52 protein-coding genes (2 of these 52 cut by a window edge) are annotated in these 57,671 nt (G+C 67.3%); 39 read left to right on the forward strand and 13 right to left on the reverse strand.

What is annotated here, in order from left to right:
* Positions 1-454, forward strand: the 3' portion of a protein-coding gene (locus HDC34_RS15915) for a TetR/AcrR family transcriptional regulator (protein WP_179557748.1). 143 nt of this gene lie to the left of the window's left edge; the window shows 454 of its 597 coding nt (coding positions 144-597); its start codon lies beyond the left edge, outside the window; it ends in the stop codon at positions 452-454.
* A 248-nt stretch (positions 455-702) separates the two neighbouring features.
* Here HDC34_RS15915 and HDC34_RS15920 read toward each other — a convergent pair whose 3' ends face one another.
* Positions 703-1,404 carry an SDR family oxidoreductase gene (locus tag HDC34_RS15920; RefSeq protein ID WP_179557749.1) on the reverse strand — a complete coding sequence of 234 codons (702 nt, stop codon included), beginning with the start codon at positions 1,402-1,404 and terminating at the stop codon, positions 703-705.
* A gap of 104 nt (positions 1,405-1,508) precedes the next feature.
* On the opposite strand from HDC34_RS15920, the gene HDC34_RS15925 reads away from it, so the two are divergent.
* Positions 1,509-1,919, forward strand: coding sequence for a MerR family transcriptional regulator (locus tag HDC34_RS15925; RefSeq protein WP_179557982.1), 411 nt, complete (start codon positions 1,509-1,511; stop codon positions 1,917-1,919).
* 185 nt (positions 1,920-2,104) lie between these two features.
* Here the strand turns inward: HDC34_RS15925 and HDC34_RS15930 are convergent, their stop codons facing one another.
* The 3 genes from HDC34_RS15930 to HDC34_RS15940 all read right to left on the reverse strand — a co-directional run bounded on the left by HDC34_RS15930 (position 2,105) and on the right by HDC34_RS15940 (position 4,838).
* The gene (locus HDC34_RS15930) at positions 2,105-2,278 is read right to left on the reverse strand and encodes a hypothetical protein (protein ID WP_179557750.1); all 174 of its coding nucleotides are present in this window, start codon (positions 2,276-2,278) and stop codon (positions 2,105-2,107) included.
* Between the two features lie 278 nt (positions 2,279-2,556).
* Entirely contained in the window at positions 2,557-3,210 is a 654-nt protein-coding gene (locus HDC34_RS15935; RefSeq protein WP_179557751.1) for a response regulator, read from the reverse strand.
* Positions 3,207-4,838, reverse strand: coding sequence for a sensor histidine kinase (locus HDC34_RS15940; protein WP_308807377.1), 1,632 nt, complete (start codon positions 4,836-4,838; stop codon positions 3,207-3,209). Before HDC34_RS15940 ends, HDC34_RS15935 begins: the two co-directional genes overlap by 4 nt.
* A gap of 163 nt (positions 4,839-5,001) precedes the next feature.
* On the opposite strand from HDC34_RS15940, the gene HDC34_RS15945 reads away from it, so the two are divergent.
* The 3 genes from HDC34_RS15945 to HDC34_RS15955 all read left to right on the forward strand — a co-directional run bounded on the left by HDC34_RS15945 (position 5,002) and on the right by HDC34_RS15955 (position 9,075).
* Positions 5,002-6,540, forward strand: a complete 1,539-nt coding sequence (locus HDC34_RS15945) for a CitMHS family transporter (RefSeq protein ID WP_179557752.1) — start codon at positions 5,002-5,004, stop codon at positions 6,538-6,540.
* Between the two features lie 626 nt (positions 6,541-7,166).
* Positions 7,167-8,081, forward strand: a complete 915-nt coding sequence (locus tag HDC34_RS15950) for a hypothetical protein (protein WP_179557753.1) — start codon at positions 7,167-7,169, stop codon at positions 8,079-8,081.
* Positions 8,082-8,832: 751 nt separating this feature from the next.
* Complete coding sequence (locus HDC34_RS15955; protein WP_179557754.1) at positions 8,833-9,075, forward strand: hypothetical protein; 243 nt, start codon at positions 8,833-8,835, stop codon at positions 9,073-9,075.
* A gap of 548 nt (positions 9,076-9,623) precedes the next feature.
* Here the strand turns inward: HDC34_RS15955 and HDC34_RS17965 are convergent.
* From HDC34_RS17965 to HDC34_RS15965, 3 genes are all read right to left on the reverse strand, one after another.
* Positions 9,624-9,746 carry a hypothetical protein gene (locus tag HDC34_RS17965; RefSeq protein ID WP_257023357.1) on the reverse strand — a complete coding sequence of 41 codons (123 nt, stop codon included), beginning with the start codon at positions 9,744-9,746 and terminating at the stop codon, positions 9,624-9,626.
* A 230-nt stretch (positions 9,747-9,976) separates the two neighbouring features.
* A complete protein-coding gene (locus HDC34_RS18300) occupies positions 9,977-10,549 on the reverse strand; it encodes a DUF3560 domain-containing protein (protein WP_179557984.1) in 573 nt (190 codons plus the stop codon).
* Positions 10,550-11,015: 466 nt separating this feature from the next.
* Positions 11,016-12,722 carry an AIPR family protein gene (locus HDC34_RS15965; protein ID WP_179557755.1) on the reverse strand — a complete coding sequence of 569 codons (1,707 nt, stop codon included), beginning with the start codon at positions 12,720-12,722 and terminating at the stop codon, positions 11,016-11,018.
* Positions 12,723-12,925: 203 nt separating this feature from the next.
* Here HDC34_RS15965 and HDC34_RS15970 point away from each other — a divergent pair, with 203 nt between their 5' ends.
* The 13 genes from HDC34_RS15970 (at position 12,926) to HDC34_RS16030 (ending at position 26,578) form a co-directional block, all read left to right on the forward strand.
* The gene (locus tag HDC34_RS15970) at positions 12,926-13,342 is read left to right on the forward strand and encodes a hypothetical protein (RefSeq protein ID WP_179557756.1); all 417 of its coding nucleotides are present in this window, start codon (positions 12,926-12,928) and stop codon (positions 13,340-13,342) included.
* A 488-nt stretch (positions 13,343-13,830) separates the two neighbouring features.
* On the forward strand, positions 13,831-15,120 hold the full coding sequence (locus HDC34_RS15975; RefSeq protein ID WP_179557757.1) for a 4-hydroxybenzoate 3-monooxygenase: 1,290 nt from the start codon (positions 13,831-13,833) through the stop codon (positions 15,118-15,120).
* A complete protein-coding gene (gene pcaH, locus HDC34_RS15980) occupies positions 15,117-15,920 on the forward strand; it encodes a protocatechuate 3,4-dioxygenase subunit beta (protein WP_179557758.1) in 804 nt (267 codons plus the stop codon). The genes HDC34_RS15975 and pcaH overlap by 4 nt, the downstream gene beginning before the upstream one ends.
* Entirely contained in the window at positions 15,913-16,494 is a 582-nt protein-coding gene (pcaG, locus tag HDC34_RS15985) for a protocatechuate 3,4-dioxygenase subunit alpha (protein WP_179557759.1), read from the forward strand. The genes pcaH and pcaG overlap by 8 nt, the downstream gene beginning before the upstream one ends.
* Before the next feature lie 2 nt (positions 16,495-16,496).
* The gene (locus HDC34_RS15990) at positions 16,497-17,699 is read left to right on the forward strand and encodes a lyase family protein (protein WP_179557760.1); all 1,203 of its coding nucleotides are present in this window, start codon (positions 16,497-16,499) and stop codon (positions 17,697-17,699) included.
* Positions 17,696-18,943 (forward strand): 4-carboxymuconolactone decarboxylase, encoded by a 1,248-nt coding sequence (gene pcaC / locus HDC34_RS15995; RefSeq protein ID WP_179557761.1) that lies wholly within the window; start codon positions 17,696-17,698, stop codon positions 18,941-18,943. The genes HDC34_RS15990 and pcaC overlap by 4 nt, the downstream gene beginning before the upstream one ends.
* Positions 18,936-19,754: a CoA transferase subunit A gene (locus HDC34_RS16000; RefSeq protein WP_179557762.1), complete on the forward strand. Its 819-nt coding sequence runs from the start codon at positions 18,936-18,938 to the stop codon at positions 19,752-19,754. Before pcaC ends, HDC34_RS16000 begins: the two co-directional genes overlap by 8 nt.
* Entirely contained in the window at positions 19,754-20,410 is a 657-nt protein-coding gene (locus HDC34_RS16005; protein WP_179557763.1) for a CoA transferase subunit B, read from the forward strand. Before HDC34_RS16000 ends, HDC34_RS16005 begins: the two co-directional genes overlap by 1 nt.
* Positions 20,407-21,621, forward strand: a complete 1,215-nt coding sequence (locus HDC34_RS16010; protein WP_308807378.1) for an acetyl-CoA C-acetyltransferase — start codon at positions 20,407-20,409, stop codon at positions 21,619-21,621. The genes HDC34_RS16005 and HDC34_RS16010 overlap by 4 nt, the downstream gene beginning before the upstream one ends.
* A 214-nt stretch (positions 21,622-21,835) precedes the next feature.
* Positions 21,836-22,468: a TetR/AcrR family transcriptional regulator gene (locus HDC34_RS16015; RefSeq protein WP_257023359.1), complete on the forward strand. Its 633-nt coding sequence runs from the start codon at positions 21,836-21,838 to the stop codon at positions 22,466-22,468.
* 148 nt (positions 22,469-22,616) lie between these two features.
* Positions 22,617-23,885: an ABC transporter substrate-binding protein gene (locus HDC34_RS16020; protein WP_179557765.1), complete on the forward strand. Its 1,269-nt coding sequence runs from the start codon at positions 22,617-22,619 to the stop codon at positions 23,883-23,885.
* On the forward strand, positions 23,882-24,868 hold the full coding sequence (locus HDC34_RS16025; protein ID WP_308807379.1) for an alpha/beta hydrolase fold domain-containing protein: 987 nt from the start codon (positions 23,882-23,884) through the stop codon (positions 24,866-24,868). Before HDC34_RS16020 ends, HDC34_RS16025 begins: the two co-directional genes overlap by 4 nt.
* A 102-nt stretch (positions 24,869-24,970) precedes the next feature.
* Complete coding sequence (locus tag HDC34_RS16030) at positions 24,971-26,578, forward strand: carboxylesterase/lipase family protein (RefSeq protein WP_179557766.1); 1,608 nt, start codon at positions 24,971-24,973, stop codon at positions 26,576-26,578.
* Positions 26,579-26,848: 270 nt separating this feature from the next.
* On the opposite strand, the gene HDC34_RS16035 is transcribed toward HDC34_RS16030, so the two are convergent.
* On the reverse strand, positions 26,849-28,795 hold the full coding sequence (locus tag HDC34_RS16035) for a hypothetical protein (protein WP_179557767.1): 1,947 nt from the start codon (positions 28,793-28,795) through the stop codon (positions 26,849-26,851).
* 277 nt (positions 28,796-29,072) lie between these two features.
* Between HDC34_RS16035 and HDC34_RS16040 the strand changes: the two genes are divergently transcribed.
* Complete coding sequence (locus tag HDC34_RS16040; RefSeq protein WP_179557768.1) at positions 29,073-29,846, forward strand: SDR family oxidoreductase; 774 nt, start codon at positions 29,073-29,075, stop codon at positions 29,844-29,846.
* 91 nt (positions 29,847-29,937) lie between these two features.
* Here the strand turns inward: HDC34_RS16040 and HDC34_RS16045 are convergent, their stop codons facing one another.
* The 3 genes from HDC34_RS16045 to HDC34_RS16055 all read right to left on the reverse strand — a co-directional run bounded on the left by HDC34_RS16045 (position 29,938) and on the right by HDC34_RS16055 (position 33,703).
* Positions 29,938-31,191 (reverse strand): MFS transporter, encoded by a 1,254-nt coding sequence (locus HDC34_RS16045; protein WP_179557769.1) that lies wholly within the window; start codon positions 31,189-31,191, stop codon positions 29,938-29,940.
* Positions 31,192-31,196: 5 nt separating this feature from the next.
* The gene (locus HDC34_RS16050) at positions 31,197-32,249 is read right to left on the reverse strand and encodes an amidohydrolase family protein (RefSeq protein WP_179557770.1); all 1,053 of its coding nucleotides are present in this window, start codon (positions 32,247-32,249) and stop codon (positions 31,197-31,199) included.
* A gap of 68 nt (positions 32,250-32,317) precedes the next feature.
* Positions 32,318-33,703, reverse strand: a complete 1,386-nt coding sequence (locus HDC34_RS16055; RefSeq protein WP_179557771.1) for an APC family permease — start codon at positions 33,701-33,703, stop codon at positions 32,318-32,320.
* Positions 33,704-33,954: 251 nt separating this feature from the next.
* Between HDC34_RS16055 and HDC34_RS16060 the strand changes: the two genes are divergently transcribed.
* The 7 genes from HDC34_RS16060 to HDC34_RS16090 all read left to right on the forward strand — a co-directional run bounded on the left by HDC34_RS16060 (position 33,955) and on the right by HDC34_RS16090 (position 41,320).
* Complete coding sequence (locus tag HDC34_RS16060; protein ID WP_179557772.1) at positions 33,955-34,638, forward strand: GntR family transcriptional regulator; 684 nt, start codon at positions 33,955-33,957, stop codon at positions 34,636-34,638.
* A 151-nt stretch (positions 34,639-34,789) separates the two neighbouring features.
* A complete protein-coding gene (locus tag HDC34_RS16065) occupies positions 34,790-35,785 on the forward strand; it encodes a fumarylacetoacetate hydrolase family protein (protein WP_308807380.1) in 996 nt (331 codons plus the stop codon).
* A complete protein-coding gene (locus HDC34_RS16070; protein ID WP_179557774.1) occupies positions 35,782-36,822 on the forward strand; it encodes a cyclase family protein in 1,041 nt (346 codons plus the stop codon). The genes HDC34_RS16065 and HDC34_RS16070 overlap by 4 nt, the downstream gene beginning before the upstream one ends.
* A gap of 64 nt (positions 36,823-36,886) precedes the next feature.
* Positions 36,887-38,020 carry an FAD-dependent monooxygenase gene (locus HDC34_RS16075; RefSeq protein WP_179557775.1) on the forward strand — a complete coding sequence of 378 codons (1,134 nt, stop codon included), beginning with the start codon at positions 36,887-36,889 and terminating at the stop codon, positions 38,018-38,020.
* Between the two features lie 14 nt (positions 38,021-38,034).
* Complete coding sequence (locus tag HDC34_RS16080; protein ID WP_308807381.1) at positions 38,035-39,087, forward strand: amidohydrolase family protein; 1,053 nt, start codon at positions 38,035-38,037, stop codon at positions 39,085-39,087.
* Positions 39,084-40,106, forward strand: a complete 1,023-nt coding sequence (locus tag HDC34_RS16085) for a fumarylacetoacetate hydrolase family protein (RefSeq protein WP_308807382.1) — start codon at positions 39,084-39,086, stop codon at positions 40,104-40,106. Before HDC34_RS16080 ends, HDC34_RS16085 begins: the two co-directional genes overlap by 4 nt.
* Entirely contained in the window at positions 40,103-41,320 is a 1,218-nt protein-coding gene (locus HDC34_RS16090; protein WP_179557777.1) for an acetyl-CoA C-acetyltransferase, read from the forward strand. Before HDC34_RS16085 ends, HDC34_RS16090 begins: the two co-directional genes overlap by 4 nt.
* A 517-nt stretch (positions 41,321-41,837) precedes the next feature.
* Here the strand turns inward: HDC34_RS16090 and HDC34_RS16095 are convergent.
* Complete coding sequence (locus HDC34_RS16095; RefSeq protein WP_179557778.1) at positions 41,838-42,776, reverse strand: LysR family transcriptional regulator; 939 nt, start codon at positions 42,774-42,776, stop codon at positions 41,838-41,840.
* Positions 42,777-42,969: 193 nt separating this feature from the next.
* Between HDC34_RS16095 and HDC34_RS16100 the strand changes: the two genes are divergently transcribed.
* The 13 genes from HDC34_RS16100 to HDC34_RS16160 all read left to right on the forward strand — a co-directional run bounded on the left by HDC34_RS16100 (position 42,970) and on the right by HDC34_RS16160 (position 56,970).
* Positions 42,970-44,262: an ABC transporter substrate-binding protein gene (locus tag HDC34_RS16100; RefSeq protein WP_179557779.1), complete on the forward strand. Its 1,293-nt coding sequence runs from the start codon at positions 42,970-42,972 to the stop codon at positions 44,260-44,262.
* Positions 44,263-44,321: 59 nt separating this feature from the next.
* Positions 44,322-45,296 carry a carbohydrate ABC transporter permease gene (locus HDC34_RS16105; protein ID WP_179557780.1) on the forward strand — a complete coding sequence of 325 codons (975 nt, stop codon included), beginning with the start codon at positions 44,322-44,324 and terminating at the stop codon, positions 45,294-45,296.
* Position 45,297: 1 nt separating this feature from the next.
* Positions 45,298-46,134 carry a carbohydrate ABC transporter permease gene (locus HDC34_RS16110; RefSeq protein ID WP_179557781.1) on the forward strand — a complete coding sequence of 279 codons (837 nt, stop codon included), beginning with the start codon at positions 45,298-45,300 and terminating at the stop codon, positions 46,132-46,134.
* A 15-nt stretch (positions 46,135-46,149) separates the two neighbouring features.
* Positions 46,150-47,652 (forward strand): DUF6379 domain-containing protein, encoded by a 1,503-nt coding sequence (locus HDC34_RS16115; protein WP_179557782.1) that lies wholly within the window; start codon positions 46,150-46,152, stop codon positions 47,650-47,652.
* Between the two features lie 372 nt (positions 47,653-48,024).
* Positions 48,025-49,326 carry a DUF6379 domain-containing protein gene (locus HDC34_RS16120; protein ID WP_179557783.1) on the forward strand — a complete coding sequence of 434 codons (1,302 nt, stop codon included), beginning with the start codon at positions 48,025-48,027 and terminating at the stop codon, positions 49,324-49,326.
* A 43-nt stretch (positions 49,327-49,369) separates the two neighbouring features.
* On the forward strand, positions 49,370-50,164 hold the full coding sequence (locus HDC34_RS16125) for a TIM barrel protein (RefSeq protein ID WP_179557784.1): 795 nt from the start codon (positions 49,370-49,372) through the stop codon (positions 50,162-50,164).
* Positions 50,161-51,750, forward strand: coding sequence for a GMC oxidoreductase (locus HDC34_RS16130; protein ID WP_179557785.1), 1,590 nt, complete (start codon positions 50,161-50,163; stop codon positions 51,748-51,750). Before HDC34_RS16125 ends, HDC34_RS16130 begins: the two co-directional genes overlap by 4 nt.
* Positions 51,751-51,780: 30 nt before the next feature.
* On the forward strand, positions 51,781-52,176 hold the full coding sequence (locus HDC34_RS16135; RefSeq protein WP_179557786.1) for a DUF6379 domain-containing protein: 396 nt from the start codon (positions 51,781-51,783) through the stop codon (positions 52,174-52,176).
* A complete protein-coding gene (locus tag HDC34_RS16140; protein ID WP_179557787.1) occupies positions 52,173-53,276 on the forward strand; it encodes a sugar phosphate isomerase/epimerase in 1,104 nt (367 codons plus the stop codon). Before HDC34_RS16135 ends, HDC34_RS16140 begins: the two co-directional genes overlap by 4 nt.
* Before the next feature lie 25 nt (positions 53,277-53,301).
* Positions 53,302-54,345, forward strand: a complete 1,044-nt coding sequence (locus HDC34_RS16145; protein WP_104252287.1) for a sugar phosphate isomerase/epimerase — start codon at positions 53,302-53,304, stop codon at positions 54,343-54,345.
* A 19-nt stretch (positions 54,346-54,364) separates the two neighbouring features.
* The gene (locus tag HDC34_RS16150; protein ID WP_104252041.1) at positions 54,365-54,763 is read left to right on the forward strand and encodes a DUF6379 domain-containing protein; all 399 of its coding nucleotides are present in this window, start codon (positions 54,365-54,367) and stop codon (positions 54,761-54,763) included.
* The gene (locus HDC34_RS16155) at positions 54,760-55,914 is read left to right on the forward strand and encodes a Gfo/Idh/MocA family protein (RefSeq protein ID WP_179557788.1); all 1,155 of its coding nucleotides are present in this window, start codon (positions 54,760-54,762) and stop codon (positions 55,912-55,914) included. The genes HDC34_RS16150 and HDC34_RS16155 overlap by 4 nt, the downstream gene beginning before the upstream one ends.
* Before the next feature lie 45 nt (positions 55,915-55,959).
* Positions 55,960-56,970 (forward strand): sugar phosphate isomerase/epimerase, encoded by a 1,011-nt coding sequence (locus HDC34_RS16160; RefSeq protein ID WP_179557789.1) that lies wholly within the window; start codon positions 55,960-55,962, stop codon positions 56,968-56,970.
* Positions 56,971-57,063: 93 nt separating this feature from the next.
* On the opposite strand, the gene HDC34_RS16165 is transcribed toward HDC34_RS16160, so the two are convergent.
* Positions 57,064-57,671 carry the 3' portion of a restriction endonuclease subunit R gene (locus tag HDC34_RS16165; protein WP_179557790.1) on the reverse strand. It continues 409 nt past the right edge of the window, so the window shows 608 of its 1,017 coding nt (coding positions 410-1,017); its start codon lies beyond the right edge, outside the window — the gene reads right to left on this strand; it ends in the stop codon at positions 57,064-57,066.

Below are 57,671 nucleotides of genomic sequence, written 5' to 3' on the forward strand. Positions count from 1 at the left end.
TGGGGCCTTCGGTTCAAAAGAAGGCTTGTTCGAGCGCGCGGTTGAGCGGTACATCGCCGGGCCGGGGAGTGTCAGTGAGATCGTCGGCGATCTGACGCTCAACCCGTTAGTCGCGCTCGGTCAGATGCTCCACGGGACGATCGAGATGCAGTCCGATTCCGCACACCCAGGCGGGTGCTTGGTGGCGTTGTCCGCCACGGTGGGCGCAGCGGGTGATGACGATGCCGCTGCGCGTCGAGTCGTGTCGACGCGTCGCGCTCAGGATCGGGCGGGCATCGAGGCGTGCATCCGTCGAGGTCTCAATTCCGGGGACCTCCGAGCCGACCTGGACCCTGCGGTGTCGGCGACCTTGATGCACTCCTTCGTGCTCGGGATCTCCACCCAGCTGCTCGACGGCGTGCCGCCAACAACGCTGCACGCCGCAGTGGAGGCCCTGCTTGAAGGCCTCCACTGACTCTCCAGCCCCAGCCTGAACAGCAACAACGACTGCAGTTCGATCGTGGCAAACGCGGCCCAGGATCGGCGAGCATGTCGGACAGGTTGTTGTCGGAGGTTCGCCTCGGCATCACCGGGTACACCGAGGCATTGCAGACGCTGACCGCATCATCCGTCCTCGCTTGGTCACCGACCGCATCTCCTGACCGTGGGTTCAGAGATGTCTTGTCGGGCGTGAAAACAGGGAGAGGGTGCCCGCCGCTGGACTCAGCGATACAGCTGTGCGGCGTCCCCTCCGAGAGCAGCCTTCACGAACCGGGCGGGGTCGTCGACGAGTATCTCGATCTCCCCGGACTCGACGCCTGCGAGGCTCGCCTTCGCGACCTCGACCGGGTCGATCTTCGGACCGTCGACTCCAGCCATCATGTCCGTATCTGCTCCGCCGAGGTGCACTCCCTGAACCAGGATGTTGCGCCCCGTGAGCTCGACCCGCACGCCGTTGGTCATGTTCCATTCCGCGGCCTTCGCGACCGAATACGAGCCGGAGCCCGCCGGTGTCGCAACCCAGGACAACACGGAGAGCACGTTGACGATCGCCGCCTCGTTGTTGGATTCGAGCGCAGGGAGAAACGCGCGAATGACACGCAGCGTCCCGAACAGGTGCGTCTCGAGGTCTGTCCTGATCTCTACGAGCGGTGCGGTGAGAAGGTCAGCACCGGTTGTGATGCCGGCGTTGTTGACAAGCAAGGTCACGTCAGAGGCCGCTTCGGCTGCCGCCGCGATGGAGGTCTCATCCAGAAGATCCAGCCGCAGTGGCACGACGCGCGGGTCATCGGCAGCGACCGTCTCCGGGTTGCGGGCCGTCGCGTAGACCTTGCTCGCACCGTTCGCCAGCAGTTGCTCCACGAAACGCTTTCCGATTCCACGATTGGCTCCGGTGACGAGCGCGATTGCTCCGTTGATCTGCATGTCCTTCTCCTTCGTCGGTTGCGGGCTCGAGCGCCCGGCTTGTTCCGTAGGCTAGAAGTTGACGTTGACGTGAAGGGCAAGTCCGAGGAGCGTGCATTCTGGTGATGAGAATCGGTGAGGTAGCGGACCGGACTGGCGTGAGCACCCGCGCGCTGCGGTACTACGAGGAACAGGGCCTCCTGCATCCCGAGCGCAGCAGCAGAGGACAGCGAGTCTTCACCGAGGACGCCGTAACGAGAGTGCAGCTCATCCAGCAACTCTTCACCGCGGGACTCGGCAGCCGCCTCCTCGTGCGGCTACTCCCTGCTATCGACAACAAGCACCTTGATGCGGTCCTCGTTCACACGCTCGAGAACGAGCGCGCGCGCATGGAGACCCAGATTCAAGATCTGACCGCAGCACATCGGCGACTCGAAGCACTCATTACGCTCAGCACACGACCACACGCGAGCAACACGCACTGCCCAACCACACTCGAGGAAGCCAGCACCACCGACATGACGCGAGCCGCGTGAGGGTGACCCTGCTCAGCACTTCACCCCCGACAGATCCGCGCGATTAGCGACCAACCGCTCCCGCGAAACCCGTGAAGATCTCAACCGATCAACGCACGGCGCCATCGCTCGCTGTGAATGGCATCGCTCCAGAGCTCTTCCTGCTCGGCGGCCTGAGAGGCGCCGGAGTCCGGTTGGAGCCGTCGCTATCGTATGAAGCTGCCAAGGATGATCAATCCATGCGGCACGGCCCAGTACTGAACGCTGCACGTCACCAGACTCACGAAGACTGGCATCGGTGCCAAGATCGCCGCACCGGCCAGCGCGGACTTCTTCGACATCAACCGCCCTTGCTTGGACTTCTCCGGTGTCGTCTCCATGCGGCGAGAGTGACGCACCCCTCAGACACTCAGGTGAGCAAGGTGAGCCATTCAGGCGCGCCTCATGGGCGCCTCGTTTTCACGACTCCCTCAGTGAGACCGAACGCGCGGGCGGTCGAGGCCCAAGCACGTTGGGTGACATGATTTGTGACCGAGATCGCCGCACAATTCCGGTCCTGGCTTCAGGCGCGAGCGCGCTCTTGCTCCTCGGGTGTTTTCGCGCTCTTCGGGCGGTAGGGGCAAGTGCTCGCTGGGGCGACGGTGACACCACGGCTGGCTCAGCCTGCTGCCACGTATCGGTGCTCGGGCCGGCCGGTTGTGCCGTAGCGCAGCCTGACCTCGATGACGCCACGTGCCGCGAGTGCGGCGAGATAGCGCTGCGCCGTTGCCCGCGAGATGCCGGCGCGCTCGGCGAGCTCCGAGGCGGATGCTTCTTCCAGCCCGAGCCGCTCGAGGATGAGCGCCTCTGTCGCCGACCGCGAGAGCGACCCGGAGTCTCTCGCGCCGTGCAGGATGCTGAGCGCCCGGTCGAGGTCGTCCTGTTCGAGAGGTCCATCGCCGCCGATGAGGTTACGGAACCTCGCGTACCGGTCGAGGCGGTCGGTCAGCGAGCGGCGTGGGAACGGTTTCACGAGGAAGTCGAGCGCCCCGGCCCGGAACGCACGTCGGATGGTCGCCGCATCCGTCGCCGCCGACAGCACGAATGCGTCGACGTCGGCCGCGCGCACGAGGTCGATGCCGTCGCCGTCGGGCAGATAGACGTCCGCGAGCAGCAGGTCTGGCGACTCACGCCGGATCGCGAGCGCCGCGTCCGCCGCCGCACGCACGGGCTCGATAGCGACGAACCCTGGCCGCTCGTCGACGATCTCTCGATGCAGCCCGGCGACGCGGAAGTCGTCGTCGATGATGAGCACTCGGATGGCTTCGGTCATCTCGCTTGGTCCCCGTCGTTGTTCGTGCGCATAACTCCTGGCAGTCTCGCGCCGAGCACTGCGCCAGCGCCGCCAGCGCCGCCGACGTCGATGACCCAGAGATCACCACCAGCTCGCCGCGCGAGTTCCCGCGACAACGGAAGTCCGATCCCGTGCCCGTGCACAGTGTCGCGAGTCTCGTCTCCCGGCTTCCGGCTGAAGACGTCGATGCCGTCCTGAATTCCGCCGCCGGAATCCGCGACTGTCACGACGAGTTCGTCGCCGTCGTCGAGCGCGGCGACCTCGACCCAGCGCGGTTCGCCGCCGCTCGCCGCTGCAGCAATCGCGTTGTCGATCAGGTTTCCGAGGATGGTCGCGGCTTCCTCCACCGCGTCGAGGCTGCCGACAAGGAGTGTGTCGTCGGAGATGCGCAGGGAGACCCCGCGTTCGCTCGCCTCGAGCCCCTTGGCGTTCAGGAAGGCACGCAGAAACGAGTCGGTCACGAGCTCGATGCCGTCGACGACCTCATCAACCGCACCGCGGCCGATGAGGTCGGTGAGGAACGCGCGCGCATCATCGACCCGCATCGCGTCGATCAGCCCCGCGACGACGTGCATGCGGTTGCCGAACTCGTGGCGTTGCACGCGCAGCGCGCCGGTCATCGCGCGCACCGTCTCCAAACGCTCACTCAACGCCACGACATCGGTGCGATCGCGGATGATGAGCAGGTCGCCGAGCAGGCGCCCCTCATGCTTCACCGATCGGCGGTCGAGGTAGAGCACCTGATCGTCGAGCAACACAGTCGTGAGAGTCCCGGCAGCGGCGACCGCGTCGATCACTCCGGCCGGCAGACCAAGCTCGGCGAGCGTGCGGCCGACCGCATCACGCAGCCTCAGCATCCGCGCCGCTTCAGCGTTGCAGACCCGCACCACGCCGCTCGGGTCGAGAGCAAGCACGCCATCGCCGACCCCGTCGAGCACCGCCGCCTGATTCTGGACGAGCGCCACGAGCTCTTCGGGCTGCAGCCCGAGCGTGAGGCGCTCGAGGCGGCGCCGAAGCATGAGCGTCGCGAGCAGTGCGACGAGCACAGCCATCACCCCGATCCCGGCCGCCGTCGCGAGCAGCGCCGGCAGATCGTCGAAGACACTTGCGCGCTCGAAGCCGACGCTCACCTCCCCAACCACGCTCGCGGCATCCGGGGCGTAGATCGGCACCTTCGCACGCGCCGACTCGCCGAGGGTTCCGACCTCCCACTCAACCACCTCGTCGCCACCGATAACCGCCTCGAACGGGGTGCTCACCACCTGACCGAGCAAGTCCTGATCGGGGTGTGCGAGTCGAATGCCGTGGTCATCGGTCAGCACCACGAAAAGCGCGTCGGTGCGACCCGCGACCGCGACCGCACGCTCCTGCAACGGGCCGTCGCGCAGGGCCACCTCGGTCGGAGTTCCAGGATCGGCTGAGAACTCGGCGACGAGCGAGCGCACATCCGGGTCCTCGGCAACTGCGCGAGCGATGTTCAGCGCCGTCGACTCGGACTCGGCGCGCAACTGCTGCACTGCGAGTACCAGGAACGCAGCGCTGCACAGCACCACGACCGTCACCACCATCGCGAGTTGCAGCAGGAGCACCCTCGTTGCGAACCGCACGATCAGCACCCTCCCAGCACAGGCGCGTGAGCAGAATGCGCTGAACCAACGATACGCGCAGAACGCAGCGGAATGCGAGATAGCCGGCACTCACCCCGAGTTGGCCGTAGCGTCACCGAATCACCTGCAGCGCCCTCGGGCGACTGCCGACAAAGGAGTCGACATGGACGTCGTATCGCTGGGCCTGCGCACGGCCGAAGTTGAGGAAGGGTACGCGACCGCGTTCGTACCCGCGGAGTGGGTGCTCGTCATGCTCGGGTTCACTATGGTGCTCGCCTTCATGACACTCATCATGACGAGGCGGCTCACCCCGATGGTCGCGCTCATCATCGTGCCGACCGTCTTCGGCCTGTTCGCCGGCGCAGGACTCGGACTCGGCGACATGATCATCGACGCCATCGGGAACATGGCGCCCACCGCAGCCCTGCTCATGTTCGCGATCATGTACTTCGGCATCATGATCGATGTTGGCCTCTTCGATCCGCTCATCCGGTTCATCACCCGCCTGCTCGGCGACGACCCAGCGAAGGTCGTGCTCGGCACGGCACTGCTTGCCGGCGCTGTCTCGCTTGACGGTGACGGGTCGACCACCTTCATCATCACGACCTCGGCAATGCTGCCCATCTACCTGCGGCTCGGCATGAGCCCGGTTGTGCTCACCTGCGTCGCCGGCCTCATGAACGGCACCCTCAACATCGTGCCCTGGGGTGGCCCGACCGTGCGCGCCGCGAGTGCGCTTGGACTGCAGCCGACCGACATCTTCGTGCCGATGCTGCCCTCGCTCGCCGTGGGCCTCCTCGTGGCTCTCGGCTTCGCATGGTTCCTCGGCCTGTCGGAGCGCCGCCGCCTCGCCGGCAGTATCGACACCTCACGCTTGGAAACGTCCGGCGCGCTCGGTGGCTTCGTCGGATCGCGGATGTTCCGTGGCGCCGACATGAAGCCAGGGGCGGCCGCCAGCCTGCGCACCGGCAACATCGTCACCATGCGCGGCGGCCGTGACCCCATCGCGGTGACCGACCTCATCGACGCGTCGGACACCGCGATGGCCGACACGATGCTCGACCCGAACCGCGCCACGCTGCGACCCAAGCTCCTCTGGTTCAACCTGCTGCTCACCCTCGCCGTCATGGTGCTCCTCGTCATGGACCTCTACCCACTGCCCTACGTCTTCATGGTTGGCGCGGCCGTCGCACTGATCGTGAACTTCACCAAGCTCAAGGAGCAGGCCGACGAGATCGTCGCGCACGCCCCCTCCATCGTCGGTGTCGTCTCGATGGTGCTCGCCGCGGGAGTGCTCGTGGGTGTCCTCAACGGCACGGGCATGGTGGATGCGATGGCCGGGTGGGTCACAACGATCATCCCGCCGGCACTCGGGCCGTTCCTCGCCGTCATCACTGGCGTGCTGTCCATACCGTTCACGTTCTTCATGTCGAACGATGCGTTCTACTTCGGCATCCTGCCCATCCTCGCCGAGAGCGCCGCGACCTACGGCATCGAACCCGTCGAGATGGCGCGCGCATCGATCACCGGCCAACCGGTGCACCTGCAGAGCCCACTCGTGCCGGCCATCCTGCTCCTCGTGTCCCTCGCGAACGTCAACCTCGGCGATCACCACAAAAAGGTGCTCTGGCGTGCGGTCGTGGTGTCACTCGTGATGCTCGGGGTGGGGGTCATATTCGGGGCGATCCCTCTCATCGCGTAAACGTAGCGACCAGGAAAAATCGAAAGAGACCGGGCCAGGTGAGGCCGGTCTCTTTCGAGGAGGGATGAAGAGATGAACGCCCTTTCCCGGCGACACGATTTGCTGCACTCTGACCGGGCAGTTCTGACCCTACTCAACAGGCCACCACAACCGCCACATGCCACCCCTTAACGGAGGCCGACCACCAACTGCTCTGGTCCGGTGGGCATATGCGCTGGCATCATGACCTAATGACAGATCCGTACGTGGGCCCACCCCGTCCCCGCATCCTCGCACTCAAACTCACCGCGGCTGAGGTTGAGGAGATCACACCGCTGGCCGGAAGCATCATCGCTGTCAACGATCTCAATACGATCCACGCAGAGGAACACGACCTTCTAGTCCTCACTGGAGCGGAACATCACACCTTGAGTGGGGTGCTCCCGCGACGACTAGTATTCGCGAACCCACCAAGCAAACCCTCTACAGAGCCCGGGCGAATCGGAGTAAGGAACTCCCTAGGCTACGGCGGCTCTCGCCCTCTTGATGCTGCTCACACTCAGTTTCGGCCTGCGGAACGGCTTCTGGTTACCGATGCAGCCGCAGCTCTCGGGCTCACCTCCCTCGTCGAACGCAGCTGCCGTCCATTGCCAAACAAGACCTATCGCGGACTTCGACAACCAACAAACCCGAGCCGCGTGGTCACACCCTTCATCGTGGAGAACCTCCGGTCGCCACTCTTCCTCGCAGCACTCCTCGAATCCGACGAAACCACCCTCGACAATGACTCCGTGTTCTGGCTGCCTGACATGGCTCGCGCGAACATGAAGGAATGGCTCGCTGTCGCACTCACCCATTGGCGTGCCAGCGATCCTGGCACCTTCCCCGAATCGGCTGACTGGATGAACGCCGACACGTGGTCACATCCAACCGCAATCAGGGCCCGGCAAGACCTCGCAGACCACGACGCCGCACAAGCCCGCGTGCTCGCCGAGCTCGATGCCAGCCGTCGAGGCCTCGAAGCAGCAGCCATCCAAGCCGCAACGGCCTCAGAGTCCTGGCAGGCGCTCCTCACCTCCGACAGTGATGAGCTTGTCGCTGCCGTAGCCGACGCACTGAGCTACCTCGGCTTTGACGTCATCGACGCGGACGCCCTGGAAGAACACAAGGGCAAGAAGCGCGAAGATCTTCGTATCACCGACGGTGCTTGGACTGCCCTTGCGGAGATCAAGGGATACCGAGGGTCCGCGAAATCTGGCGCCCTGCTGCAGCTCTCCAGCGCAGCCATCACCTACACACAAACACAGCAGAGCGCGCCCGATGCGCTCTGGTATATCCCCAACAGCAACCGAGACATCGATCCCAACCAGCGGGAGATTCCGCTCGCCAACCGACAGGAAGACCTCGACACCTTCGCTGAAACCAACACTGGATGCCTCATCGACACCAAAGACCTGTTCCGCGTCCGACAACTCGTCGCCACAGACGCACTGAGCAAAGACGATGCCCGCGAGGCGCTTAAGTCTGCTCGAGGCCGCTTCAGTGCTCCCGAACCTGGATAAATAACTCCCCGCCACAGCACTAAGCAATGGCACTGCTACACCGGTGCTCACCAGACGACGGCGAGCTCACCGAAGGAGACTGTTCGTCCGAGCCGCCCTCAGCGAGGCCGGCGACCCCGGGCCGGGCCGGGGGCCAGGCCACCTTCTCCTCCCACGCGCTGCTGGCCTCGGCGGCGAGGTTCGCCCCTGGCGCGGCCTGCCCTTTCCCCCTGGTCGGTCGACGGTGATGTTCTGGCCGCGGAAGCTCACCGTCACGCTGTGCGTAGACCATCTGTTGGATGGTGCCTGCCTCGTCGACTTCCTCGATGAGGCAGGCAACCACACCAGCCCTGTTCTTACACAACATCCAGCACCCAGCCGACGGATGCGCGCCGAGCTAGTTCGTGCACTCGGCTTTGTTGGGGTCACCCCAGACCGGAAACCGGCCTCCATCCGCCGCGCCTGTTCCACGCGCACGACAGGGGCCACCCCGATACTCCAGATTTCTGGAGTGCTGACACCGTGGTCGCATACGTGGACGCTAACCAATCCCCTCAGCGCGGCAGTTCACGACGGCGTTGACCCTTGCAGAGAGCTAGAGGGGTTCGGACGCACTGCCAGGAATCTCATACGCGGATGCGCGTACCCCACTGGTGCTGGGTTCGCAATCAGTGGGCTCGAATATACGAAGGAGATGCCATGGCTCAGTCAACTGCCTCATCGAAACCTATCCGCGCCTCAATCGAAGACGACTAGGAGTTCGATCAGATTGATGGACGACCCGAAGGTTCTCGACGAACTGGGCCTGAAGTCTTCTACGGAAAAACTTGACCAGGCAATAGTTATCCAACTGCCTGAATCCGAGGTCAAGTGCATCGCAAAGATCGAAGCGCAGATCCGAGGGTCAGGGCACAGAGTGACGCGATCAGCGTTCCTGAGGAGCTACATCCTGGCAAGACTAGAAGGCACCGAGGAGGAGCTCAAGCGCTCCGATTCTGAACCTCCGCCTGACTAGCCCCGAGGCCGAGAGGCCCCGCCCGTGCGGCACCTAGCGAAAGGGATCACATTGCCCCCCTCGCACCCCCATCAGCCCCCCATGAGCCCCCATGACCCGGAGGAAACGCCCCCCAGAGATTAGAGCACAAGACCCAACCCGCCGCATAATCCAATCAGGTAACACCAAGGCAGGAAGAGCCGGCGTGGGATTCGCGAAATGGCTGAAAGCAGTCACTTCAATCGCAGCCCGGCTCACCCTCGACGTCATCCTTGATTCGCCAGGTACTGAGCTCGACCTCGACTCACTCATGTGGATTGATCCAGACGACTGAGTCCAGACGCTGCGCAGCGTCGGCGCACCACCGCATCCGCAGTCTCAACACCTGATCTCAACAGCGGGCGCAGTTACCACCTGCTCCCGCTGTTTCCGTCAGGGCCCCATTTATCCGACAGACGGTGGTGGCAGGAAGACCCTTTCCCTGCAAAGCAGGTGAGGATGCGCCCCATCGAAGCGGCCGCAGGCCGCCTGGGTGCGGCTGGAATCTTCCCCACGCGCACCCTCGGCGGCTAGGCCGTCTCGGCGGATGCCTTCTTCGCTTTCGCTTGTTCGAGCTGCGCGGCGGTGCGGTGGTCCTGCGCCTCGTGCCGGTGCGTCTTACTCGTCCAGCTGTACTCCGTCTCCACGGCCACCGTCTTAGCGTTGCATCGGGCGACGACGGACCACAGGTGCCGCGCACGCGTACCGCGTCGCCCTTGGCGACGTTGTGGCGGCCGTCGTCGGTCGCCTGGCCGTTCGCGATCTGCCCGGCCCTGACGCCTTCCCACAACTCGATCTGGCCGCGCAGCTCCGCGAGGTGCGGGGCGAGCGCGTCCGCACGAGCCTGCTGCTGCTCGGGCGTTGCGTCTTGATACCCGTGCTCTTAGGAGTACGTCTGCTCTGTGATGCGGCGTTGCATGCGTCGCTCGTCGGCCCGCAACTTCTCGACACGGTTGGCGACCGTGACGGGGTCGTGGTGGGCTTCGTTGGCGTTGGCCGCGATCTTCGCGCGGCCTTCGGCTTCCTCAGCGTCGCGGCCGGCCTCGACGCTATTTCCCAGGCTCGACCAGGCGCGGTCGTGGGCGCGGCGGTGGCGCGCCTCGGAGCGGTGCCCGATCCTGATGGGCTCCCCGCCCTCGGGCAGGCTGTTGTAATCGCGCTGTCGGCGCAGCTCGGCTGCTCCGGCGTCGGCCGCTTTGCGGCCGGCCTTTTCGTCGAGCGCTGCGGCGCGGTCGTTCGCGCGTTCCGTGCGGGCGGCGTCGACCTCGGCCGCGCTGCGGGTGGTCTCGTCGAGTTCCGTCGTGACCCGAATCCTGCGGCCTCCAGGGCTGCGACGGTCGGGCGGATCACATGGTGCTTCGGGCGGCGGTTGCGGCTGTGCGGCGCGGTCCAGCGATGAAGTGGAATCTGGGTGACTTGGTGGCAGTTTGCACGCTTTGGGTTGCCTGGCTCGCAGCCCTCAAAGTCCCCATCGCCGCGGGCGGACTGAGCACAATTCTCGGGGGCCTGGTCCTGTCACTAGGCACACGCAAAAGCGTCAGTTCATGGCCATACATGTTCAGTGTGACGTTCGGCATACTCGGCACCGCTGCCACGATCCTGGCCTTAGTGTTCCCAGAAACCGCCACGCTCCCAAGTGGCAGTAGTAGCAGCCCGTCTGCGAAACCCTGCACCCATGAGCACCGCTCTTGACGAGCCAGTTACCGTCGAGATGACACACGAGCAGCCTGGTGGACGGGGAGGGGCGCTTCCAACGAATCGGCGACGAGCTCGAGTGTGTGACGGCGAAACGTGATGGGACAGACAGTGAGCCCGGTCTCTATGTTCTCCGCCGCGACGACGGTTCGAGGTTCATGTTTGCATGGTGACCCAGCATCGCGATGCGGACAAGCTGGCGTCTACTCTCGTTGCCCAGCCCAGGTTCAGGCCTTAGAAGCGGCGAGCACGCGCTCGGTGAACTGCCGAGTCTTCACAGCATCGTTGGTAAGTGGCGTTTCACCCAGCGCTTCGTCAACGACACGACAAGCCCTTTCGAAGCCCGCGAGTGACTTTGACTCATCCCACAAGCTATCCGTCAACGTTCTCGAATAGGACACGATCTTGTTTGCAGTGAACGCTGGCATATCCGGCGCGCAGACAAGGTTCTTGTACGTCATGAGAAGGTGGTACCGAGCTGGCTTATAGCTTACGGGGATCAACCCGTTGCGGAACAAATATTCCAATCGATAATATGCATAAGCCGCAGCGTAGTAAGGATCAAGCTTATGGTCAGTCCTGAACATGGATTTGCCCACGTCTGCTTTAAGTTCATTGTAGTACCTCGCAGCGCGGTGCGCATCGTTTAGAAACACGGCCGCGAACGCACGAATCTCGATCTGCTTAGTAATGATGCGCACCTTCTCAATCCCCGTTAGCTGCGCGTACTGTCGGGAGCGGCGTTCGTAGTGAAGCTTCTGCTTGCCCTCGAAACTTCCCAGAAAGTTCTCCAGGTCTTTCTGAAACTCGGTGAGCGCGAACAAGTCCTCAACCGTGACTTGGGTCTGCCGGTTGGTAGCCGTCGCAATCGCGCTAATCACATCTTCATTGTTCGTGGCAATGACTTTGAACGGTATGGGCATATCGTCGCCCAAAATATCCTTGTTGTTGTAGACTACGTGGCTGGTTTGGCAACCGTTAACAATTTGATAGTCAGAAGCAGTAAATTTGTCTGCCACATTCTTGAGCCCCCGCGCCACAAGCGTCACGCCGTTATTGAGGACTGCGAATCGTGCCCGCCCCTCAGGCGTTTGCAGGCTTTCGGACATCTCTACGTTCACCGAGTTGTCGCCCTGATAGTCGCGCACATTATCGACGAATATATGCTTCTTTATTCCTGATTCGTCGTCTGAGATTACTTTGAGGAACTCAGAGACGGGCAAGACGCCCAGATACGACTCTTCGACACCGTCTATGTCCGGCAAGGTGGTCTTCTTGGCGAAGTTGAATTCTGCTTCAACGCTATCCTTGCTGCGCCGCCAGCTTTCCTGTATGCCCTTTGCTCCGACGGGAACAAAACGAACCTCATTGAACAGACTGGTTTCCTTGACTTCTGCAAGTATACGCTCGATCCTTACCATCAGTTGGTGATCATCCTGCCAGGAGCCAGTAGTAACGAAGTGCATCTCACAGTTGGGGTTGCGCTGCTTGAATCGATCCCCATTCTCGTATATCCATGACATGAGTTTCCGCCGCTCGGAGATTTTCTCCGACACGGGTAGCTTCAATTCCTCGGAAAAGAAGTCCTTGACGCCATCTTTGAAAGCGACCATCTCTTCGCCACTGAAGTTGCTCCCTGACTTTGCCTGAACAAAAATGAAGTCGACTTCTAGATGCTTGTTCGTGTCAAGTAGGTCCTTAGCTTCTTCTATGGCTAGGACGAGGACTCCGTTCACGATAACGGCCAGACCATCAATGGTCAGATCGTTTCCTCCACCGGAGTGAACGTCGTGAATGTCAAACTCTTCACCGTAAGCTTCTGTGATCACGCAGTAATTTGCGAAGTGCTCGAACAGCTTAGATTCGTCGTAGCCTGCGGGGAACGACTGCTCGTCGCGAAATGCCCGGATGTTTGCCTTCGTAACTCGGTCCATTCAGCTAGGGTATCCGTGTCCCGCAGGTTCGCATATGGCCGACGCGAAGAGCTTCAACCGTCGCAACCGCTCTCGGGGCTATGTCGCGAAACCCATGGGTTCTGAGATGTCTCGCGAGAGCCTGGAGGCGGGGGAGCACCTGCCCCTGGCGCAGGGCACGAACTCAACACCGCGCACGAAGCGGCGTGGTGTTGAGTGAGGACATGTCACACCGCCTCCTGGACCCAGTGACCCAAGTCGAGCTCATCGTCCCCGACGGCATCTCTGATGCCGACGCCATCGAGCACGCCCGCCTCCGAAGAGCAGGCGAGTTACGCCACCTGCGCATCTTCCCGGAGTGGGGTCTCGACTGCTTCCTCTGGGCAGACGAGGGAGCCGTCGACCCCGAGCACTTCAACATCACGCCGAAACTGGCCGACCGCCTCCGCGAATGGGCGGCCCACTGGGAAGATCTAGGCAACCCCTTCACTGAATGCACCGACCTCGACGCACTGGACACGTGGTGCCAGCAAGGCTTGATCCTTGCGACCAATCTGCAACAAGAGCTCTACATGACGACAACCGTCATTCCACAGTTCGGCGGCCGACGCAATCATTGTTGGGAGTTCTCGCAACCTTAGAGTTTCGCCAGCTGCACATGGCGGAACAGACAGCGATATCCTCCTAGCGTCTGCCCAAGGCGCCCTTCACTCCTCACGGGGGGCGTCCTGCCCGCAGCATGGCGAGAGTGGCAGCCCGTTTGAGCAGGGCCAGATGCGTGGAGCCTCATGCTGCGGGCGCGAGGCTCCCATCTTTCTCCGCCGGTGCCAGGATTGTTGCAGAACCCTAGGGGTCCGAGACGTCTCACCTCGGAGTGGCCCCCGCCGCGGCTTCCGCGTGTGTCCGTGTCACACGATTCTCAGAACCATGTGTCGCAACTCCCTCCGCGGAGACGTGTATCCGCTGTCGGTTTTGCGACAGCGCTGACCTGTCACGAGCGGCGCTTCATTCCCACCGTCCTTGGTGCCCGGTAGCTTCTCGAATCCTTCCACTCAGCGGAAACCCCCGCCCACCGCGTCCACCCGCACCGCACACTCGTCTCATCCTTCCCAACGACGAGAGGCGTTCGATGACGAGCGACGAGAGCCACGGCCAGAGCGCCGAGGCAGGCGAGAGCACCGCGACGGGCGCACGCCAGTCCACGCAGGTGGCGATCATCGGAGCCGGGCCGGCTGGCCTGCTGCTCGGCCACATCCTCGGCCAGGCGGGGATCGACTACCGCATCCTCGAGGCGCGCGACAAGGACTACGTGCTCGGGCGCATCCGCGCCGGCGTGCTCGAACAGGACTCCGTCGACCTCCTCGGCAAGTATGGGCTCGACGCCGACCTCAAGGCCAACGGCCTCACCCACCACGGCATCTACCTGCAGCACGAGGGCGAACGCCACCACATCGACTTCGCCGAGCTCACCGGCCGCACCGTCACCGTCTACGGCCAGCAGGCGCTCGTCCACCACCTCGTCGCCGAACACGAACGGCTCGGCTCGCAGCTCATCTTCGAAGCCACCGACGTTCAGCCGACCAACATCGAATCAACGCAGATCGAATCGGCACAAGTCGACGGGGAACGCGCATCCGTCGCCTACACGGCCCCGAACGGCGAACGCATCACCCTCGACTGCGACTACATCATCGGCGCCGACGGCTACCACGGCGTCTGCCGCCAGACCTTCCCCGAAGGCACCCTCGAGGTCGCCGAGCGCGTCTACGAATTCGCGTGGCTCGGCATCCTCGCCGACGTCGCCCCCTCCACCGACGACCTCATCTACGCGCTCCACCGCGACGGCTTCGCCATGCACTCCATGCGCTCCAGCACCGTCTCGCGCCTCTACCTGCAGGTCAGCCCCGACGACGACATCGCCAACTGGAGCGACGAACGCATCTGGGAAGCCCTCCAGACGCGCCTCGGCACCGAGGGCTGGACCCTCACCGAAGGCCCCATCACCGAGAAGTCGATCCTGCCCATGCGCAGCTTCGTCGTCTCCACCCTCAACCACGGCCGCCTCTACCTCGTCGGCGACGCCGGCCACATCGTGCCACCCACCGGCGCGAAAGGCCTCAACTCGGCCATCGCCGACGTCGCCCTCCTCGCCGAAGCCCTCCAGGCCCACTACGCCGGCGACGACACCGGCCTCGAGCAGTACAGCGACAAGGCCCTCGACCGGCAGTGGAAGGTGCAGCACTTCTCGCAGTGGATGACCGACATGCTCCACGTGCACCCCGCCGACGGCTCCGCCGAGCAGAGCGCCTTCGACTTCCAACGGCAGCTCGGGCAGATCCGCTACGTCACCTCCTCGCACGCCGCCCAGGTCAGCCTCGCCGAGCAGTACGCCGGCCTCCCGTTCGTGGATGCACGATGATCGCCGGGCAGGAACAGCCAGAGCGGCTCGATGGCCCCGTCGACTCGCTCGTCAGCCAGGCGCACATCTCGCAGCAGATCGCCGACATGCACACCGCGCACGCCGACGATGCCCGCAGCCACCCGCTGCGCGACTTCGCCCCGTACCGCTCCGTCGCGCTGCGCCACCCCACGCACCAGCTCGTGCGCGCCGACCCCGAGGAGATCGAACTCGTCTCGCCGGCCTTCGGGCATACGGACGTGGCGGCTGAGGAATCCGACCTCACCATCCAGCACAACGGCGAACCCATCGGCGAGCGCATCATCGTCTCCGGCCGCATCCTCGACGGCGAAGGCCGCCCCGTGCGCGGCCAGCTCGTCGAGATCTGGCAGGCCAACGCCGCCGGCCGCTACGTGCACAAACGCGACCAGCACCCCGCCCCCCTCGACCCCAACTTCACGGGCGTCGGCCGCATCATCACGGGCGACGACGGCGAGTACCGCCTCACCACCATCAAGCCCGGCGCGTACCCGTGGAAGAACCACCGCAACGCGTGGCGGCCCGCGCACATCCACTTCTCGCTCTTCGGCACGCAGTTCACACAGCGCCTCATCACGCAGATGTACTTCCCCGGCGACCCGCTCTTCGCGCTCGACCCCATCTACCAGTCCATCGTCGACCCCGCCGCGCGCTCGAGGCTCGTCGCGAACTACGACCACGACGTCAGCGAGCACGAGTGGGCGATCGGCTACAAGTGGGACATCGTGCTCACCGGCTCGAAGTCCACGTGGATGGAACCGGAGGACGTCGACCATGCCTGAAGCAACAACTCCCACGCCGCTCGGCCAGACGCCCTCGCAGACCGTCGGCCCCTTCTACGGCTACGCCCTGCCCTACGAGCGCGGTGGCGAGATCGCCGCGCCCTGGCGTCCGGACGCGATCCGCCTCCACGGCACCGTCACCGACGGGGCAGGAGAGGTGGTTCCGGATGCAATCCTGGAGCTCTGGGGCCTCGACGCCGACGGCGCCCCGGTCGCGCAGCGCGGCAGCCTCGAACGCGACGGCTACACGTTCACGGGGTTCGGGCGCACGCCCGCCGACCGCGACGGCCACTACTCGTTCACGACCATCAAGCCCGGGCGACGGGATGCGGGCGCCGCGCCCTACCTGCTCGTCACGATCTTCGCGCGCGGCCTGCTGCACCACCTCTTCACCCGCGCCTACTTCGGCGACCAGCCGGTCGAGAACGACGCCGACCCCGTGCTCGCAGGCATCGACGCTGAACGCCGCTCGACGCTCATCGCGGTACCGGATGCGCCGGGCAGCTACCGCTTCGACATTCGCCTCCAGGGCGACGGCGAGACCGTCTTCTTCGACTTCGGGCAGGAGCTGTGAGCGTGGTTGACGCTGGTGCGGCGGGGCCCGGCTCCGGCTCCAGCCAGGTCGGCGGCCTTGTGCGGGGCATGCTCGTTGTCGAGGCTGAGCTGCTGCGCGCCTGGGCCGACCTTGAGTCGCGCGACGCGAGCGCGGCAGCAGCGGCCGTCGAGGCCGCCGAGCTGAACGCCGACGCGCTCCGCGACGGCATCGAAGCCGACGGGGTCATCGTGCCCGAGCTGGTGCGCCAGCTGCGCGCATCCCTCGCCTCCACCGGCGTCGAGGCCCCGCGCCTGCACGCCGGCGCGACGAGCCAGGACATCGTCGACTCCGCGAGCATGCTGCACGCGCGCGACGTGCTCGCGGCCGTGCGCGCCGACCTGGTCTCCGCCGGCACCCGACTGCAGGGCCTCGCCGACGCCGAACGCCGCTCGCCCCGCGTCGCCTACACGCTCGGTCGGCAGGCCGCCGCGAGCACACTCGGCGTGCAGTTCGCGGGCTGGCTCGACGGCGTCACCTCGGCCATCGCCGCCATCGACGGCCTCAGCTTCCCCGTGCAGTTCGGGGGAGCGGTCGGCACCGGCGAGGCGGCCGACCGCCTCGGGTCCGGCGCGCAGACCACCAGCATCCTGCGGGCGCACCTCGCCGACGGCCTCGGCCTCGACGACCCGCGCCGCGCCTGGCACGCCGAGCGCACCCCCGTGCTCGCCGTCGCGAGCGCCGCCACGGCCGTGTGCACGGCACTCGGCCGCATCGGCCGCGACCTCGTCACCGCCTCCGGCGAGCGCGTCGGCGAGCTCTCGCTCGGCGGCGGCGGCACGTCGTCCGCGATGCCGCACAAGCAGAACCCCGTCGCGCCCATCGTCGTCGTCTCGAACGCCCTCCAGGCGCCCGGCCTCCTGGCGACCGTGGCCGTCGCCGCGGTCTCGCAAGACGAGCGGCCTGCCGGCGAATGGCATGCCGAGTGGGATGCGCTGCGCCGGCTCCTCGAGCTCGCCAGCGTGTCTGCGCGGCGGCTCGCCGCATCCCTCGACCGCGTCACCGTCGAGCGCGAGACGGCACGGCACCACCTCGCCGACTCCGCCGTCGCGTCCGCCGACCAGGTCACGCTGCAGGCCGCCAACCGGGTCGTGAATGCCGCCATCAGCCGGTTCCTGTACCGGGAATCGGCCAACGACCACGACGGCGACACCGACGACGACACGAACAGCGAGGAGACGGCATGACGATCCCACGCCTCAGGGGCGCCTTCGCCCCCGGCACCCAGCCAGCGTCGCAGAACGAGCTGCTGGTCCTTCTGCCATCCCTCGGCACGACCATGGCGCTCTGGGACGGCACGGTCGCGGCCCTCCGCGCCTCGACGCCGGGCAGCACCCTCCGCATCCTGCGCCTTGACCTCCCGGGTCACGGCTCCAGCCCGGCCGCAGCCGAGCCGTTCACGATCGCCGAGCTGGCGGATGCGGTGCTCGACGTCGTCGAGGAAGCCGGCGGTGGTGCGTTCCACCTCGCCGGGCTCTCGCTCGGCGGTGCGGTTGCGCTCGAGCTGGCCCTCGCGCACCCCGACCGCGTGAAGAGCCTCGCGCTCTTCTGCACGGACTCGAAGATCGGGACCACCGAGGGCTGGGAGCAGCGCGCCGCCGCGGTGCGCGCATCCGGAACCGCGTCGCTCGTCACGGGCAGCGCCGAGCGCTGGTTCGCGCCGGGCTTCCTCGAGCAGAACCCGCTCTCGGCCGCAGCGCGGTCGCTCTCGACGCTCATCGACATCGACGACGAGTCGTACGCGCGCTGCAACGAGGCGCTCGCCGCCTTCGACCGCACCGCGTCGCTCGGCTCGCTGCGCGCCCCGACCCTCGTCGTAAGCGGTGAACACGACGTCGTCACGACGCCAGAGGCGATGCAGGCGCTCACCGAGCGCATCCCGAACGGCTACCACTCGACCATGGCGGGCACCGCCCACCTGGCCGCGCTCGAAGACCCGGACGCCGCCGCCCGCCTCCTCACGACGCACCTGCGCGCATCCGCCTCGCAGGGCCAGTCGACGCAGGCTGCCGCGCACGAGCAGGGGATGCGCGTGCGCCGCGAGGTGCTCGGCGACGCGCACGTCGACCGGGCCGTCGCCGGCACGACCGCCGAGACGGCGCCGTTCCAGGACTTCATCACCCGCTACGCGTGGGGCGAGATCTGGGCGCGGGAAGAGCTGTCCCGCCGCGAGCGCTCGATCGCGACCCTCGCGAGCCTCGTCACCGGGTCGCACGAGGCCGAGATCCGGATGCACGTGCGCGCCGCCCTCACCAACGGCCTGTCGCGCGCCGAGATCGCCGAAGTCATCCTGCACACGGCCCTCTACGCCGGGCTGCCGCCCGCCAACGGAGCGCTCGGCATCGCCAAGGAGGTCTTCGCGGGCCTCGACGCCGCGGGTACCGCAGACACTCAAGCATCCAGCCCCAACGAAGGAGCAGAACGTGGATAAGACCTACGCCTCGGCGGCTGAGGCCGTCGCCGACATCCCGGCGGGATCGTCGCTCGCGGTCGGAGGCTTCGGCCTCTCCGGTGTGCCGATCACCCTCATCCGGGCCATCCAGGCGCTCGGCGTCGACGGCCTCGAGGTCGTCTCCAACAACTGCGGGGTCGACGGCTGGGGCCTCGGCGAGCTGCTCTCCGAGGGGCGCATCCGCCGCGTCATCGCCAGCTACATCGGCGAGAACAAGGAGTTCGCGCGCCAGTACCTGTCCGGCGAGATCGAGGTCGAGCTCACCCCGCAGGGCACGCTCGCCGAGCGGCTGCGCGCGGGCGGCGTCGGCGTCCCCGCCTTCTACACGGCGACCGGCGCCGGCACCATGGTCTCGGAAGGCGGGATGCCCATCCGCTACAACACCGACGGCACCGTCGGCCTCGTCAGCGAACCCAAGGAGCAGCGCCCCTTCGACGTCTTCGGAGCCGCCAAGGAATACGTGCTCGAGACCGCCATCAGCACCGACTTCGGCCTCGTGCGCGCCGCCGTCGGCGACCGCCACGGCAACCTGATCTTTGAGAAGTCGACCCGCAACTTCAACCCCCTCGCGGGCATGGCCGGGCGCATCACGATCGCCGAGGTCGACCGACTCGTCGAGCCGGGCGAGCTCGACCCGGACGAGATCCACCTGCCCGGAATCTACGTCGACCGCGTCATCGTGCTGAGCGCGGAGCAGTCGGGCGAGCTGCCCATCGAGAAGACCACCGTCCGGCCGCGCGAAGCCGCTGGCGCACCCACTTCATCCACCGACTCGAGGGGACACGCCTGATGCCGCTGACCAGGAACGAGATGGCCGCCCGCGCCGCCAAGGAGCTCAAGGACGGCTCCTACGTGAACCTCGGCATCGGGCTGCCGACGCTCATCCCGAACTACATCGACGACGGCATCGAGGTGGTGCTGCACTCGGAGAACGGCATCCTCGGCGTCGGCCCGTACCCGTGGGAGGGGGAGGCCGACCCGAAGCTCATCAACGCCGGCAAGGAAACCGTCACCGTGCTGCCAGGCGCCTCGTTCTTCGACTCGGCGGCGAGCTTTGGCATGATCCGCGGCGGCCGCGTCACCAACGCCGTCCTCGGCGCAATGCAGGTCTCCGCGCAGGGTGACATCGCCAACTGGGCCGTGCCGGGCAAGATGGTGAAGGGCATGGGCGGGGCCATGGACCTCGTCAACGGCGCCGAGCACGTGCTCGTCGTCATGGAGCACGTCGCGAAGGACGGGTCACCGAAGATCGTCGAGCAGTGCACGCTGCCCCTCACGGGCAAGGGCTGCATCGACCGCATCATCACCGACCTCGCCGTCCTCGACGTGACGGACTCGGGGCTCGTGCTCATCGAGCTGGCGCCCGGCGTGACGGTCGCCGAGGTTCGGGATGCGACGGGGGCCGTGTTCACGGTGGCCGACTCGCTGCAGGAGGTCTCGGCGTGACCGAGCTGCGCGAGGTCGTCATCTGCTCGCCCCTGCGCACGCCGGTCGGCCGCCTCGGCGGGTCGCTCGCAACCCTCTCTGCTCGTGCCCTCGGAGTCGCCGTGCTCGAGGCGCTCGTCTCTCGCAGCGGCCTCGACGTCAACGCCGTCGACTCGGTCATCGGCGCACAGGGCTACCCCTCCATGGAGTCGCCGGCCTTCGGGCGCGTGGCGGCGCTGGATGCGGGCTTCCCCATCACCACGAACGGGTACCAGCTCGACCGCCGCTGCGGTTCGGGCCTGCAGGCCGTCATGAACGCGGCCATGGAGGTGCAGACCGGCGTCGCCGACGTGGTCGTCGCCCTCGGCGCGGAGTCAATGTCGAACGCTCCTCTCTATACGGAGCAGGGACGCCGCGGCACCCCGCCCGCCGGCCTCATGCTGCACGACGCGCTCGCCCGCGGACGCGAGACGGTGGGCGGCGTCAACTTCCCGAGCCCCGACGGCAACGTCGGCAGTGCCGAGCTGCTGCGGTCGGAGTACGGCATCTCGCGCGAGGCGCAGGACCGCTTCGCCCTGCAGTCGCACCAGCGCGCCGTCGCCGCCCAGGAATCCGGCGCGTTCGACGCCGAGCTGGTTCCCGTCACCGTGCCCGGACGCAAGGGGGACGTGCTCGTCGACCGGGACGAGCATCCGCGTGCCGATTCCTCGCTTGAGGCCCTCGCCCGCCTGCGCCCGATCCTCGGGAAGAAGGATGCAGCATCCACCGTGACCGCCGGCAACTCGAGCGGGCAGAACGACGCGGCCGCGGCGTGCATCGTGACGACGCCTTCGCGGGCCGCTGAGCTTGGGCTGACGCCTTCGGTCCGGCTGGTTTCGTGGGCAGTAGCCGGCAACGACCCGCGACTCTTCGGCGTCGCGCCGGTGCCCGCGACCTCGCTTGCGCTGTCGCGCGCCGGTCTCGGACTCGACGACCTCGAAGTGATCGAGCTCAACGAGGCGTTCGCCGTGCAGGTGCTCGCCTGCCTCGCCGACTGGGGCATCGATGCCGAAGACCCGCGTCTCAACCCGCGCGGCTCCGGTATCTCGATCGGCCACCCGATCGGCGCCACGGGCATCCGCATGCTCGCGACCCTCGCCAACGAACTGCCAGCCCTCGACGCCAGCCTCGCCCTCGAGACCATGTGCATCGGCGGCGGCCAAGCCCTCGCCGCCGTCTTCGAGCGCGCGTAGCGGGGGCGCGATTTTCGGGATGGGTTTCTCGCTTCCGGATGGCTTGCAGCCCATCCTGAAGCGCGGAACCCATCCCGAAACTAGGGGGGAGCGCTTGCCTGCACCTCGATTCCCGCCCCCGTTGCCCGCTCTTAGGGCTCGCGTGCCGCCGTGTGGAATCATTGGCGGCCATACCTGCATCGCGTTCGGCGGCAGGTGACGCTCTGGGGGTTCCATGGATGGCATCGCGCAGCCGAGGCAGCAGCGGAGTCGCGAGTCCTTCGCCCGTGTGAGGGCCGCCACCCTCTCCCTCATGGCCGAGCATGGTGCGGCCGGGGTCACCATTGCCGATGTGAGTGAGCGGGCCGGGGTCTCGGTCGGCACCATCTACGGCAGGGTGGGCAATCGGGCGAACCTGTTGCGCACCGTGCAGGAGGAGGAGCTCGCTCGCATCCAGGCCTCGATGGTGGCCACGCTCGCGGCGCTTGAGGCGGATGGTGCGGCGACGGTCGAATCGATAGTGGATGCCTACGTGCAGGGAATGGCATCGAGCGCCCCGACGCTCCGGTCGCTGGTGCAGCTCGCGGCGGCCCAGCAGGAGTTGGATGCGGCCGGTCCTGCCGCCTGGCGCGAGATGCGTGAAGTCATCATGGGATCACTCGAGCGAGCTTCGGACGTCGTGGTCGCGCCCTCCTCTGACTCGTGGCGTTCTTGGGTGTATGAGGTCCTGGATGCTGCAACGTTTCAATACCTTGAGTCCTCGACCCCCCAGAGCGCAGCTGGTCAGCGGCGTCTCGTCAAGAACCTGATTCGCACTGCCCGTCTGCTCCTCGAGGCGGGGGAAGGTCCGGTCGGCGCCTCGGAGTAGTGGGCGCCCGAACAACGAGAACAAAATCCGAATTCTCATTCGGATTAGTGCTACATTGGCGTTGCCCAGGACGCGTTCGCCTGGACGGGCACCGCCGTCCGTCAGCTCCAGACGCGTTCGCCACGACACCGACGTCAAGGACTGGACCATGCCCCCCACGCTCACTCCCGCCCGAACCCGAGTCACGACAGGTCTCACCGCCGTCGCCGTGGTCGTCGCGCTCGCGGGCTGCAGCAACAGCAGCGCCTCCACGCCGAGCGCAGGTTCGCTCGACTTCTCCTTCTCCTACCCATCCACTGAGAACAGCCCGTATGCGGCGCTCGCCGAGCGGTACATGGAAGCGAATCCTGGTGTCACGGTGACGCTGAACCCGATCCCCTCGGAGAACTACGACAGTGTCCTCCGGACCCAGCTCCAAGGCGGCAACGCCTCGGACGTGATCATGGCGACGCCGGGATCCGGCACGACGCTCTCCGTGATCTCCTTGGCGCAAGCGAACCTGCTCGCGCCACTTGCCGAAACCAACGCGGCGCTGGTGGATGAGGGCAGCAAGCCGCTGTTCTTCGTCGACGGCGAGCAGTTCGGTCACCCCACCGACATCAGCATCACGGGGACGGTCTTCAACGAGGCGCCTGGCGTCGCGTACCCGGAATCGAGCGAAGAGCTGCTCGAGACCTGCGCGGCGCTCGACGGTGGAACGTCTCTCTTTGCGCTCGCAGGCTCCGTTCCGATCAACGGCGGCATCGCCGCGGTCACCATCGCGGCCACCAACGTGTACGCCGAGAATCCCGATTGGGATGCGCAGCGAGCAGCTGGAGAGGTGAGTTTCGCCGGTACTGAAGGGTGGAGGGCCACCCTCCAGCTCATCATCGACATGAAAGATGCCGGATGCTTCCAGGCCGGTGCAGAGGGCAGCGGATTCGACGCGATCGTGAACGGCATCGGTCAAGGGACGTCCCTGGGCGCGTTCATCCCTGGCGGCGCGGCGGTCGAGCTCGGACGGAGCTCGCCTGAAGCCGAGCTCGTCGTCGAGTCGTTCCCCGCTCCGAAGGGCGCGAAGCCCTTCATCTTTGCGAGTTCCGACTACGCCGTCTCGATCAGTGAGGCGTCCGAGCGCAAGGAAGCCGCACAGGCGTTCCTCGACTGGTTCGCCGAGCCGGAGAACGCTGAAGGCTATGCGGATGCGGCAGGCACGATCCCCATCACGGGCATCGATGGCATCGACCTCACGAACTCTACCCATGCCCCGGTCGCTCAGCTCATCGCGGATGGCCAGTACACGCAGTTCCCGGTCAACATCTGGAGCAACCCTTCGGTCTTCGACAAGCTCGGCTCCGGAGTGCAGGCCCTGTTGACGGGCCAGCAGTCGGTCGACGGGCTGCTGGGTGAGCTCGACGCGGCTTGGGACTCGAAGTGACGGCCGACAGCCCCGTCGGGCTCGAGACGCCAGGGGATGCTGCCCCCGATGCCGCTATGCCCGAGAACGCCGCGTCCGAGATCACCTCGGCGGAGTTCCGTCGGATGCCGGTGGCCGACATGATCGAGTGGATCGGTCGCAACGGTGAGCCCACAGATCCGAGAGATGACATCGACGCTGACTCGCTCGTTCGTCGATTCCCCCACCTTGGTGCCGTTGCGACGATAGACGTGACCCTCGACGGGCCGAACGGTCCGTTGCCTGGCAGGATCTACGTCGATGAGACCGCGCAGGCAGTTGGTGTCGGATTCGTCTGGGCCCACGGCGGCGCCTTCCTGGGTGGCCACCTCGACATACCCGAAGCCAATTGGACTTCTCTGGAACTCGCATCCCGGGGCGTCCCGGTGCTGTCCATCGACTACACGAAATGTGTGCGTGGAGTGCACTACCCGGTCCCGTCCGACGACGTGCTGGCCTGGTGGGAGGAGGCTCGGTCTCATTCGCTCGAATGGCTGGGTGTCCCCGGCGACCGGCTCGTACTCGGTGGGGCAAGCGCCGGAGCAACGCTGACCGCGGGGGCCGTGCAGCGGCTCATCGACGCGGAACGTCCCGTGCCAGCCGGGCTGATCCTCGTATATCCCGCCCTGCATCCCGATCCCACCGACCCGACCGCGGTGGCACCGAAGGCTGCGCACCTCGACGGCCTCACGATGAATTTCGCAGGATCCCTCGCGGCTTTGACCGACCCGCAGGTGTTCCCCGGGTGGGGCAACGGGCGCGGGTTTCCGAGGACGTTTGTCGTCGCGTGCGAGCGCGACGCGTTCGTGCCGTCAGCCGAGGCCTTCGTCCGGACCTTGGAGCGCGCGGGCGTCGCCGCGCAGTACCGCCTCGAACTCGACTCGCACCACGGACACATCGACGAGCCGTCCGATGCCGGCGCGCACCGCACCCTTGCCGCGATGCGCGAGTGGCTCGGCGCCTAGCTGCCCAGCCCGCTTTTCTTCCCGCTTTCCCTTTCCATCCACCCATCGAGAACCCGGCGACCGCACGAAGCGGCGCCGACACCTCACGACATTGGAGTCGTCATGACACATCACTCATCGGCGCGCCCGAAAGCGCGCCGCAACCCCCGGAAGGGCTACCCCGGCGTTCGTCGGGTGAGAGGCCTCGCGGGGCTCGCATTCGCCTCCGCGGCGGTGCTGACCCTTGCCGGATGCTCCCCGCAAGCGGGCGATTCGACTTCACCAGGCGGTGCGACTGCCGCGGTCGCGCAGGGATCGATCGAGGGTGTTGCTGCTGAAGGGGTGGATGCGTTCCTCGGTCTCCCCTACGCGGCGCCTCCGGTCGATGATCTCCGGTTCAAGGCGCCCGAGCCCCCCGAGGCGTGGGAGGGGACGAAGAAAGCCGACGCGTTCGGCCCGGCCTGTCTGCAGGGAGGCGAGGTGGTCGGCGTCGAGAAGAGCGAGGACTGCCTGTATCTCAACGTCTACCGACCCTCTGGCGTTGACGCTGACGCAGAGCTGCCGGTGATGATGTGGATCCACGGTGGGGGGTTCGGCGGTGGCAGCGGCGCGCTCTTCGACCCCTCGGAGTTCGTCGAGCGCACGAACACCGTGGTCGTCAACATCAATTATCGTCTGGGCGCGCTCGGTTACCTCGCGTCCGAATCGATGGGCGCTGACGCCGGTTCGTTCGGTCTGCTCGACCAGGTCGCAGCGCTGGATTGGGTGAATGAGAACATCGCCGCGTTCGGCGGTGACCCCGCACGGGTGACGGCTGCGGGACAGTCCGCGGGGGCGATGTCGATCTGCGGCCTGCTGACGTCGCCAGAGACTACCGGGATGCTCAGCGGTGCGATCCTGCAGAGCGGGTCGTGTGCATTCAGAGCCTTCACTCCCTTCGAGGCTGCGGTTGAGGAGGGCAACACGACGGCGGCCGAGATCGGCTGCCCCGCCGGCGCCGCGCAGCTGGAATGCCTGCAGTGGCTCGACGCCGAGGTGCTCATGGAGACGCCTGGCCGATTCTCGCCCACGTTCGGAAGCGACGTGCTCCCGGCGATGCCGATGGACGCGATAGAGGCCGGAGACTGGGACGCGATCCCTGTGCTGGCTGGTTCCAACCGTTGGGAAGGGAAGCAGGGGATCTTCTTCAGCGTGGGCCCGGATGCAGGTTCGATGACGGCTGAGGAGTACGAGGCGCGCGTTCGCGAGACGTACGCCGAGAAGGCCGACGACGTTCTCCAGCGGTACCCGGCTGGGGACTACGATCAGCCGGCGCTCGCCCTCGCGGCGATCGACACCGACAGCACCTTCGGGTGCAGCACGTTCACGTTCGCGGAGGGTGCCGCAGACCAGGCGACGATCTACGCGTACGAGTTCGAAGACCCGACGTCGCCGACAAACGCAGGGATGGCGTTGGACGGCATCGACATGTCGAGCGCCCACTCGGCGGAGCTGGCCTACCTCTTCGACTACGCGGAAGTGGAGCGTCCCCTGACCGCCGAGGAGAAGGAGCTCGGCTATCGGATGATGGACTACTGGGCTGAATTCCTGACCTCCGGGACGCTGGGGTCGCCGTGGGTGGCGTTCACGGCGGAGGCTCCGACCTTCATCAAGCTGACCCCGGAAGGCGAGAAGCCCTTCGAGGACTTCGCGACCGAGCACCAGTGCGAGTTCTGGGCGAGCATGAGCTGACGCATCCGCGCACTCACTGCTTCGCCCCGGTCACTGCGACCTGTCGGACGGATGCTCCTGCAGCGTCTCGAACGGCAGATCGGCCGGGGCGAAGCTGTGTTCGCCACGGCGGCGGGTGGGGTCGTGCCGTGCTCGAGCCGTAGGGTGCGAGTCCTCGCGCCGTCGAGTCCGGCGATCGGCGACATCTCGCGCGGTCCGACGAACAGAGATCGGGGTGTCACTGGGGGTAGCAGCCAGCCAGTGACACCCCGATCAGCGTCCGTGCGTGAGTTAGCTCGCCCGACGACGCGACAGCAAGACGGCGCCGGCGCCCAGCACGAGCAGCAGCGCGACTATGACGAGCGGTGCGGTGAGTTCGCTCCCCGTCGTCGCCAGCGAGTCAGGCTTCCCGGCCTCCGTGCCAGTCGGTTGTGGGGCGGGCGGAGTCGGTGCCGCGGTTGCGGTGCTGGTTGTCGTCGGCTGCTGGGTAGCGGTCGCCGTCGCGGGAGGCGTAGTCGCTGGCGGTGTCGTCTCTGGCGGTGCCGTCGGAACGGGGTCGCCGATCACGATCGAACCGTCAGCGGCCCGGCTGAAGTCCTGCAGGAAGTCCCAAGCTGCCTCCGTCGTCACGCTCAGTGGTTCATGGGTCGCGTCGTGGTTGATGGCGAGAGCCACCATCTCCTGGCCGTCTGCATCCGCGTAGTAGTTGACGTCAGTCTGGACCTCGAAGTACGGGCTCGTGTAGCTCGCGGTGCGGTCAGGTGCGATGCCCCAGACTGGGTCGGCCTCAGCATCAAACGTGTAGGAGTCGGTGATGCCGTTCTTCGCGAACGTTGATGCGAGCGTCTCGTCGACCGTGCTGGCAGTGCCGTTCTTGGACGGCAGCTCATCGAATGGCCCGAGGGGTGCGCCAGCGTAGAACGTCGGCAGGCGCAGATCGTTGGTTGATGCGGGCGGTGCGAAGACCCCGTTCGTCGGCGCGATACCGGCGAACAGCTCTGTCTGCAGTGCACCCAGCGACCAGCTCTGGCGACCGCCCATGGAGAACCCGGAAGCGTAGATGCGCGTGCTGTCCGCCTGTGGGATCGTCTCCAGGATGCTGTCCAGGGCCGCGCGCATCCGCTCGTCGCCCATGCCGACCGCGGCGTGATCCTGCACCGAGACGGTGATGAAGCCTTCCTCGGCGCCGATTCGGGGCCATTCGGTGATCGAGGCCTGGGCCTCCGCGTGGTTGCCGTTGCCGTGGAAGAGGAAGACGACCGGAGTTGAGTCCACGGTGGCCGTAGCGACGGAGTCAGGCGTGTACGTGAAGTACTCGACCCGAGCATCCTGCACCTCGATCACGTCGCGGGTCATCTCGATGCCCAGCGCCGCATAGTCCGTCAGCGGAACGAGGCTTGAGGTGTGCGGGGCAACCCAGCTGTCGCGGCGCATGAACGTGCTCAGCACCTCGCTATAACCCTCGCTCACCGAGGCTGCGTCAAAGCCGTCGACAACCGGAGAGGTCGCGGCGACCGCGGTGCCGAAGCTCGTGTTGATGCCGGTGATGGCCTCGTGCATCGCCGCAGTTCCGTTGACCAGGTAGCCGGGGACCTCGGCCTCGGCCGAACCGGTGACGACGGATGCTGTCGCGTTGCTCGTGTAGATGGCGCTCGGGAAGTACGTTGCCGGCCAGGCGGAGACGTATGGGTGGACGTCCTCGACTCCGTCGTAGAGGTGCTCGTGGGCGAAGTCGGCTCCGGTTCCATCGGCGAAGACGTAGGTGCGGAAGCGAGACCCCGGGAAGAGTCCGGTGTCGCTGGTGCCCGCGGGGGTTCCCGTTGTGTAGTCGAGGTTGGTCGAGTCGGAGAATTGGCGCTTCGAGACGACGAGGCTACGTTCGTCGACGTCCGTCCACGTGGAGCCGTTGGCTGGGTTGACGAACAGGATCGGGCTTCGCTCGTCGGCCGCGATCTGCGCGAAGCCGCCGTCTTCGGCGGTCTGGAGAGCAGAGTCGGCGGTGTACGGCGCGTCCCCGTACACGACGATGAGCGGGGACGCGGTGGCGCGCTCGCCGTACTCGGCCACGTCGGGAACGTAGGCGAAGGCCGTGGTCTCGTAGCCTTCTTCACTGAGCGTGAAGGGGACTATCTGGCCGCTCGGTGCTTCGTCGGCGCCTGCTGGGGGAGTTGCGATGACCAGTGTCGTGAGCAATGCCGCTGCGGAGCCAGCCGCTGCGAGATGTCGAATTCTTGCCATGTACCTGCTACTTCCTTGTAGAGGAGCTTGGTGGGTTTCAGCCCGACCAGGGCCACTTTGGCTTAAAAGCAACATATCCATGTCGGTTATCGACGACAAGAGGCCCAGGCCGAGGCGCGCCGTGCAGGACGAGGCTGAGCGGCCGATTGGTGCACGCCGCGGAGGGCCTTCCATCGAGTCCACCGATGAGGCAGATCACTGATCTCATGTGTGCGGACGCCGCCGTCCCTGCTTGGGTTGAAGTTGATGCGCAGAGCCGCGCGTCGAGAGGAGCCACGTGTCAGAAACCACCAGCGCCAGCACCGCGTCCGCCCCTGTAGTCGTTACGGGTGCCGCGTCCGGCATCGGGGCAGCGGTTGTCGGGCGGCTCCTCGCCGACCGCATCCCGGTCATCGCGGCCGACCTCTCTTGGCCAGCGGATGCACCCGAGCGACCGAGCGTCCACCGGGTCATGCTCGACGTGCGCGACCCGGAGGGTTGGGCTGCTGTCGCCGAGCTCGCCGCTGCCTCGACCGCGGCCGCCGGCGCGCTCGCGGGACTCGTCAACGCCGCCGGCATCACGCGGCGTGCGCGCATGGAGAACGTCACCGCCGAGGACTTCGAGCTGGCCTTCGCCGTCAATGCGACGGGCCCCGCACTCGGAATCAAGGCGCTCGCCCCGCTCATGGCGGGCGGCGCATCCATCGTCAACGTCGGCTCAGCCGCAGCGGTCACGGCGCACTATGCCGTGGCGTACGCGGCCAGCAAGTGGGCGCTGCGCGGCATCACGAAGACCGCGGCGATGGAGCTGGGGTCGCGGGGGATCCGCGTGAACATCGTGCACCCCGGCTACATCGAGACGCCCATGACGGCGAGCGCATCGGTCGCGTTCCGCGACATCAACGTCGAGCTGACGCCGCTCGGACGCACGGGATCACCTGCTGAGGTTGCCGACGTCATCTCGAGCCTGCTCTCACCGGCGACCTCATTCGTGACGGGCGCCGAGCTCGCCGTCGACGGCGGCCTCACCGCGCACGGGGGCGGGCTGCCGATCGCGAGGGCGATCAGCTGACCCGCCACGAGCCGCCTACCGCCAATCTTCAGATGGTCGTCGGCTGCCCCCAGGCCGCGTTTGAGCTGCCGCCAGCGTCCAGCGCAGCCTCCTACCGCTGCGTTGGCGAGCCGACGCCCACCACTGCGTGCGCCTCCGACTCCTCCAGTGCCTGCGAGCGCTGAATGGAGAGCGATGCCCTGGCGCTCGCGATTCCGAAGCCAAGCTCGAGCAGCGCGACACCCGCGAGGCCTGCGATGACAGCGGGCCAGCTCATCCCGGCCCCGACGAACAGCCCGGACACGAGCGGCCCCAAGGCGGCGACTGCGTAGCCGACGCCTTGCACAACGGCGGAGAAGGCGGCAGTCGCCGCACTGCTCGGCGCCGTGAGCACGATGAGGGCGACGGAGATTCCGAACGCCGAACTCAGTGCGATCCCGAGGACCGCGACGACCAGCGTGAGTGCTTCGAGCGGTGCGATGGCGAGACCCACGAGGCTCGCCATTCCAAGCGTCGCCGTGGCGATCAGCAGGGGAGTTCGCCAGCGCGCCCGCGACGCGAGCATCGGTGCGAAGAGCGCGGCCGGGAGGCCCGCAACGCTCATCCAGGCGAGCAGCAACCCGGCTTGCGCGGCGCTCGCCCCACGATCGACCGCGATGGTCGGAAGCCAGGCGGTGAGCGCGAAGTACAGCAGCGCCTGGCATGCGAAGAAACCCGTCACCGGCCAGAGGCCGCGGGCCTGCCAGATCGAGACGCTCGCTTCCGCACCCCCTGGTCGACGGGCGGGAAGGGGCGCGCCGATGCGACGGCCGAGCCCGAGCGCAATCCCCAGCGCGATGAGCAGCGGGACTCCCCACGCAGCGAGTGCTTGCCCCAGGTCATCGTCGAGAACGTGGAAGAGCGGCACCGAGAGGGCCGCCCCCGTGGCCGCGCTCACGCCGAACGAAGCGGTGTAGAGGCCGGTCCACAAGCCAGCGCGGGCAGCGAGCGCGCTCCGGATGAGCTGTGGCGCGAGGATGCCGAGGACCGCGATCGAGGCACCGATGAGCGCTGTCCCGACGAAGAGGGGCGACGGGCCGAGCGGGCGGAGGAGCGTCGCGATTGCGAGCACACCGAGGAGCAGCGAGAGCGACCTGGACAGGCCGAGCTTGGCCACGAGGAGTGGCGCAAGTGGTGCAGCCAGCGCGAAGAGGATCACGGGAATCGTGCTGAGCACTGCAAGGGCTGTCTGCGGGAGCGCATAGCCCGCGCCGATCTCGCCGAGCAACGCGGAGGTGTTCGTGATGGGGAAGCGGACGCTCAACCCGACGGCGACGACCAGGATGCCCGCCGCTACTCCCTGGCGCCGCGCCGCACGCTGACGCATCCCGTTCAACGCAGCACCCGGCCGTCGCGGAGGACGCGGAGCGGTGCCGGCCGGTCCACGACCAGCTGAGCGAGATTCTCGGCGGCGAACTCGAGGCGGGTGTCGCTGCGCTCATCCCACTCGGTGATACTCGCGAGGCCCATCATCTCGCCACCGGAGACGGAGGCGATGTGGAAGGTGCGCTCCAACTCGGCGTCGGTCATCGCGCCCGTGCGGTAGGCGAGGAGGTGGGCGCGGTCGACCATGCTTCCAGTGCCGAACGGGCTCCACGCATCCCGAACCCCGTCGGAACCGGCGGCCAACCGCACTCCGTGTCGTTCGAACAAGTCGAGGTCGGGCACCGGGTCGGTGCCGAGCGCGCACGTCGCGACCCAGAGGCCCGCCTCCGCGACGAGCTCAAGCGTCTGACCGAAGGAGGGCAGGTGCGCGTCGCACAGCGCGAAGGCATGACCGATCGTGACCCGTCCCTGCCTGCCGCCCGCGATCGTGCGCCTCGCGACCTCACGGATCTGCGCCAGTCCGCCCTCGCCGCCGTCATGGAGGTGGATGTCGAGGTCGCGTCCCGCTCGGTCGGCGAGGCCGAAGATCGCGTCGAGGTGGCCGTGCAAGTCGCCCTCGAGGCCGCCGGGGTCGATGCCGCCGACGAGGTCAGCCCCCGCATCGAGCGCAGCCGCCATCGTCTCGAACGTGCCCGGGTTGCGCAGCAGCCCGAACTGCGGGAACGCGACGATCTGCACGGTCAGGTCACCGCCGATGCGCTCGGCGGCCGCCCGGACCCCCTCCACGTTCCGCGTGCCCAGCTCTGAGGACACATCGACGTGCGCCCGCATCCCGAGCGTGCCGTTGTCGAGCGCGTGCGAGAACAGCGCAAACGCACGCTCCTCGACGCTCCCGACGTATCCGGCCTGCGCCGTGCGGTCGTTGTCGATCAGCTCGACGAGTGTCGAGGCGGGGCGCCGTGACTGCCACGCCTGACCCCACGATGTCTTGTCTGGGTGGATGTGCGCGTCGACGAGGCCGGGAGTGCGCAGCGTCGGCTGGGCGGTGGAGTCGGTCATGGGTCTGCCTCCCGTGGTGGCGGGCTCGAGGATGGATGCGGAGCGCGGGGCAGCGGGTACGCCCCGCGTCACTGCTGGTAGGGGATCGATGGCATAGCCTCGGTCGAGACGTCGTCGATCTGGAGCGCCAGGGGGCCGCCGTGGCGTTTTCTTCGTGCGACGTAGACGACGATGCCGATGACGAGCCACGCCGTGCCGAGGACGAACGTGAACGGGGCCAACGACGTCCACAGCCAGGCGACCGAGACGAACCCGATGATCGGCATGATCAGATGCCGGAGCAGCCCCCATCCGCTGCGCAGCTTGAGATCGAAGAAGAGCACCTTGGCGGTCGCGAGGTTCACCATGGCAAAGGCCACGAGTGCTCCGAAGTTGATCATGTACACGGCCTGGTCGAGAGTCACGAAGAGCGCGACCAGAGCGATGACGGAGACGACGATGGCCGCCACGTATGGAGTGCGGAAGCGTCGGTGCAGCTTCGCGAGCGCGGGGGGAAGGATGCCGTCGCGGCCCATCGCGAACAGCACGCGGCTCACGCTCATCTGCGCTGCCGTGCCGCAGAGCACGATGCCGACCGTGTTCACGATGACGAACACGACCATCAGCACGTCGCCTCCGGCCTCCTGCATGAGCTCGGTGCCTGCCGCGTCGAGGTTGTCGAGCTGCGTCCAGTCGGGGGCGATGAGGCTGCCGGCGACCGAGAACGCCAGGTAGCCGAGTCCGGCGAAGAGCGTGGCGAGCACGATCCCCTTGGGGATCTTGCGGCGCGGATCGTGGGTCTCCTCGGCGAGGGTGGAGACGCCGTCGAACCCGAGGAACGCGAAGGCGACGATCGCCGCCGCGGCCAGGATCGGGCCGAGTCCGCCTTCCCCGATCGAGAGCGGACGCGTCACCGACTCCAAGGTCAGGCCGGGGGCGTTGAGCACAGCCAGAACCAGGAACACGATGATCACGAGCACCGACGCGACGATGACGACGAAGTTCATCCGCTTGAACCACTTGACCCCGATGATGCTGAAGAGCGCGACGATGAGGATGCAGATGAGCGTGCCGACCCACGTGGGCACCGCGGTGAAGAGGCTGTTGAAGTAGAGGCCGAAGAGCAGGAAGTTCACCATGGGGAGGAAGAGGTAGTCGAGCAGCATCACCCAGCCGGTGACGAAGCCGACGGCCGGCCCGAAGCCGCGCGTGACGTAGGCGTAGGCGCCGCCCGTGATCGGGACGTGTGCTGCCATACGGCCGTAGCTGTGCGCGGTGAAGAGCATGATGACGATCGCGGCGACGTATGCGGCGGGGAGGTGCCCGTCGCTCCGCTCGGTGGCCGGGCCGTAGACGGAGACGACGGAGAGCACGCCCATGGAGGCGAGCCCGTAGCCGATGAGGGCCGGGAGGCCCAGTGCGCGCTTGAGGGTGCGCGGACGCGTGTCCTCGACTGGTGTGACGGTATCGGTCATGCTCAGGCTCCTTTGCGTGGGGGATGCACCGATGTCAGGCAGAGCCCGAACATCACAGATGGTATGCCAAACGCTCCAGTCTGAACAGGTATATGGCTGAAATAGCAACACGTGGCCATAATGCCCGATCTTTCTGGAATACAAAAGCAGGGCGTCAGCAGGGCACGGGAGGCCTATACGATGAAGGCGCTGGCCGCCCGCACCTCGATTGACTGAGCGGGCCCGGCAGCACTACGAGGAGGCAGGTGATCGTGGAGGCGGCAGATCCAGACGCGGCGCAGGGAGACTCGGGCACTTCCATCTCTCAGGGTGAGCGGGTGTACGAGTGGGTGCGCGACCGCATCATCGACGGAAGGCTGTCCACGGGGAGCCGAGTCCGCGAACGCGAAGTCGCCGATGCGCTGGGTGTCTCGCGCATCCCCATCAGGGAGGCGCTGCCCCGGCTCGAAGCGGAGGGCTATATCCGCACGCTGCCGCGCCGCGGGGCAGTGGTCGCCCCGATGGAGCGCACTGATGTGATCGAGCTGTTCGATGTCCGCGCGTCGCTTGAGGTGCTCGCCGCGCGCCTCGCTGCCACGAGGTGCGCCGCTGGCGAGTCGGGTGAGAAGCTCGAAGCCGCCCTCGGTGTCGCCGACCGCGCCGTCGGTTCCTCGGATGGGACGCGCATCGCCGACGCCACCTCTGACTTCCATGACACGGTCGTCGAGCTGGCAGGCAGTCGGTTGCTGCAGGACCTCCTGCTGCCGGTGCAGGGGCGCGTCAAGCGCCTCTTCCACATCGCAAGCGAGCGTGACGACGACGAGGTGCACCGCGAGCACCGCGACCTTTGCGACGCGATCGTGCGCGGTCAGGTGGAGCGGGCCGCGGCGCTCGCGCTGGCGCACGTGGAACGCGGGCGAGCTGAGACGCTGCCGCTGCTCACTGGGCCCGCCTGACCGCTTCGGCGGCTTGCCGCGCGTGCGCGAGCTCACCGCCCCATCACCAACCCTGATGCCCGGGATAACGCATCCCGGCTTGGCTGATGGCGCCGCGCGCGGTTGACTTATGTCACGAACGCACCGAAGCGTCGTGAATTGGAGACCACCCGTGACATCGTCGTCCGAAGGCCTGACCGCCGACTTCGCTCTTGCCCGCTTCAGCGTGGGGAAGGGGAAGCCGCAGCTCGGACTCGTCGCGGCCGGCCGCATCCGCCCGCTCAGCAGCGAAGAGCTCGGCGCCGACTCCCTCAACGACTTCCTTGCCGAGGCGCCCGCCTCGTGGGACCGCCTCGCCGAGCTCGCGCAGACCAGCGGCAGTGACGACAGCACCTGGCTCGCCCTCGACGACGCCACCCTCGAAGCGCCCGTCGAGCCCCGCCAAGTGCTGCAGACGGGCGCCAACTACCGCACGCACGTCATCGACCTCGTCGCCGCCGGCCGGGCGAAGAACGACCCGCGCCCCATCGAGGAGCTGCGCGAGTGGGCGGCCGAGATGATGGATGCGCGTGCCAGGGACGGCGAGCCGTACTTCTTCATCGGCCTCCCGACTGCGGTCGCCGGTGTCGACGCCGAGCTCGAGCTGCCCGGCTACAGCGACCAGCACGATTGGGAGCTGGAGCTTGCGGTCGTCATCGGCAAGCGCGCCCACCGAGTCTCCCGCGCCGACGCCCTCGACCACGCGGCCGGCTACACGATCGTCAACGACATCTCGACGCGCGACCTCATTTTCCGCAAGGACATGAAGGAGATCGGCACCGACTGGTACCGCGGCAAGAACGCGCCAGGCTTCCTCCCTACCGGTCCGTTCCTCGTGCCAGCGCAGTTCGTGACCGACCCGCACTCGCTCACGCTGAAGCTGACGCTCAACGGCGACACGATGCAGGACGCCGTCACCGACGACCTCCTCTTCGACATTCCCGCGCTCATCTCGGCCGCATCCGAGAACATGCCGCTCCTCCCGGGCGACCTGCTGCTCACCGGCAGCCCCGCGGGCAACGGCATCGTGCACGGCCGACTCCTCCGCGGCGGCGACGTCATGGTGAGCGTCATCGAGGGCCTCGGCACGCAGACCACCAGGGTGCGTGCGGAAGCGGTGTCGTCATGACCTCGGTCGCCGAGACGACCGGTGCCGGGGGCGCCCCCGCGGTCACGGGGACCCCCACCGACAACCCGGCCGAGCTCGACCGCACCGACCCCACCACGGAAGTCGCGCGCGCCGCGCAGACCTACCGCAACTGGGGTCGCTGGGGCGACGACGACCGCATCGGCACGCTCAACTTCATCGACGACGCCAAGCGCGCAGCCGCCGCAAAGCTCGTGCGCACGGGCCGCAGCTTCTCGCTCTCGCAGCCCTTCGACATGAACGGCCCACAGATGGGGTGGCGTCGCCGCACGAACCCCGTGCACACGATGCTCGACACGGGCACGGATGCACAGCTCGCGAACCAGGGGTTCCCGCACGGCCTCGGCGGGGCTGACGACGTCATCGCCATGCCCCTGCAGTGCTCCACGCAGTGGGACGGCCTCGGCCACATCTTCGACCACGGCTACGCCTGGAACGGTCGCCGTTCCGGTGAGGTCGTGACGAGTGACGGCGACCTCGTCACCGGCATCGAGCACACCGCGGCCGAGATCGTGAGCCGCGGCGTGCTGCTGGATCTCGGCAGGCACCTCCGCGAAGACGGGGAGCTCGAGGACGGCTACGCGATCACGACCGCCGACCTCGAGTCGTGCATCCGCGCGCAGGGCGCGACCGCCGCCGTCGGCCGTGGCGACATCGTGCTCGTGCGCACCGGCCGCTACGCCCGCGCCCAGCGCGACGGGTGGAACGGCTACGCGGGCGGCCCAAGCGCCGGGCTCTCCTTCACGACGGCCGGCTGGCTGCACCGCAGCGAGATCGCCGCGATCGCCACCGACACGTGGGGCTTCGAGGTGCGCCCCAACGAGTTCGACGACGCCTTTCAGCCGCTCCATCAGGTTGTCATCCCCAACATGGGGCTCACCATCGGCGAGATGTGGGACCTTGAGGCGCTCGCCGCGGCGAGCGCCGAGGACGGGGTCTACGACTTCCTCCTCGTCGCCCCGCCGCTGCCCATCACCGGCGCCGTCGGGTCTCCCGTCAACCCCATCGCCATCCGCTGAGCAGCCCCCGCCGCACGGCACGCACACCTTCAACGTCAACGCAGACGCAGAAAGCAGGACCATCATGAGTGCAGTTTCCAAGGTCGCCATCGTCGGAGGCGGAGTCGCGGGCATGGTCTCAGCGATCATCCTGGCCGACGGCGGCGTCGAGGTCGACGTCTACGAGGCGAAGTCCGAGGTCACGGCCCTCGGCTCCGGCATCACCCTGCAGGGCAACGCGCTGCGCGTCTTCGACCAGGTCGGCATCTGGGAGCGCATCCAGGAGCAGTCGTACTCGTTCGACGAGGTCAGCATGCGCGCCCCCGACCCGGCGGGCACCGTCATCGCGAGCCTCACCGAGACCCGCACGGGCGGCCCCGAGTACCCGGCGACGGCCGGCATGTACCGTCCCGACCTGGCCAAGATCCTGGCCGAGCGCGCCCTCGAAGTCGGCGCGCGCATCCACTACGGCACGACCGTCACGGGCCTCGAGCAGGACGCCGATGGTGTGACCCTGACGACGGATGCGGGCGACACCTCGCGCGTCGACCTCGTCATCGGCGCAGACGGCCTCAACTCGCCGACCCGATCGCTCATCGGCATCGAGACCAAGCCCGAGCGCACGGGCATGGGCATCTGGCGCGCCTTCGTCGAGCGCCCCGCCGAGGTCACCCACACCGACCTCTACTACGGCGGCCGCTGCTTCATCGCCGGCTACTGCCCGACGGGCGAGAACAGCATCTACGCCTACCTCGTCGAGAAGGCGCAGGACCGCACCGGCCTCACGCCAGCCGAGAGCGTCGAGATCATGCGCGACCTCGCCGGCAGCTACGGCGGGCCGTGGCAGGAGATCCGCGACTCCCTCACCGAGTCGGCCCGCGTGCACTACACGCTGTTCACGTCGCACGTCGTTCCGGATGCGTGGAACCGCGGCCGGGTCGTCATCATCGGCGACGCCGCCCACAGCTGCCCTCCGACCATCGCGCAGGGCGCGGCTCAGGCCTCCGAGGACGGGCTCGTGCTCGCCACGATGCTCCTCGAGAGCGACCAGCTCGACCAGCAGTTCTGGGACGACTTCCATGCCCGCCGCATCCCACGCGCATCGCACGTCGTCGACGCGTCCACGACCCTCGGCCAGTGGCAGCTCGAGGGCAAGCGCGACGGCAACGTGCCCGCCCTCATGGGCGGCGTCGCGCAGCTCGTGGCGGTGCCGGCATGAGCGGGGCGAACGACGTGACTGCTGACAGCCGTGCTTCTGGCACCGCCGGCCAGGTCGTCGACGTCCACGCGCACCTCCTCATCCCCGCCCTCCAAGGCTCGGTGCAGGGCCGCGACCCCGAGGGCTTCGCCGCCGCCGGCGAGCTCGAGGCCAAGCGCAACGGGCCGGAGAGCCTCGCCGCATCCGGTGCCATGATCAAGTCGCGCTTCCCGAAGCTCATCTCCCTCGAAGAGCGCCTCGCGGTGATGGATGCGCAGGGCGTGGATGTGCAGCTCGTCTCGCCCTCGCCCAGCCACTACTACCCGTGGGCGGGCGAGGAGCTCGCCGTCTGGGCGGCGAAGGAGGCCAACGCGGCCATTGCCGAGCACGTGGCCGGTGCGCCCGAACGGCTGCGCGGGCTCGGACTCGTGCCGCTGCAGCATCCGCACCGTCTCGTCGAGCTGCTCGACGACGCCGTGCTGACCAACGGCCTGGCCGGGGTCGAGCTGTCGTCATTCGCGGGTGACGTGGAGCTCAGCGACGAGCGCCTCGACGACTTCTGGCGCCGTGCCGAGGAACTCGAGGCGATCGTGTTCCTGCACCCGTTCGGCTGCAGCCTCGACGAGCGCCTCGACCGCTTCTACCTCTCCAACACGGTCGGCCAGCCCGCCGAGAACGCGGCCGCGATCTCCCACCTCATCTTCGGTGGCGTGCTCGACCGCTTCCCGAACCTCGTGCTCATCGCGGCGCACGGCGGCGGCTACCTGCCGACGTTCATCGGCCGCTCCGACCACGCCTGGGAGGTGCGGCCCGAGGCGCGCACCTGCCTGCGCGCACCGTCCACGTACCTGCGGCAGCTGAGCTTCGACTCGCTCGTGCACACGCCCGACGCGTTGCGGAACCTCGTCGCCGCCGTCGGCGCCGACCGGGTGCTCCTCGGCTCCGACTACCCCTTCGACATGGGCGTCGAGAACCCCGTCGAGCGTGTCCACGACGCGGAACTCGGCGCCGAGGACGAGGCGCAGATCCTGTTCGGCAACGCCGCGCGGCTGCCCCGCGTCTGGAACGCTGTGGAGGCGAGTCGGTGAGATATGCCAGGTGGATGCACGACGGCAGCACCCACGACGGGGTCGTCGTCGCGCACGCGGGCGGCGACCGGTTGCTCGCGTTCGCCGACGGGTTGACCGTGCTCGGCGCGACGAGGCTCGGCCTCGACCGCGCCAACGCGATCGCGGCCTCGCTCATCGAGGGCGCCTGGGCGGACGGTTCCCTCGGTCTCGCCCCGTCGCTCGCCGACGTCGAGCTGCTCGCCCCCATCGAGGCGCCGAGCGTGCGGGACTTCGTCGCGTTCGAGGAGCACGTCGAGGGCGTCGTCAAGTCGATCGACGGCGACTCGGGCGTCGTCGCCGAGTGGTACGACGCGCCCACCTTCTACTTCACCAACCCGCACTCGCTTGTGGGCAGCGGGGCGAGCATCCGCCCGCCCGTGACCAAGCGGCTCGACTTCGAGCTCGAGGTCGCCGTGATCGTCGGCGCGGTGGACGGCAGCGAGGGGGCGAACCTCGACGAGGCGGTCGCGGCCGGCCACATCTTCGGCTACAGCGTCTTCAACGACTGGTCGGCGCGTGACATCCAGTCGCGCGAGATGAAGGTGCGCCTCGGACCCTGCAAGGGCAAGGACTTCGCCGCGACGCTCGGGCCGTGGATCGTCACGGCCGACGAGCTCGCCGACGCGCACGACGCCGACGGCTTCCTCGAGCTCGAGCTGCAGGTGCTCGTCAACGGCGAGCTCATCGGCAGCGACCTGCTCTCGAACATGGGCTGGTCGTTCCCGCAGCTCCTGGTCTACGCGTCCCGGAACTCGCGGGTCGTGCCGGGTGACGTGCTCGGCTCCGGCACCGCTGGCAACGGCGGATGCCTCGCCGAGCTGTGGGGCCGCGCGGGCTCGCTCACGCCGCCACCGCTCGCGGAGGGCGACGTCGTCGAGCTGCGCGTCGAACGCATCGGCGACATCAGCAACGTCATCAGTGCGGCCGTCGACGCCGTGCCGGTTCCCCGCGCACGGACTGCGTCGCGGGCACGAACGAGAGGACGCGTGAGCGCATGAGCGGCACGAACTTCGGCACGAGCCCAGCTCCGGCCGCGAACGACGTCGTCATCGTCGCCGCCGCCCGGACCCCGCAGGGCAAGCTCAACGGGCAGCTCTCGACGCTGACCACCCCGCAGCTCGGCACCGCCGCGATCAGCGGCGCGCTCGCACAGGGCAGCATCGACGCGTCGCTCGTCGACGCCGTCCTCGTCGGGCACGTGCTCTCCGCCGGAGTCGGGCAGAACGCCGGACGCCAGGCGGCGCTCGCCGCGGGCATCCCAGCGTCCGCGCACGTCGCCTCCATCAACAAGGTCTGCCTCTCGGGGCTGACCGCCGTCATCGACGCCGCCCGGCTACTGAAGACCGGCGACGCGCAGCTCGTCGTCGCGGCCGGCATGGAGTCGATGAGCCAGGCACCGCACCTCCTCGCCGGCTCCCGCAAGGGCTGGGCGTACGGATCGGTCGAGGCGCTCGACCACATGGCGCACGACGGGCTGACGGATGCGGCCTCCGGGCAGAGCATGGGCCTCCTCACCGAGCAGTACAACACGAGCCTCGGCATCACGCGCGAGGCGCAGGACGCGGTCGCCGCGCGCTCCCACCAGCGCGCCGCCGCGGCCGTGGATGCTGGGCTCTTCGACGCCGAGATCGTCGCCGTCGATGTGCCCGCGCGTCGCGGAGACCCCGTCCGGGTGAGCCGCGACGAGGGCATCCGCCCCTCCACAACCGCCGAATCGCTTGCCGGGCTGCGCGCCGCCTTCGCCGCGGACGGGACGATCACGGCAGGCAACGCCTCGCCCATCTCCGACGGTGCGTCCGCGGTTGTCCTCACGACTCGCGCGTTCGCCGACGCGCACGGCTACGACGTGCTCGCGGTCGTCGGCGCAGCTGGCCAGGTCGCCGGACCAGACGCATCGCTGCAGTCGCAGCCATCACGAGCGATCGCGCGGGCCTGCGAGAAGCAGGGCATCGCGGCTTCGTCGCTCGATCACATCGAGATCAACGAGGCCTTCGCCGCCGTCGTCGTGCAGTCGCGGGCCGAGCTCGGCGTCGCCGACGAAGTCGTGAACCCGCACGGCGGCGCGATCGCCCTCGGCCACCCGATCGGAGCATCCGGTGCCCGAGTCGTCGTCCACGCCGTGCACGAGCTCGCCCGCCGAGGCGGCGGAACCGCGGCCGTCGCCCTCTGCGGCGGAGGCGGCCAGGGCGACGCCCTCATCCTCACCCGCTGACCCCCTGATCGCTGATCGCTGATTGCTGAGTCGCTGACCGCTGACCCGCTGACCGCTGACCGCTGAGTTGCTGCCTCGATGACGGTTGCTTGGATGACGGCTGACCCCACCGGTTGCCCTTGACCCGACCCCCACTTCTTCCGTCTCGGGATGGCTTTCTCGCTTCGTGCTGGCGAACTTTCCGCAACGAGGTGAGGAACCCATCCCGAGGTTGGGGCGGGTGAGTGCGCCGGGTGGCGTCGCCGCCGAGCGAGTTTCGGGATGGCTTTGGCGCTTCGGGGTGGCTTGCAACCCATCTGCGTGAGCGGAACCCATCCCGAAGTGGCGCGGTGGAGTCGGCGGGGTGGGCCGGTGGCGCTGCGCGACGAGTCTCGAGGTGGAAACCTCGCTTCGTGCTGGCGAACTTTCCGCAACGAAGTGAGAAACCCATCCCGAAGTAGCCGCACCGCACCGCACCGCACCGCAACCGCAACCGCAGCGGCAGCGGCAGCCGCAGTCTCCGCGCGGCGCCGCCGACCTACGCGGCCCCGGTCTCCGCCTGCATGGCGGCGCCGGCCTGCGCGAAGAGGCGCCGCATCCACGCGTGCTCTGGGTCGCTGTTGTGGGTGGGGTGCCACCAGAGGGCGGCCGAGATGGGGGTCGCGTCGAAGGGCGGCGCGAGCACGCGGAACCCTTCGCGGGGGATGAGGACGTCGGTGAGGCGCTTCTGCATGAGTGCGAGCCGGTTGGTGCCCTGGACGAAGTGGGGGAGCACATGGAACCCCTCGACGACGGCGGCCACGGTGGGTTCGATGCCGAGCTCGCGGATCTGCCTGCTCGCGGAGGTGAACGCTGACCGGGAGAGGTAGTTGAACACCCAGGGGAGCTCGGCGATGTTGTCCATCGTGATGTGCTCGCCGACGTGCGGGTTGTCGTCGGTGCAGATGATGCGCCATTCGTCGGTGAAGACGTCGCTGTAGGGAAGGTCGCTGAGGAAGCCGTGGGGGATCATCATGGCGTCGACGGAGCGGAGCTGCGCGATGGCGTCCTCGACGATGCTGGGGTTGTGCATCCGGAACCGGAAGCGCACGCCCGGAGCGGTCTCGGCGGCGAGCTTCGAGACCGCGGCGCCGATGGTCGCGAAGCCGTAGTCGGAGCCGAGCACTGTGAACTCGCGTGTGGACTGCGTGGGGTTCCACTCGGCTTGGCTGTCGAACACGCGCCTCGCGGAGTCGAGGGCGGTGGCGGTCAGCTCGCTGAGCCGGACGGCGAGGGGTGTGAGCTCGTACGTGTTGCCGGTGCGGGCGAGGATCTTGTCGTTGAAGTGCGTGCGCAGTCTGCCGAGGGATGCGCTGAGCGCGGGCTGGCTGAGGTGCAGCCGCTCGGCGGCTCGGGTGACGCTCCGCTCGGTGAGAAGGGCGTCGAGCGAGACGAGCAGATTCAGGTCGAGCCTGGACAGCGGTGTTTCTGAGGTCACGTCGTTGTGCTTCCGGATCAGGGGTGTGGCGCCAGCATATCCGTCTGGGTGATGCGCTCGGAGGGTTCCGCGCCGACAGTTATGCGGAGCATCGCAACTACTTATGTGTGTTTTGCGCACAAGCCTGCCAGACTGAACCCACGCTCCGGCACAGCCGGAGGATCTTCGACAACGCTGTCAAGAAAGGCAAACAATGTCTCACTCCCGTAACCAGCGGATGCGCCTCAGCGCAGCACTCGCCCTCCCGGTTGCCGGTGTCCTCGTCCTCTCCGGCTGCGCAGGCGGCGGAGACGGCGGCGGCACCGGAGAAGGCGGAGCGACCGAGTTCTCCCTCACGTACGCAACCTCGAACAACTTCGAGAACCCATACGAGGCGCTCGCGAACGCGTACATGGAAGCAAACCCCGACGTGAAGATCACGCTCAACCCGCAGCCGAACGACCGCTACGGCGAGACGCTCCGCACCCAGCTGCAGGCAGGCAACGCCCCCGACGTCATCCAGACGGCTCCGGGTGCAGGCCAAGGTCAGGCGGCGCTGAGCCTCGCCGAGGCCGGATTCCTCGCCCCTCTGGACGACGCCGTCTCGGGCGTGCTTCCCGAAGGGCAGGAGGCGCTCTTCACCTATGAGGACCAGATCGTCGCCCAGCCCGTCGATTTCACCGTCTCGGGCTTCGTCTACAGCAACGCCTCGGCTGACGCGGCCGGCATCTCCAGCTTCCCCGCCGACGCAGGGGCTCTTGTGGGCGGATGCTCGACGCTCACCGGCGAAGGCAAATCCATGATCGCGCTTGCGGGCGCCGCAGGGCCGAACACGGGCATGACTGCTCTGTCCATCTCGGCCAGCCGCGTCTATGCGGACACCCCCGACTGGAACGACCAGCGCACCGCGGGCGACGTGACGTTCGCCGACTCGCAGGGCTGGAAGGACACTCTTCAGACGGTGGTCGACCTCAATGAGGCTGGCTGCTTCCAGGCGGGATCTCAGGGTGCCGGCTTCGACGTCATCACGAACAACATCACGCAGGGCACCTCGCTCGGTGCATTCCTTCCTGGTTCAGCTGTTCCGGAACTCCTCTCGGCAAACCCCGACCTGGACTTCACCATCGAGGCCTTCCCGTCTGAAGCGGGTAAGAAGCCAGGCGTGCTCGCCAGCTCGAACTACGCTCTCTCGGTCAACGCAGCCAGTGAAAAGCAGGAGGCTGCGCAGGCCTTCCTCGACTGGGTAGCCCAGCCTGAAGGCGCCAAGATCTTCTCCGACGTCTCCGGAGCCCTCCCCATCACCGGGCTCGAGGACTTCCAATTCGAAGGCACCGCGTACTCGGGTGTCGAAGAACTCCTCAAGAACGGCGAGTTCACCGCGCTTCCGATCAGCTTCTGGCCGAACCCCTCCGTCTATGAAGCACTGCAGACCGGCGTCCAGGGCCTGCTCACGGGTCAGACGAACGTCGATGGAGTCCTCGCATCAATGGATGCCGCCTGGGGTTGATGGCCGACATCGTCAGGCCGAGCCTCAACCGCATCCACGAGTAGCAAAGGAACCAGTTCATGACTGCGACACTGCACAGCGACGGCAAGACCGAGTCTGCTGCTGAAGATCAGTCGCCCACGGGGAAGGGTGGCAAGAACGCCACCCTTCCCCGCAAGGGGCGTCCACTCCTGCAATTCGGTCACTGGTGGTGGGTGCTGCCCGGGCTCGTGCTCGTAGCGTTCATCCACTACGCCGCGACGGCCGCCGGAGGCTTCTTCGCGTTCACGAACTGGACCGGCATCGGCTCGTTCACGTTCGTCGGCTTCGACAACTTCGCCGACATCTTCGCCGACCCGACCAAGATCGGCGCCGTCGGGAACACCCTGTTCCTCGCGTTCGGCTCCGTCATCCTCACCAACGTCGCGGGCCTCATCCTGGCCCTCGCGCTCAACCGCGGCCTCAAGAGCCGCTACATCCTCCGCACCCTGTTCTTCATGCCGGTGGTGCTGAGCCCCCTCGCGGTCGCCTACATCTGGAAGTTCATCTTCGAGTTCAATGGCCCCCTCAACGCCTTGCTCGGGACGCTCGGCTTCGCCGAGTACCAGAAGGCCTGGCTCGCCGACCCGAACTGGTCGATCTGGGCTGTGCTCATCGTCATCGTCTGGCAGAACACGGGCTTCACGATGGTCATCTACATCGCAGGCCTCGCCAGCGTGCCCGTCGAGATCGAAGAAGCAGCCGCGATCGACGGCGCCAGCCTCTTCCAGCGGTTCTGGTACATCACGCTGCCCTCCATCCGCTCGGCCGTCGCCATCGCGACGACGCTCGGCCTCGTGAACGGCCTGCGCATCTTCGACCAGGTCATGGCCCTCACGGGCGGTGGGCCGGCTGGTGCCACCGAGACACTCGCGACCGAGGTCTACAAGCAGACCTTCTCGCTCGGCAACTTCGGCTACGGCGCCGCGCTCGCGCTCATCCTCACCGTCATCATCCTCATCTTCGCCGTCATCCAGCAGAAGCTCACGGCCGAACGCCCCGAGAAGGGACGCTGACATGTTCAGGTACACCAAGTTCACGCTGATCAGGGAAGTCGCGGTCTGGCTCGTCGCCATCGTGTTCCTGCTGCCGTTCTACTTCCTCGTCATCACGGCGTTCAAAAGCGACCAGGAGGTCTTCTCGACCTCCGCCACGGAGCTTCCCTCGACATGGACGGTCGAGAACTTCGCCAACGTCATGACAGCGACCGGCCAGTCGAACGTGCTCCTCGGCCTGCTCAACAGCATCATCATCACGGGCGGCACGATCCTCTGCATGGTCATCCTCGGGGCGCTCGCCGGCTACGTCATCACCCGCAGCACGCGTCGCTGGACCCAGGTGTCGTACTACATCTTCCTCATCGCAATCATCCTGCCCACGCAGCTGGGCACCGTCCCCCTCTACATGGGGGCCCGCGCGCTCGGCCTGACGGGCTCGCTGTGGGGCATGATCGTGCTCTACACCGGCATGCTCCTGCCGCTCGCGATCTTCCTCTACGCCAACTTCTTCCGCGGCCTCGGCACGGACTACGAGGAAGCCGCGTCAATCGACGGGGCGAGCCCGACCCAGGTGTTCTTCCAGATCATCCTGCCGCTCATGGCTCCAGCGACGGGAACCGTCGCGATCCTCGCCGGCCTCATCGTGTGGAACGACTTCTTCACGTCGCTCATCTTCCTCGGCGGCTCCGACTTCCAGACGCTCCCCGTGGCGATGTACTACTACGTCGGTTCGCTCGTCTCGCAGTGGAACCAGATCTTCTCCATCGTCATCATCTCGATGGTGCCGATCCTCATCTTCTACCTCGTCGCGCAGAAGCAGTTCATGCAGGGCTTCGCCGGCGGACTCAAGCACTAGGAATCGAGACCTCTCATGGCAACGCAAGACACCCTCCTCAGCGAGCAGAGCCTCTTCCCGCACCCGGATGGCGCCGCGCTCAGCCTGCAGCTGCCCTGGTACCGCAGCGTCTGGCTCTCCTCGGTCACGGGCCTCGCGCTCGAGATCGACGGCACGCCGATCGACGCGTCGAAGCTCCGCCTCGAGCACCGCGGCGCGAGCTACCGCCTCGACGAGATCGCCGAGCAGTCGGAGGTGCTGTGGTTCCTGCAGGACCGCCCGCGCCTCATCGTCGAGCTCGACGAGCCGATCGCGGACGGCAGTGAGCACAGCATCCACCTCGTCGCCGACCTGCGGCTGCCGTACATGCAGATCAAGCCGGGCAGCGAGACCGAGCCCGGCCTCTACGTGCCGAACCACGTCGACGTCACCCGCACGCTCGTGGCCAGCGAGGCCGCCGAGGCCGCGACGACCCCGTACTTCGAGGCATCGGCAGCGGATGCGCTCGGCGAGTTCGCCGAGCCGCGCGAAAGCGACCCGTTCAAGCTCGGCCTCACCCTCTACTCGGCCACTGCCGAGTTCGCGGCCGGCTGGTACGACTTCGACTCCCTCCTGGCTCGCGTCGCGGAGCTGGGCGTCGGCCCCGGCATCGAGATCGTCGCCTCGCAGATGGTGCCCACCTACCCGCACGTCTCCGACGAGTTCGTCACGAAGTGGCGCAGCGCGTTCGACAAGTACGGCTTCGACGCCAGCTCGTTCGGCGCGAACCTCGACATGGGGCGCAACCGCTCCCGCGACATGAGCCTCGACGAGGAGTTCGAGTTCACCGAGACGCTGCTGCAGTCGGCGAAGAAGCTCGACTTCCCGCTCGTGCGCATCCAGAGCGCGAAGCCGGAGCTGCTGCGACGCATCCTGCCCATCGCCGAGCGGCTGGACCTCAAGCTCGGCTACGAGATCCACGCACCGCTCGGGCCGAACGCCGAGCCGATCGTGAAGGTGCGCGAGGTCTTCGAGGAGTTCGACTCCCCGCTGCTCGGCTTCGTCGCCGACTTCTCGTCGACCATGCACAGCATGGCGCCGACACTGCTGCGCTCTGTCAAGAAGCGTGGCCTCGACGACGCCGCGACCTCGAAGCTGCAGGAGATCTGGCGCACCGATGTGCCCATGCGCGAGCGCCAGCAGGCGTTCATCGCGTACCTCGAGGGCCGCGGCATCAACCCGGGCATTCTCGGCTCGCTCGCACACCTGTCGTTCAACATGCAGGGGCGAGTGGATGTGCGCGAGTGGTCGGACATCATGCCGCAGATCCTGCACGTGCATGCCAAGTTCTACGACATCGACGAGAACGGCGACGAGCCGGCCATCGACTACCGCGCGATCACGGAGGAGTTCGTGCGCGGAGGTTTCTCCGGCTACATGTCGAGCGAGTGGGAGGGACACGCGTTCGCGGACCTCGGCGAGGTGGACCCGCTGGTGCTCGTGCAGCGCCAGCACGCCCTCATCCGCCGCAGCATGCGCGAGGTACAGGCGCTCGCCTGACCCGAGCCGCGCTCCAGCTGACCAGACGTGGGGGTTGCGCACGTGAATCCGGTGATTCACGTGCGCAACCCCCACATCTGCGCTTGGAGGGGCGCGGGAGGAGTGGGTGGAGGCGAGGGGTGAGTGGCGCGGGAGGTGCGGAGCTCGGCGTCGCGCAGACCTGGGGGTTGCGCAGGTGCTGAGGCTCAGGTGGATGCGTGAGCCCTAGGTGTGCGGACTGACTGAGTTGAGGGTGGCCAGGCAGCCACCCGGCAGTGTGCGCCCTGCGCTGCGCCCGCATCCGCAGCACCTAAGGTGCACATCAGTCTTTCTTATGACTAAAACCGACATAAGTGCGTAGAGTGGACGCACACACACAGAGAGTGAGCAACGATGCTTCTCGAGAGAGACCTCATCCAGTCCGTCGGCTTCCGCAACGTGCGCGAGGGCGACAAGGTCACCGGATTCCAGTTCCAGCTGCGCATGCCGTCGTACCGCGGCATGGCCGCCTCCCTCATCGACGGGGTGGGCGTGCAGATCCCGGGCGTCGTCGACGTCGACCCGACCATCCCTCTGTGGACGCTCCAGGGGAACACGTACACGCTTGAAGAGCTGTGGGTGTCGAAGGATGTGCGCTGGCAGCTCGACGAACCGGCCACCGTCACCGTTCCGCTCGAGGGCGGCCTGCCGGATGGCGTGCACGAGCTCTCGGTCGACCTGCGCCTGCGCATGTCGTACATCCCGCTCGAGCACCAGCCGAGCCGCTACCAGGTGACGAAGCACGTCACCCTCACCCCCGAGGCAGCAGGCGCTCAGTTCAAGTACGGCGTCTCCCTCTACAGCTACATGGGCGACTTCGGCACGGTCATGGACCTCGAGACGTCACTCCGCACGATCGCCGACCTCGGCGCGACGGGCGTCGAGATTCTCGGCGAGGGGCACATCCCGAACTACCCGAACCCGAGCGACGAGTGGGTCGATGAGTGGTTCGCGCTGCTCGACAAGTACGCGCTCGAGCCCACCAACTACGGTTCCTGGATCGACACGCGGCTGCACTCGAGCGGACCGCAGGCCCGCGACCTCACGGCCGCGGAGGGCGCCGAGATCCTCCAGCGCGACCTGCGCCTCGCCAAGCGCCTCGGCTTCAGGTTCGTGCGCCCGAAGATCGGCGTCGTCACGAGCGACCTCGTGCCCCACCACAGTTGGACGGAAGCCGTCGAGCTGAGCCTCACGCTCGCCGCAGAGCTCGACGTCATCATCTGCCCGGAGATCCACTCGCCGACGCCCATCAAGCACGAGGTCGTCGACGACTACATCGCGCTCATCAAGCGCACCGGCACGAAGCACTTCGGGCTGCTCCTCGACACGGGCATCTTCCAGGACCGGCCGATCCCGCTGCGCCCGGGCGAGCTGCCGGGCAAGCGCCCCGACTTCCTCGACGGCATCGGCGTCGACCCCGCCGACATCGCCGGCATCATCGAGCACGTCGTGTTCATCCAGGCCAAGTTCCACGACATCGACGAGCACCTCGAGGACCAGCAGATCCCGTGGGAGCCCGTGCTCAAGGCCCTCAAGGACGCCGGCTACACGGGCTACCTCTCGAGCGAATACGAGGGCGAGCGCGAGCCGTGGCGCTCCATCGAGCAGGTCCGCCGCCAGCACTCCCTCATCCGTCAGCTCGCCGACCGCCTCTGAAGCTTCGGCCTCCCCACTTTCGATCACCGCAAAGGATCCACACATGTACCAGCTCGCACCGAACATCGAACTCCTCTTCACCGAGGCCGGCGACTACCACGACCGTGTCCGCGCGGCCGCCGCAGCCGGCTTCGACGCCGTCGAGATGTGGGGCGCAACGGGCAAGGACGCGCCCGCCAAGCCCAAGGACATCCCCGCCCTCAAAGCGGCGCTGGAGGAGACCGGCACGCAGCTCACGGCGCAGCTCGCCGAACCGCGCACGCAGTTCATGATCCCGCCCAAGGACCACTCCTTCTTCTACCAGTGCCTCGACGAGGGCGTCGCCATCGCCCAGGAGCTCGGCTGCCCGCGCCTCGTCGTCGGCAGCGGCACGGGCTTCGGTGGCTCCAAGCGCCAGACGCAGCTCGACGAGCTCATCGCCATCTACGAGAAGGCCATCGCCCAGATCGACGGCTCCGGCATCACCCTCGTGCTCGAGCCGGTCAACATCCGCGTCGACCACCCGGGCGCGCTGCTCGACCGCACCTCCGAAGCCGTCTACGTCGCGCGCGGCGTCGACTCCCCGAACTTCGGCGTGCTCTACGACATCTACCACTCGGCCGTCGAGGGCGAGGACATGGCCGCCGAGCTCGCCAACGCCGGCGACATCGTCAAGTACGTGCAGCTCGCGGATGCGCCAGGCCGGGGCGAGCCCGGCAGCGGTGCGCTCGACTGGGCGGAGAAGTTCTCCGTGCTGCGCGCATCCGGTTACGACGGGCCGATCGGTCTCGAGTACTACCCGACCAAGGAGTCTGCGGCGTCGGTCGCCTACGTGAAGGAAGCAGCGGCCTCGGCATGAGTCGCTACCCAGAGCGCGTCGACGTCGCCATCGTCGGCAGCGGACCCGCCGGCGCGACGTACGCGCGCATCCTGAGCGAGACGGCGCCGGAGCTGCGCATCGCGATGTTCGAGGTCGGGCCGACCGTCTCGAACCCTCCCGGTGCTCACGTCAAGAACATCGAAGACCTCGAGGCGCGGAGCGCAGCCCAGCGCCGCTCCGAGGGGACCGGGGAAGCGGCATCCAAGCTCAACAGCCCCGTCGCGCTCGCCCAGGGAAAGCGGCAGTCGCGCCCGGGCACCTACATCCTGCCCGACGGCGACTTCTCCGTGGACGGGGGCGACGGGATGCCCGTCGCGGCCATGTCGAGCAACGTCGGCGGCATGTCCGCCCACTGGACGGGCGCCTGCCCGCGGCCAGGCGAGAGCGAGCGGATCGCCTTCCTCGACGGAACGGCCAGCGAGCTCGACGAGCTCCTCGACGAGGCTGACCGACTGCTCGGCGTCACCACGGATGCCTTCGACGATGCACCGTTCACGCAACTCATTCGCGACCGACTCTCGCCCGCGGTCGACGAAGGCCGTGAGCCAGCCGCCCGCGTGCAGCGCATGCCGCTTGCCGTCCGCCGTCGTGAAGACGGACGCCTTGTGTGGTCAGGCTCCGACGTTGTTCTCGGTGACGTCACGCGCCAGAACCCCAACTATTCGCTCTTCGACGAATCCCTCGTCACCCGGACCGTCATCGGCGACGACGGAGCAGTCGCAGGAGTCGAGGTGCGTGACCTCAGCGAAGCCGGCGACAGTCAGCTCAGCTTCGTCGGAGCGCGAGTCGTCATCATCGCGGCGGACGCGCTGCGCACCCCCCAGGTCCTCTGGGCTTCCGGCATTCGGCCGGACGCCCTCGGCCGCTACCTCAACGACCAGACGCAGATCGTGTTCGCTGCTCGGATCACGGGCCTCGAAGCGTCGGCAGACCAGATTGCGGATGCGGCTCAACGCCCTGCAGGCACGATCACGGAGACCAGTGGCGTGAGCTGGATCCCGTACACCGATGATCAGCCCTTCCACGGGCAGGTCATGCAGCTCGATGCGTCGCCGGTTCCCATCGCAGACGACGACGCCGTCATCCCCGGCTCCATCGTCGGCCTCGGCCTGTTCTGCGCGAAAGACCTGCAGCGTGACGACCGTGTCCTCTTCGAGGACGGTCACCTCGACAGCTACGGGATGCCCGCCGTTCGCATCCACTACACCGCGACCGACCACGACCGGGAGGTCATGGAAGCCGCCAAGCAGCGCCTGCTGACGCTGGGCCGGGCGATCGGCGAACCACTCGACGACCGAGCCATGGTGTTGCCGTTCGGCGCATCCCTGCACTACCAGGGCACCACCCGCATGGGGGAGACCGACGACGGCGAGAGCGTCTGCTCGCCGACAAGCGAGGTGTGGGGCGTGCCGGGGCTCTACGTCGCCGGCAACGGCGTCATTCCCACCTCGACCGCTTGCAACCCGACGCTCACGGGCGTCGCGCTCGCGGTGAAGGGCGCCCGCGACGTCGCGGCGAAGCTCACAGCCGCACCAGCCGTCGTTGTCCAGGCGACACGGAACTGACCATGACTGACAACTGGCTAGGAGGCCACCATGATTCCTGATCGGATCATCGAGCAGGACACGCTCAAGACGAACGGCACGCGAACCTCGGTCGAGGTGCGCCTGCCCTGGTACCGCTCGCTCCCCGCATCCTGCATCTCCGAGTTCGGCCTCTCGGTCGACGGCATCGCCGCCCCGCTCGAGACGCTGCGCTGGACCATGAACGGCAAGACCTACGCACCGGATGAGCTCGCGGGCGACACAACCGAGTGGTGGTTCCCGACCGACTCGGTTGTCGTCGAAGGCGACATCCCCATCGCCGCGGGTGACGGAGACCACCAGGTCGACGTCGACCTGAAGCTCTACATCCCCTACATCATCACCGACCACGGGGTGCTCCGCATCGAAGAACACAACTCCAAGACGATGAAGGCGGTCTCCGCATGACTGGCGAGCTCGGCACCCCCATCCAGGGGGTCACCCTCTACAGCTTCACCCGCGCGTTCCACGGTCGCGAGTACGACCTCGAAGGACTCATCCGCAAGGTCGCGGCCGAGGGCTTCGGGCCCGGCCTCGAGCTGATCGGCTTCTCGAGCATCCGCGGCTTCCCGAACATCACCGACGAGTTCGCCGGCTGGTTCTCCGACCTCGTCGAGGAGCTCGACCTCGTCCGCACCTCGCTCGCGGTCAACGCCGACATCGGCATCCACCGCGACCGCCTGCTCTCGCAGGATGAGCTCGTCGAGTACATGACGCGCCAGATCGAGGCGGCCGCGAAGCTCGGCTTCCCCGTCGCCCGCGTGCAGATCTCGATCACGCCGGACTCGATGGAGCAGCTCGCGCCGATCGCCGAGAAGCACGGCGTGACCCTCGCGCTCGAGGTGCACGCCGACCAGTACGCCTCGCACCCCCGCATCCTCGCGCTGCGCGACCGCTTCGAGCAGGTCGGCTCCCCGTTCCTCGGCTTCACCGCCGACTGGGGCGCCACCACCAAGGCGTTCGCCCCATCGGCCGTCGAGGCCTACCGCCGCCGCGGCGCCTCCGAGGAGCTGCTCGCCGAGCTCGTCGAGCTGTGGGACGGCTACTACGCCGAGGGCCCGCCCGCCGACCAGGGCGTGCACGGCAAGCGCTTCGGCTCGTTCATCGGCCTCGCCGCCAAGCACGGTCGACCCGACTTCGGGATCGACTTCGCCATCAACGGCACGGGACTCTTCGGCCCGGCTCGAGTCGAGGACTGGCTCGAGATCATGCCGTGGGTCAAGCACGTGCACGGCAAGTTCTTCGGCATCGACGAGCACGGCGAGGAGCCCTCGGTTCCCGTGCGCGAGCTCATCGCGCTGCTCGTCGAGCAGGGGTACTCGGGCGCCGTCTCGAGCGAGTACGAGGGCTGGCACTGGAACCACTGGCAGAGCCCGTTCGACATCATCCGCGCCGAGCACGCCGTGCAGCGATCTGCTGCAGCGGATGCGGGATCGCGCATGATCACCGACCCGGCCGAGGCGCGCCGCATCCTCGCCGACCACCATGCACTGCCCGTACGCAGCTGAGCGCCGGGACCAGAAGGAGAACACCATGACAGACGGAATCGCAGGAACGGGCATCAAGCTCGGCATCACCCTCTACTCGCTGACCTCGGAGTTCGCGGCCGGCCTCTACACGCCGGAGACGCTCGTAGAGGCGGTGCACAAGGAAGGGCTCGGCACCGGCGTCGAGTTCAACATCGCGCAGCTGCTGCGCACCTACCCGGACACCGACAAGGAGTTCGTGAAGTTCTGGCGCGACACCCTCGAGCGCGATGGCCTCGAGCCCAGCGCCGTCGGCACGAACCTCGACATGGGGCGCCGCAAAGACCGCGACATGACACCGGATGAGGAGTACGAGTTCTTCGCACGCCAGCTGGCGACGGCCAACGACTTCGGCTTCCGCACCGTCGTCATCCGCTCGGCCGGCAAGGAGCTGCTCGCTCGCCTCCTGCCGCTCGCCGAGAAGTACGACCAGCGTCTCGGCTATGAGATCCACGCCCCCTCCGGCCCGAACGCCCCGCAGATCCACGCGATCCGCGAGATGTACGAGGAACTCGGCAGCGAGCGCCTCGGCTTCACCGCCGACTTCAGCTCGACGATGCACAGCCTCTCGCCGCGCCTGCTGCGCACGCTCAGCAGCATGGGCATGCCAGAGGAGTACTTCCCCGTCATGGACGAGATCTGGCGTCGCCCGCAGCCGATGCACGTGCGCAACCAGGCGTTCGAGGACTTCCTCACGGAGGAGAAGTTCGATTTCGCCCGCCTCGGGCCGTTCACGCGCCTCGCCTTCAACATGCACGGTCTCGTCGAGCCGGAGGAATGGCTCGACATCATGCCGCAGATGTTCCACGTGCACGCGAAGTTCTACGACATCGATGAGCACGGCGAGGAGCCGGCCATGGACACGGCCCGCATCGTGCGCCAGTTCGTGAAGGGCGGCTACCAGGGCTACCTCTCCAGTGAATGGGAGGGCCACGCGTTCGCCGACCTCGGCGAGAGCGACCCGGTCGAGCAGGTGCGCCAGCAGCACGCGCTCATGCGCCGTGCCATCGAAGAGACCGCGGCCGAGGCGAACAGCCTCACGGTCGCCTGAGGCTAGGGACGAGAACACCATGGCAACACACAATTCACTCTTCGCCGAGAAGGACGTCACGCGCCGAGAGGACGGCATCAGCGTCTCCGTGCAGATCCCCTGGTACCGCAGCCTCTGGCTGTCGGCCGTCGACAACGTCGAGGTCAACGTCAACGGCGTCGCCATCCCCAAGGACAAGCTCCGCTTCGAGCTGCAGGGTCGCTCGTACACGATCGACGAGCTGCCCGAGCAGTCCGAGACGCTCTGGTTCCTCTCCGACCGACCCGACATCGTCATCCAACTGGATGAGGTGCCCGCCGCCGGCGACAAGCTCACGGTAGAGGTGGTGCTCACGATGCGTCTCCTCTACATGCAGATCGCGCCGGGCCGCTACGTCACCAACCGCGTCCCCGTCGAGCGTGAGGTAGTGCTCGCATGACCCGGCCGTTGCGCGTGGCCATGATCGGCTACGGCTTCATGGGAGCCGCTCACTCGGTCGGCTGGCGGCAGGCGCCTCGCGTCTTCGGCCTGCCAGCCGAGGTCGAGATGGCGGTTGTGGTCGGGCGCAACGGTGAGGCCGTCGCGGAGGCCGCGAAGCAGTGGGGCTGGCAGGAGTCGGCCACCGACTGGCGCGAGGTCATCGGGCGAGACGACATCGACATCGTCGACATCGTCACGCCCGGAGACTCGCACGCACAGATCGCCATCGCGGCGCTCGATGCGGGCAAGCACGTCATCGTCGAGAAGCCGCTCTCCAACACGGTCGCCGAGGGCGAGGCGATGGCGGATGCGGCTGCTCGCGCGGCAGAGCGCGGCGTGAAATCGATGGTCGGGTTCACGTACCGTCGCGTGCCGGCCGTGACCCTGCTCCGAGACCTGATCGCCGAGGGCAAGATCGGCCGCATCCACCGGGTGCGTGCCTCGTACCAGCAGGACTGGCTCGTCGACCCGGCTGCGCCGCTCTCGTGGCGCCTGCAGAAGGAGCTCGCGGGGTCGGGTGCGCTCGGCGACATCGGGGCGCACGCCATCGACCTCACGCAGTTCGTCACGGGCCAGAGCGTCGACCGGGTCTCGGGGACGATCGACACGATCATCCCTGAGCGGCCGCTCGCGGACGGCTCGGGCACCGGGTCGGTGACGGTCGACGACATCGCGATCTTCACCGGGCGGCTCTCGGGCGGGGCGCTCGCCTCGTTCGACACGAGCCGCTTCGCGACGGGCCGCAAGAACGCGCTCGCCATCGAGGTCTCCGGCGAGTTCGGCGCCCTCGCGTGGAACTTCGAGGACCTGAACTCGCTGCAGTACTACGACCGCACGGCCGACAGCCGAACGCAGGGGTTCGCGCAGGTCCTCGTGACCGAGCCCGAGCATCCCTACGTCTCGGCCTGGTGGCCGGCCGGCCACATGCTCGGCTACGAGCACGGCTTCACGCACCAGGTTGCCGACCTCGTCAACGCCATCGCCGACGGTGCCCCGCTGCACTCGAGCTTCGAAGAGGGGCTCAGCGTGCAGCGCGTGCTCGACGCCGTCGAGCGCAGCTCGGCCGTGGAGAGCGCATGGGTCGAGACCCGGTCCGCCGTCGCTGTCTGAGCAGCGCGGCTTCAGCATTCGAGAACGTTAGTTAAGAGGAGAAGCATGTCTCGTCCTGTCACGTTGTTCACCGGTCAGTGGGCCGATCTGCCGTTCGAGGAGGTCGCGCGGCTTGCGGGGGAGTGGGGGTATGACGGTCTGGAGATCGCCTGCTGGGGTGATCACCTGGATCCGTGGCGGTGGGATGACGCCGAGTACGTGGCTTCCAAGCTGGAAGTGCTGGAGCGCAACGGTCTGAAGGTGTGGACGATCTCGAACCACCTCAAGGGGCAGGTGGTGTGCGACGACCCGATCGACCAGCGGCACCGGGACATCGTGTCCGACCGAGTGTGGGGGGACGGCGACCCCGAGGGCGTGCGGCAGCGTGCGGCGGAAGAGCTGAAGAACACGGCCCGCCTCGCAGCGGCGCTCGGCGTGAAGACCGTCACGGGCTTCACGGGGTCGAGCATCTGGAAGTACGTGGCGATGTTCCCGCCCGCCACGGAGGCGATGGTGGATGCCGGCTATCAGGACTTCGCGGACCGGTGGAACCCGATCCTGGACGTGTTCGAGGAGGTCGGGGTTCGGTTCGCGCACGAGGTGCATCCGTCCGAGATCGCGTACGACTACTGGACCACGAAGCGCGCGTTGGAGGCGATCGGGCATCGGGAGTCGTTCGGGTTGAACTGGGATCCCTCGCACATGGTGTGGCAGGACATCGACCCGGTGGGGTTCTTGTGGGACTTCCAGGACCGCATCTATCACGTGCACTGTAAGGACACGAAGAAGCGCCTCAGCAATGGCCGGAACGGGCGCTTGTCGTCGCACCTGCCGTGGGCTGACCCGAGGCGGGGTTGGGATTTCATCTCGACCGGGCACGGGGATGTGCCGTGGGAGGACTGCTTCCGCATGCTGAACGCGATCGGCTACGAGGGGCCGTTGTCGGTGGAGTGGGAGGACGCGGGCATGGACCGCCTCGTGGGTGCTCCTGAGGCGCTGGGGTTCGTGCGCAAGCTCTCCACGTACCGCCCGTCGGAGGCGGCCTTCGACTCGGCCTTCTCCACGAAGCAGGACTAGGCAGCCCCAGAACGGCGACAAGAGTGCGGCAGATGCATACTCCCGAGGATGGGAGCCTGCAGCTGCCGCACTCTTCTGCGCGGACGGCGGCAGTCAGGCAGCCACCGGCGTGGATGCGCCCTCGGCGATCGCCTCGCGGGCGAGCGCCAGGTGGGCGCGCGTCGCCTGCTCCGGCGTGAGCGAGTCGATCCACTCGTGGCCGCCCCACTCGCTGCAGAGCGTGCCCGTGAAGCCGACGCCGGCGAGCTCAGCCGAGATCTCCCGGATGGGGTTCGAGATGCGACCGTCGCGGTCGTCGAGGTCCCAGAACTTCAGGTGCACGCCACTCACCAGGGGCAGGATGCCGCGCAGATCCCGCGCATCCGACCGCCCGAACCGGATGACGAGGTTCATGAACATGGTGTGCACCTGCGGCGGCACGGTGCCGTCGCGGAGCGCGCCCTGGACGGCGGCGAGTGTCGCCGGGTTCCGCCAGTCGCGCTCGAGCGCATCGACGAGTGCCGGGTCGACCCCACCGGCCCGCAGCTTCGCGAGGTAGCTCGGCGGCAGCGACGGCATGAGCATGCTGATGTCGACGAGCAGGCGGATGCGGGGATCGTCGATCGCGGCGATCGCCTCGACGGCGGCCGCGTGCTGCGGCTTGTCCGGCGACTGCTGACCCTGGAGCTCCTCGTAGAGCGTCAGGCCGTGCTCGTGCAGGT

Origin of the sequence: Pseudoclavibacter sp. JAI123 (genome assembly GCF_013409665.1) — a bacterium.
Taxonomy (GTDB): domain Bacteria; phylum Actinomycetota; class Actinomycetes; order Actinomycetales; family Microbacteriaceae; genus Pseudoclavibacter.

Coding starts and splice junctions, on each gene's coding strand:
- HDC34_RS15920 (WP_179557749.1), bottom strand. CDS start 1,404: ATGCAGATCAACGGAGCAATCGCGCTCGTCACCGGAGCCAATCGTGGA.
- HDC34_RS15925 (WP_179557982.1), top strand. CDS start 1,509: ATGAGAATCGGTGAGGTAGCGGACCGGACTGGCGTGAGCACCCGCGCG.
- HDC34_RS15930 (WP_179557750.1), bottom strand. CDS start 2,278: ATGGAGACGACACCGGAGAAGTCCAAGCAAGGGCGGTTGATGTCGAAG.
- HDC34_RS15935 (WP_179557751.1), bottom strand. CDS start 3,210: ATGACCGAAGCCATCCGAGTGCTCATCATCGACGACGACTTCCGCGTC.
- HDC34_RS15945 (WP_179557752.1), top strand. CDS start 5,002: ATGGACGTCGTATCGCTGGGCCTGCGCACGGCCGAAGTTGAGGAAGGG.
- HDC34_RS15955 (WP_179557754.1), top strand. CDS start 8,833: ATGGACGACCCGAAGGTTCTCGACGAACTGGGCCTGAAGTCTTCTACG.
- HDC34_RS15965 (WP_179557755.1), bottom strand. CDS start 12,722: ATGGACCGAGTTACGAAGGCAAACATCCGGGCATTTCGCGACGAGCAG.
- HDC34_RS15970 (WP_179557756.1), top strand. CDS start 12,926: ATGTCACACCGCCTCCTGGACCCAGTGACCCAAGTCGAGCTCATCGTC.
- HDC34_RS15975 (WP_179557757.1), top strand. CDS start 13,831: ATGACGAGCGACGAGAGCCACGGCCAGAGCGCCGAGGCAGGCGAGAGC.
- pcaH (WP_179557758.1), top strand. CDS start 15,117: ATGATCGCCGGGCAGGAACAGCCAGAGCGGCTCGATGGCCCCGTCGAC.
- pcaG (WP_179557759.1), top strand. CDS start 15,913: ATGCCTGAAGCAACAACTCCCACGCCGCTCGGCCAGACGCCCTCGCAG.
- pcaC (WP_179557761.1), top strand. CDS start 17,696: ATGACGATCCCACGCCTCAGGGGCGCCTTCGCCCCCGGCACCCAGCCA.
- HDC34_RS16005 (WP_179557763.1), top strand. CDS start 19,754: ATGCCGCTGACCAGGAACGAGATGGCCGCCCGCGCCGCCAAGGAGCTC.
- HDC34_RS16015 (WP_257023359.1), top strand. CDS start 21,836: ATGGATGGCATCGCGCAGCCGAGGCAGCAGCGGAGTCGCGAGTCCTTC.
- HDC34_RS16020 (WP_179557765.1), top strand. CDS start 22,617: ATGCCCCCCACGCTCACTCCCGCCCGAACCCGAGTCACGACAGGTCTC.
- HDC34_RS16030 (WP_179557766.1), top strand. CDS start 24,971: ATGACACATCACTCATCGGCGCGCCCGAAAGCGCGCCGCAACCCCCGG.
- HDC34_RS16035 (WP_179557767.1), bottom strand. CDS start 28,795: ATGGCAAGAATTCGACATCTCGCAGCGGCTGGCTCCGCAGCGGCATTG.
- HDC34_RS16045 (WP_179557769.1), bottom strand. CDS start 31,191: ATGCGTCAGCGTGCGGCGCGGCGCCAGGGAGTAGCGGCGGGCATCCTG.
- HDC34_RS16050 (WP_179557770.1), bottom strand. CDS start 32,249: ATGACCGACTCCACCGCCCAGCCGACGCTGCGCACTCCCGGCCTCGTC.
- HDC34_RS16055 (WP_179557771.1), bottom strand. CDS start 33,703: ATGACCGATACCGTCACACCAGTCGAGGACACGCGTCCGCGCACCCTC.
- HDC34_RS16070 (WP_179557774.1), top strand. CDS start 35,782: ATGACCTCGGTCGCCGAGACGACCGGTGCCGGGGGCGCCCCCGCGGTC.
- HDC34_RS16075 (WP_179557775.1), top strand. CDS start 36,887: ATGAGTGCAGTTTCCAAGGTCGCCATCGTCGGAGGCGGAGTCGCGGGC.
- HDC34_RS16090 (WP_179557777.1), top strand. CDS start 40,103: ATGAGCGGCACGAACTTCGGCACGAGCCCAGCTCCGGCCGCGAACGAC.
- HDC34_RS16100 (WP_179557779.1), top strand. CDS start 42,970: ATGTCTCACTCCCGTAACCAGCGGATGCGCCTCAGCGCAGCACTCGCC.
- HDC34_RS16105 (WP_179557780.1), top strand. CDS start 44,322: ATGACTGCGACACTGCACAGCGACGGCAAGACCGAGTCTGCTGCTGAA.
- HDC34_RS16110 (WP_179557781.1), top strand. CDS start 45,298: ATGTTCAGGTACACCAAGTTCACGCTGATCAGGGAAGTCGCGGTCTGG.
- HDC34_RS16115 (WP_179557782.1), top strand. CDS start 46,150: ATGGCAACGCAAGACACCCTCCTCAGCGAGCAGAGCCTCTTCCCGCAC.
- HDC34_RS16120 (WP_179557783.1), top strand. CDS start 48,025: ATGCTTCTCGAGAGAGACCTCATCCAGTCCGTCGGCTTCCGCAACGTG.
- HDC34_RS16125 (WP_179557784.1), top strand. CDS start 49,370: ATGTACCAGCTCGCACCGAACATCGAACTCCTCTTCACCGAGGCCGGC.
- HDC34_RS16130 (WP_179557785.1), top strand. CDS start 50,161: ATGAGTCGCTACCCAGAGCGCGTCGACGTCGCCATCGTCGGCAGCGGA.
- HDC34_RS16135 (WP_179557786.1), top strand. CDS start 51,781: ATGATTCCTGATCGGATCATCGAGCAGGACACGCTCAAGACGAACGGC.
- HDC34_RS16140 (WP_179557787.1), top strand. CDS start 52,173: ATGACTGGCGAGCTCGGCACCCCCATCCAGGGGGTCACCCTCTACAGC.
- HDC34_RS16145 (WP_104252287.1), top strand. CDS start 53,302: ATGACAGACGGAATCGCAGGAACGGGCATCAAGCTCGGCATCACCCTC.
- HDC34_RS16150 (WP_104252041.1), top strand. CDS start 54,365: ATGGCAACACACAATTCACTCTTCGCCGAGAAGGACGTCACGCGCCGA.
- HDC34_RS16155 (WP_179557788.1), top strand. CDS start 54,760: ATGACCCGGCCGTTGCGCGTGGCCATGATCGGCTACGGCTTCATGGGA.
- HDC34_RS16160 (WP_179557789.1), top strand. CDS start 55,960: ATGTCTCGTCCTGTCACGTTGTTCACCGGTCAGTGGGCCGATCTGCCG.